Origin of the sequence: Pseudomonas sp. VA159-2 (assembly GCF_024126635.1) — a bacterium.
In the GTDB taxonomy this organism is placed as follows: Bacteria; Pseudomonadota; Gammaproteobacteria; order Pseudomonadales; family Pseudomonadaceae; genus Aquipseudomonas; species Aquipseudomonas muyukensis.
Genome location: NZ_JAMYBV010000004.1, coordinates 57,672 through 113,900 on the forward strand (window position 1 = coordinate 57,672; position 56,229 = coordinate 113,900).

Consider the following 56,229-nt stretch of genomic DNA (forward strand, 5'->3'; position numbering starts at 1 on the left):
CATTGCTGTTCGCTGGCATGCGAGGCCTTGGCCTCGGCGCTCAGGCTGTCGTCGCGGTCGATGTCGTAATAGCCCACACCTCGACAGGTCACGTGCTCGGCGCTCTTGGCGTGCGGATCGAACTTCCAGAGCGGTTTGCCGCTGTCGCCATCCAGCGCGGTGATCAGGTTTTCCGGAGTGCACGAGTAGAGCACGTTGCCAATCTGCAACGGCGTGTTCTCGTCGACGCCGGCACCTGGGCCGGTAGTTCTACGACCGGTCCGGTAGGTCCAGGCAACTTGCAGATCCTTAACGTTTTCCGGGGTAATTTGTGTGTAGGGGGCAAAGCGCGTTCCCGAAGCGTTGCGCCCGAAGAACTCCCAGTTGTCCGGGGCCTCAGCGGTTGCATCCGGGATTGCCGGGCTACCAGCTGCAATCGGGTTGGAGATCCCGCCGTGGGGGAAGAAGGCGGCGATGAACGTGGCGATCAAGGCCAGGAACACAGCAAACCCGGCGCGATTGGCGGCTCGACGTGTGCCCGACGCAGTATCGGGTAACGCAGCTCCGACCCACAGGCTCAGGGTCAGGATGATTGCTGGAACAACCAGGCGAGGCAGCAGTTGCCAGTAACTGAACTGACCAACTTCGTAAAAAGCCCATGCGCAAGTAGCAAGGAAAATCAGAATGGAAAGCACGATACTGAGCTTCTTACGCAAGAATGCAAGCACAGCCAGCACTACGTAAGCCAGCCCTGCCAGCAAGTAATAACTTGAACCGCCCAAGGCCAGAAGCTTGGCACCGCCATAAATCAATGCCAGCGCTACACACATTACAAGTAGCGAGAAAAGAATCCGCCCGGCACCGCTTAACGAGCGCCTCCCAGCGTTGCTGCAATTATCATCCGTCATAGTGTGTAAGCTCAATTGGTGAGTACATAGCTGCTCCCTCAGGGGTGCGAGCAAACAAGCCAAGGAAAGGGTGGCCGCTGGTTTTGGCAGGTGGTACGAACAGAAGCTTCGGGAAGGTTTTCGCCAACAATAGATTTCGTGTAAAGCGTCAGCGATACAGATTAAGCGCTACTAGCCGCAGAACAAATCAGGTAAGTCAGCTGACACGAAAAATCTATAAACTCGGTATAAGCCCTACATTAAAACCCATAACCCATGGCTTAACGCCATTAGAAGAATAATCCAAAACAGCCGCCCCAATAAATTCACACTATTGAAAAAGATTTTTTTCAAATCAGCAACAATCAGTCTTGCCCTATGAAACCGATGCCCGCAGCACGCCAACCTCTAGCTTTCCAATGAGCCACAGTTGTTACGCCATTTGCAAAAGACCTTCTCCAAAAACGATAAGGTTAGAAGAATGGTCTTCTTGTAATATAATTCTACCCTATCTATATGCATCCCAACTGATAGGGTGAGACGATGTCCCACTTTTCAAAAGGAGCCATGTTATGTGGACAAAACCTGCCTTCACTGACCTGCGCATTGGCTTTGAAGTCACCATGTACTTCGCTAATCGCTAAATTTTTATTCAAACTTCACGCCTCGGCCTGCCGGGGCTCTTCCTTTTCCGACAATATTTCTGAAATAGCAGACGGCCATTCAGGGCCTGAAGAAGAAACCTAAGTCAGTACTTAAGGTATGTCAAAAGCCCAGAGATGCCTTAGACGGATCTCACCAGGTGTTCCGCCAGCCTGGTAGGCCCACTGACGATCATGAGTGCTCTTACCGCAGACAGGTACGGGTAGACCCGACTGAACAAGATGTTTCGCATTCTCCTGCCTTACGAGCAAAGCTGAGTCGCTCTTCAGTGGCGCTTCCAGAGAATCAATCTTCCGGAGTGGCTGTTTCCGGTATACCGAGCATCCGCCAGAGACAGTACAGCCAAGGTACACTGCCCAGCTTGGGCAAGCTTCTCTAGATTACGCTCAAAACCACATATTACGTGGCCTCCAGCTGTGCTAACCTACGCTCAGCTTTGAGTGGTTTCGCTAGGCATGTCGGTTAGCCAAGCAACTCATAATCCTTTGGTCCACGGTTCGAGTCCGTGTGGGCCCACCAAATTTGAAGCCGCGTCTGACGCGGCTTTGTAGTTTCTACGCAGCCGTAACCCTGCCTGCGCCAACACCCCTTCCTTGCCCCCGCCTTGACGATGCATGACCACCCTCGCTAGCATACTGACCAACTAGTCGGTTTAGCGAACGTCCCAGTATGCGCCATTTCTCCGAACTCTCCCCTGCCGCCCTGCGCGTGGTCGATGCCGCCGAAGGCCTGCTCCAGCGCCAGGGCTACAACGGTTTCTCCTACGACGATGTGTCGGCGCTGATTGGTATCAAGAAGCCCAGCATCCACTACCACTTCCCGAAAAAAGAAGACCTGGTGGCCATGGTCGCGCAGCGCTACCGCCATCGTTTTCGCGAACAACTGCTGGGGATAGAGGGCACCTGCGCCGACCCGCTCGAGCGCTTGCAGGCCTATGCCGTGCTGTTCGAGCAGACTTTCTCGCAGCGCCGGTTGTGCCTGGGCGCGATGCTCGGCGCCGAGTACGAATCGCTGCCGCCGTCGGTGCTGGCGGAGCTCGACGCGTTCTTCGAGGTCAATGTCGAATGGCTCACGCTGATGGTCACGCAAGGGCAGCAAGCTGGCCGTATCCGTAACCTGGGTGCCCCCGCCAGCCTGGCCCAGACCCTGATCTGCACCCTGGAAGGCGCCATGATCGTCGGCCGCGCGATGAACAGCGCCGAAGGGCCCGCGCAAATCGGTGCCACGCTGCTTAACTTTCTACAGGCCTGAGTTTTGCCAGGCCTTGTTTTCAGCCAAGTACCGACCTACTAGTAGGGTGAACACAGGACAATCCGTAGATGCCTATCCGTGATGTCAGCGAAGCCGAGTTCAATCGCGCGATGCACCTGCTGGGCAGGCCTGCGCTGCTGTACGTCTGGGCCCCATGGTGTGCGCCGTGTCGCCTGTTCTCGCCGATTTACCAACAGACCGTCACGCCGTTGCCGGGCGTTGCAGCGTTCAGGATCAACGCGGCCAGCGCCCCCCAGATACAGACGGCCCTGAACCTGGCAACGGTGCCTGCTGTGCTTGCCTTCAACCGAGACGGCAAGGAAATGGGCCGGTTCATAGGGCTCAAGAACGGCCAGCAACTGCATGAATGGGTGCTGGCGCACCTGATTGCGCCAGCCCCGCCTTCGTCACGCTGACGACCACCCACCCTCGATGAGTACTGCCATGACAACCTGGATAACACCGCTACTGGGCGGCTTGATGATCGGCACCGCGGCTGCCGCCTACCTGATTCTGTTCGGCCGGATCGCCGGGGTCTCGGGCATGCTGGCCGACGCCTTCGGCTTGGCCGCCGGCAACGATCGGCTGGCCTCGCGCTTGTTCCTGCTCGGCATGCTCGGCGCCAGCCTGCTGGTGCTGACGCTGCATCCGGTGACCCTGCCTGCGGACCTCGGCGCGTTCTGGCCAGGCGTGCTGCTGGCGGGGTTGCTGGTAGGTTTCGGCACCCGCCTCGGCTCGGGTTGCACCAGCGGCCATGGCATCTGTGGCCTGGGCCGCCTGTCAGCGCGCTCGCTGGCGGCAACCGCCACCTTCATGGTCAGCGGTTTCATCACCGTCTACGTACTTCGCCACCTGCTCGGGGTATTGCCATGAAACGCCTGCTGCCACTGGCCCTGGGTGCGCTGTTCGGTACCGGCCTGGTCATCTGCGACCTGGTCAACCCAGCGCGGATTCTGGCCTTTTTGGATCTCACCGGGGCTTGGGACCCGACCTTGCTGATCGTCATGGTCGGGGCGCTGGTCCCTTCGCTGCTGGCCTACCGTTACATTCGCGGCCGTGCCAAGCCGGTGCTGGGCGCGGCCTACTGCGTGCCGACCTCGCGGGTGGTCGACCGCAAGCTGATCATCGGGGCCTTGCTGTTCGGCATCGGCTGGGGCATCGCTGGTGTCTGCCCTGGGCCTGCGGTGGTCCTGCTCGGCACGGCGCAGCCGTTTGCGCTGCTGTTCTTCGCCGCCATGCTCGCAGGGGCGTTGCTGCATTACCTGGTGCTGGGCCGAGCGGCGCCACGCTGAGTAGCCCCGCAGCGCCTGCCGCCCATCGAACTCAGCTATCACGAGGTTATCCATGAACAACGAAACGCCGAGCCATCGCCCTACATTCAGTTTCAGTGCAAACAGGACAACTGGCGCACATCGAGTACGCTACCGGGAAGGCACCCGCGTCGATCCGCAGGAATGCGTGTTGTGCGTTCCGGTCGACCAGGCGACGACACCCGCACAGGCCACCGAGGTGCCGTGCGAACCCCATTCATGAACGATGCCACTCAAGACCAAGGACGATCACCCCCAATGGACACCTTAAACATCATCGGCAAGTTCAGAACGGCCCACGACGCCTACTTCAAACTGTTGCTGGACACCTACCCGACCAAGGCACCGATCACCGACAGCTCCAAGCTCGGCGCCCCGCAATCCTGTACCTTGGCGACCGAGGTTCAGGCCTGTCTGGTCGCGCTGGGCCCAACGGCCCAGCAACGCATGCTGCGCCTGGGCTTCGACCTGCTGTATCCGTTCAACAACATTGTCGACCAGTACAACTGGCGCGCCAGCATCATCGCGCAGAACACCAACTTCACCACCTTCGCCTCCATCGCCATCCGCATCGATGCGGAACTTCAGCTCATCGAGAACGTCGTAAAACTCAGCCAGTTCAGTGACTACCAAGGCATACCAAGCGATCTTTTCGCCGAGTCCAAGGCGCGCTACACCTCGGCTGTCGATGGCCTTGAAGCCACAGCCCCAACGGCGGATGGCGACCCCAAACGTATCCGCAACGACGCCGACAGCGAGGCAGTGAGCGGCCTGCAAAAGATCGAACGGCAGACCAACATTTTCTCCAACATCGCCAACCTCGCCACCACGGTCAAAACCCTGCTGGGCATCTGAACACCTCGCGAATAGCGCCCTGGCAGGGCAAAGTGCCTTTAGGACACCCGTTCTATTTCGCCATCACCGACCCCTTTCTAGAATCCCTCCATCGCTTCGGCACCGGGTCGGAGCCCAGTGATCGAGGGAACGTCACATGAACATCCAAGGACGCCTTGGGGCCCTGCTCGTTGCACCCATGTTGCTGGCACTCGCTGGCTGCGCGGCACCCGGGAGCTACAACCAGGGCACGCAGAACATGGCCAGCGGCAACTCACCGTGCACGCCCAGTGCAACCGACAACCTGATCTCCACTGGCCGCAGCCTGCTCAGCATCGCCAACTCCGTGCTCGAGACCAAGCACAGCATGAACGGCACCTCCGCCACTTACGACCAGCGCATGCAACTGGCGGAGAACGCCCAGAAGGTCAACCAGGGCAACCAGATGCTCGACAACGTCGAGAGCATGACCGCCGGGCTGAAGTCGCCCTGCGCCACCGCGCAGACCAGCGCCGCGCGCTGATATCGCTGCCAACCCTTCTGATCGAACAGGCCGCGCTCATGCGCGGCCTTTTTCTTGGCGTTTTCCGCGAAAGCAGGCACATAGCCATATCCCTTGCTACGATACCCCCCACAGCTCTGCGCCCTTTTTCCAGACGAAGGAAGCGTCATGCTCAACGCCGTATTGGCCGGCAAGAAAAAAGGCACCGGCCTGCACCAGCAGACGCTCGACCTCGAGCGCAGCGAGGGTGCAGAGGACATATTGACCGCTACCTTGTTCGAACGCCTGGCTTACTTGCCCGATGAACAGTTCTGCGCGGTTTTCCAGGCGTTGCTGGGCGAGCCCTTTGGCCCGCTGCAAACCATCACGTTCTGGCCCTCCTGGCGCCTGCCCGAAGGCAGGCAGGTAGAACCCGACGTACTGCTCAGCGATGGCAATCGCACACTGCTGGTCGAGGCCAAGCGCCATGACCATTACGATCAACAGTCGCCCGCGCAGCTGGCTCGCGAACTCAAGGCCGGCTGGCATGGCGGGGCCCTGGAGGCCGACAGCATCCTGCTGACACTGGGAGGGCTCAAGGACAACTCGCAAGCTGGGCGGGCGCGGCTGCTCGAGCAGGTGCACGACGAGCTGGCCGGCCAGCCACAGCAACCCTTCCGGCTGGTTTGCCGTAGCTGGCAACAGATGTTCCAGGCACTCGAGCGCGCGCTCGACAGCTCGCTCAGCGGCAGCCAGCGCCTGTTGGAAGACCTTGCCAGGTGCTATGCCTGGCACAGCCTGAAAACCCACCCGGTGCAATGGCTCAATGCCCTGAAGCCGGTTCACATCGAAACGCCCACCGGCGCTTTCGCGGCATGGAGCCTGAAATGACCGAGTCCCTGGCAAACGCACTGATCGATGTACGCCGTGCCTACCGTCTGCTGGCTGATTACCAGCAGCGCATGTTCGAGTTGCTCGCGTACCTGCGCGACAGCCTGGGTGCACAAGACTATTACCAGACCTACGTCCACTCGCTGCCACAGCGGGTTGCCGGGCTGGAAAACCTCAAGACCAGCGGCCTGCGCTACCTGCCGTTCCATGACATGTCGGTGCTCTGGCTACGCACCCCGCAGAACCAGCCTGAGCCATGGCACAGCCACCGCAAGGGCGACCTGATGTTCGGGGTGTGGGTGCGCAGCGATACGGGGTATGACAAGCACACCGGCCAGTTCAGTGATCGTGCGGTCGAAGCCACCACGAGCGAATTGGTGTTGTCGGTGGTGGTCTGCGATACGCCCGCCGAAGGCAACTGGTACCGAGACGCCTGGCTGACCATCGACTACCCGGAGGATGGGCAAGTCAACGACCAGGACAAACCCGGCTATCGCTGTTTCGCCCAGGCCATTGGCCTGGAGCGCTTGGCCGACAAGGCCGCGATCGATGCGGCGCTCCAGGCCTGGTGCCTGGCCGCCAGCCACCAGCTGGATGTGCAGATCACCACGCATCCGCAGCCGGTGACCTGAAGCCCTGCCATGACCGGCGCAGGCAGGTGACTGCGCCGCCACACCGCGTCTTGCCCAGGACCGCAGGAGCTGGCTAGGCTAGCGACCCGACTGCCGAGACCCACCATGCCAGACTCCCGCGCCATCGCCCTCGACGAAATCGACCGCAAGCTGATCGCCCTGCTGCAGATCAACGCCCGCGAAAGCGTCGCCACCCTCGCCCGCCACCTGGGCATCGCCCGCACCACGGTCAACTCGCGCCTGGCGCGGCTGGAAAAGAGCAAGGTCATCACCGGCTACGGCGTTCGCCTGGGCCAGCGCCTGCTCGGCGGCGGCTTGCAGGCCTATGTGGGGATCAAGGCGCAACCGCGCTCGGGCAAGGACATCGTGCGCCGCCTGGGCGCGATGGGCCAGGTGCAGCAGTTGTGCGCGGTGAGCGGCGAATTCGACTACGTCGCCTGGCTGAGCAGCGACTCGCCGGAGCAACTGGACCAGTTGCTCGACCAGATCGGCAGCCTCGATGGCGTGGAGAAGACCACCACGTCGATCATCCTCAGCAGCAAGGTCGATCGCGGCCAGCCAGGCTGACCATCCCATGGCCCTGAACGACAGGGCCCGTAAGAAAAATCGCGATCAGCAGCGCCTACCGACGGCCATCACCCGGGTCCAGGGGCGCCAACCGGCGAACGCCCGGCAACTGCTGGTGATCCGCGACACATCCAGCAACCCTCCTCCCCGTCCCTGCCTTCCATCGACGTTTAGGCTCGGATCAGCCCGCGCCCTTGACGCGCGAGCAACCTCATCACAAACTCTACGCAGATGACGTATAAAGAATGGATGCGCTATTCGTAGAACTACCGGCTTTCGAGCGCTATCGCAGCGATTACCTCGACGACGCCGACTTTCGCTTGTTGCAGCAGTTGCTGCTCCTGCAGCCCCATATCGGCGATGTCATCAAGGGCACAGGTGGCCTCAGGAAGATGCGTTTCGCCAATGCACTACGCCAGAAGGGCAAGCGCGGCGGCATGCGCATCATCTACTACTGGTGGTCCGCCGGGCAGCAATTCTGGCTCTTCACGCTGTATGGCAAGGAGCTCCAGGACGACCTGACCACACAGCAGTGCCAAGCCCTGAAACAACTGCTCGAGCACGAGTACCTGATGAGGACGACCCATGCCACGCAATATCTTCACTGAACTGACCGAAGGCTTCGAGGCGCTGTCCGAAGCGCGCGCCGGCAAACTGACCCTGCGTTCGCACAAGGTCGCTTTCCAGGCCTTGGCCCCCTTGGCACCCGACGAGCTCATCGGGTTGCGCCAGCGCCTCAACATGTCGCGTGCGGTGTTTGCCAGCTACCTGCGCACCAATGCCCGTACCCTGGAGAACTGGGAGCAAGGCCGCTCCAAACCCAACGCCCAAGCTGTCGCCCTGATTCGCCTGGTACAGAAATTCCCGGAAACCGTCGAGCACCTCGCAGCCCTGGGCTGATTCGTCACTCTTCAACCAATAGCAGTCATTACGACGAAACAAACTTCATAACGACGCCACTCTGCCTCTTAATTACGAACTCCGCGCTTCATAAAATGGCCACCAGGCATTTTCTATACTCAGGCTCCGCCCCTGCGCAGCCTCCCTGGCAAGGTCATTACATGAACAAGAACAACCGCCACCCCGCCGACGGCAAGAAACCCATCACCATCTTCGGCCCGGACTTCCCCTTCGCCTTCGACGACTGGCTGGAGCACCCGGCCGGCCTGGGCAGCATCCCCAAGGAGCGCCATGGCGAAGAGGTGGCGATCGTCGGTGGCGGCATCGCCGGGTTGGTGGCGGCCTACGAACTGATGAAGCTGGGCCTCAAGCCGGTGGTATACGAGGCCTCCAAGCTCGGCGGCCGGCTGCGCTCGCAAGCCTTCAACGGCACCGACGGCATCGTCGCCGAACTGGGCGGCATGCGCTTTCCGGTGTCGTCCACGGCCTTCTACCACTACGTCGACAAACTGGGCCTGGAGACCAAACCTTTCCCCAACCCGCTGACCCCTGCCTCGGGCAGCACGGTGATCGACCTCGAAGGCCAGACCTACTACGCCGAAAAATCCGCCGACCTGCCGCCACTGTTCCACGAGGTGGCCGACGCCTGGGCCGACGCCCTGGAAAGCGGCGCGCAATTCGGCGATATCCAGCAGGCCATTCGCGACCGCGACGTGCCGCGCCTGAAAGACCTGTGGAACAAGCTGGTGCCGTTGTGGGACGACCGCACCTTCTACGACTTCGTCGCCACCTCGCGCTCGTTCGCTAAGCTCAGCTTCCAGCACCGCGAGGTGTTCGGCCAGGTGGGCTTCGGCACCGGTGGCTGGGACTCGGACTTCCCCAACTCGATGCTGGAAATCTTCCGTGTGGTGATGACCAACTGCGACGACCACCAGCACCTGGTGGTCGGCGGCGTCGAGCAGGTACCCCAGGGCATCTGGCGCCATGTGCCGGAGCGTTGCGCCCACTGGCCGGCCGGCACCAGCCTCAAGACCCTGCACGGCGGTGCGCCGCGCGCCGGGGTCAAGCGCATCGCCCGCGCCGCCGATGGTCGCCTGGCAGTCACCGACAACTACGGCGACGTGCGCCACTACGCGGCGGTGCTCACCACCTGCCAGAGCTGGCTGCTGACCACCCAGATCGACTGCGAGGAGTCGCTGTTCTCGCAGAAGATGTGGATGGCCCTGGACCGTACCCGCTACATGCAGTCGTCGAAGACCTTCGTCATGGTCGACCGGCCGTTCTGGAAGGACAAGGACCCGCAGACCGGCCGCGACCTGATGAGCATGACCCTCACCGACCGCCTGACCCGCGGCACCTACCTGTTCGACAACGGCGACGACAAGCCGGGGGTGATCTGCCTGTCCTACGCCTGGATGAGCGATGCCCTGAAGATGCTGCCGCACCCCACCGAAAAGCGCGTGCAACTGGCCCTCGACGCGTTGAAGAAGATCTACCCCAAGACCGATATCGCCGGGCATATCATCGGCGACCCGATCACCATCTCGTGGGAGGCCGACCCGCACTTCCTCGGCGCCTTCAAAGGCGCGCTGCCCGGCCACTATCGCTACAACCAACGGATGTACGCGCACTTCATGCAGGCCGACATGCCGGCCGAGCAGCGCGGCATCTTCATCGCCGGTGACGACGTGTCCTGGACCCCGGCCTGGGTGGAAGGCGCGGTGCAGACTTCGCTGAACGCGGTGTGGGGTATCATGAACCACTTCGGTGGCCAGACCCACCCGGACAACCCCGGCCCGGGCGACGTGTTCGACGAGATCGGGCCGATCGCCCTGGCCGACTGAGCGAAGGAGTAGCGCCATGCGCATCGCCCTGTTCCAGGGCACGCCCCAGCCCCTGGACGTGCCCGGCAATCTCGAGCGCCTGCAACGCCAGGCCCAGCTGGCCGCCGGGCGCGGTGCCCAGTTGCTGGTGTGCCCGGAGATGTTCCTCAGCGGCTACAACATCGGTCTCGACCAGGTCACCCGCCTGGCCGAGCCCGCCGACGGCCCGTCGGCGCTGCGGGTGGCGGAAATCGCCCAGGCGCAGCGCATCGCCATCGTCTACGGCTATCCGGAGCGCGGCGATGACGGCGCGATCTACAACAGCGTGCAGTTGATCGACGCCCATGGCCGCAGCCTGTGCAACTACCGCAAGACCCACCTGTTCGGCGAACTGGACCGCTCGATGTTCAGCCCCGGCGCCAACCACTTCCCGGTGGTCGAGCTGGAAGGCTGGCAGGTCGGCCTGCTGATTTGCTACGACATCGAATTCCCGGAGAACGCCCGGCGCCTGGCCCTGGCCGGCGCCGAGCTGATCCTGGTGCCGACGGCGAACATGACCCCCTACGACTTCGTTTGCCAGGTGACCGTGCGCTCGCGGGCACAGGAGAACCAGTGCTACCTGGTGTATGCCAACTACTGCGGCAGCGAAGGGCAGATCCAGTATTGCGGCCAGAGCAGCATCGTCGGCCCGGACGGCAGCCTGCTGGCGATGGCCGGGCGCGAGGAGTGCCAGTTGCTGGCGGATCTGGAGCACGAGCGGGTAGTCGAGGGGCGCCTGGCGTTTCCCTACCTGGCGGACCTGCGCCGGGATCTGCATTAACAGCCATCCCTTGCAAGGTGTTGATCATTGGCGCTGGGCTTGGCGTTGCCGCTGTTTCGCGACACAAGGCCGCGCCTACAGACGACCGCGCATCCCTGTAGGAGCGGCCTTGTGTCGCGAAAGGGTCGCAACGCGACCCCGGCAATCTTGAATTCCCCAAAGATCGCAAGACAGGGCCAGACCAGACAACCTCGGCATTGCGCGCTAGCATGGCATCATGTCCGACGCCATCCGCCACCTCACCCTCGCCAACGGCCTGCACCTGACCCTGCGCCACGCGCCACGCCTCAAACGCGCGGCGGCGGCGCTGCGAGTACATGCCGGCAGCCACGACGCACCGCCGCGCTGGCCGGGCCTGGCGCACTTTCTCGAACACCTGTTCTTCCTGGGTACCGAGCGTTTCCCGCTGGACGACGGCCTGATGCGCTACGTGCAGGGCCTGGGCGGCCAGGTCAATGCCAGCACCCGCGAACGCACCACCGATTTCTTCTTCGAAGTGCCCCCTGCAGCGCTGGCCGGTGGGCTGGAGCGCCTGTGCCAGATGCTCGTCGAGCCGGACTTCGCCATTGAGCGCCAGGGTCGCGAGCGCGAGGTGATCCACGCCGAGTTCATCGCCTGGTCGCGCAACCCCGAGGCCCAACAGCAGTTCGCCTTGCTCCAGTCGGTTGCCGCCAATCATCCGCTCAGGGCCTTCCACGCCGGCAACCGCTACAGCCTGCCGCTAAGGGATGCGGCCTTCCAACGCGCGCTGCAAGCGTTTCATCGATGCTTCTACCAGGGCAGCCAGATCACCCTGAGCCTGGCCGGCCCTCAACCGCTGGAAGCACTGGAAGCATTGGCCAGGCGCCTGGGCGCGCAGTTCGCCGCGGGCACCTCGGCAGGTAGGCCCGCACCGCCGCGGTTGCTCGACGGCCCACTCCGCTCGCCCAGCACCCAGGACCTGCTGTTTGCCCACGAACACCTCCCGGCACAAGCCGAGCAGGCCCTTGAGCTGCTGCTGGACCTGCTCAGCGATAGCCGCCCGGGTGGCTGGCTGGCCGAACTGCGCCAGCGCGGCTGGCTGCAGGACTGCAAGGCGCAACGCCTGTACAGCCATGCCGGCCAGCTGCTGTGGCACGTGCGCCTACAACTGACGGCCCAGGCCGATGCCGCGCAAGCCCAACAGCTGTTGTACAGCTGGCTCGGTTTCGTCCGCCAGCAGGCTGGGCCACAGCTGCACGTCACCTTCGCGCAGTTGCAGCAACGCCGTGAGCAAGCGGCCAGCGCGCTGGAACTGGCCCGCCGCGACAGTGCCGACCAGCCCTACCAAGGGCTCGCCCGACAAGGACTGGCCGCGCTGGATGCGCTACTGGCCGATCTACCGCAGGGCCCCGCCGGCCCCTGGCACCTGCCACCGGCCGAACCGCTGCTGACGACCACGCCAGCGGCGCGGCACGCCCCCTTGCCGCAAGGCCTGACGCTCAGCGATGCCCTGCCCGCTTCACGCCAGTTCGCCACGCTCTACCTGCGCTGGCAGCTGCCCTCGGCGGCGCGCGTGCTGCAGGTGCTCCAGCGCGCCCTGCAAGCGCTGCGCGAGCGTGCCGAACGCGCCGCAGTGCAACTGGACCTGGAGGCCAGTGGTGGCTACCTGCAGCTGCGCATCGGCGGCTATCCGTTGGCGGTGGTGAACGCGGCGGCAGAAGCGCTCGAGCTGATCGGCACGCCAGCCCGCGAGCACTGGCAGGCCCCGGCAGCCCGCGAACCGGCGCTGATCCCGATCCGCGCCCTGCTCAAGGCCCTGCCGAACGCCCTTGACCCGGCAGCAGCCCAAGGGCAGCCCGCCGGCGAGCTCGCCTCGCCCTGGCGGCACGCGCGCTGGCAAGGCCTGGCCATCGGCTTCGACCAGGCCAGCCGTGACGCCCTCGGCGCGGCCCTGCAGGCCATCCCTGGGCAGCCCGGCGAGCCGCCAGCCAGGCGCCACTTCGCAGGGCGCCACTGGCATCAGGTGCACACCCCGGGCGGCGAGCCGGCCCTGCTGCTGTTCTGCCCGCTGCCAGCGCCCCTGCAAGCGTGTGGCCGTCTGCTCGCCCACCTGCTGCAAGGGCCGGTGTACCAACGGTTGCGGGTCGAACTGCAACTGGGTTATGCGGTGTTCAGCGCCTTTCGCCAAATCGCCGGGCACGGCGGGCTGCTGTTCGGCGTGCAATCGCCGCAGGCCGGCCAGCGCGAGGTGCTTGGCCACCTGACCACGCTGCTGCAGGAGGGCGTGCAACTGGCCGCCGACAGCCGCCAACAACTGGCCGAGCAGTTCAGCGAAGCGGCCATGGCCAATGTCGAAGTCGCGCACTGGGCCTGGCAGGCACATATGGCGACACAAAATCCGCAGCTGGCTTGCATGAGCGAGGCTATTCTGACTGTCGAACAGCACGACTTGGACGCGCTACTGCAGCAATTACTGGCAGCCGAACACGGCTGGCTGTGCCTGGCCAACGCCCCCGCCCCAGATGCTCACTGGCATTGAGCGCGGCGCGGATTGTTACCAAGCCTGCAAGGGCGCATTTCGAATAATTAACCTTTCGGTACAAATTTTTCTTGTAAGATAGCGCAATCTCAGCCAATGGAACCTCTGCCCCCAGACGGTACCCAATGATGAGCTGACCCCCAAACCCATCCGGAAGGAGCAAGCCCATGTGGACCAAACCTGCATACACTGACCTGCGTATCGGCTTCGAAGTGACCATGTACTTCGCCAACCGCTAAGCGGCAGCGCGACCAGACGCCTCGGCCCGCCGGGGCGTCGTCGTTTTCGAATCACCGTTTCCTGCTTCAGAGGGCGCCCATGTACATCCAGATTCTCGGCTCGGCCGCCGGCGGCGGTTTCCCCCAGTGGAACTGCAACTGCGCCAACTGCAAGGGCTACCGCGACGGCACGCTGCGCGCCAGCGCGCGTACCCAGTCGTCCATCGCCCTGTCCGACGACGGCGAGCACTGGATCCTGTGCAACGCCTCGCCAGACATCCGCGCCCAGTTGCAGGCCTTCGCGCCGATGCAGCCGGCCCGCGCCCTGCGCGACAGCGGGATCGACGCCATCGTGCTGCTCGACAGCCAGATAGACCACACCACCGGCCTGCTCAGCCTGCGCGAGGGCTGCCCGCACAAGGTGTGGTGCACCGACATGGTCCACCAGGACCTGACCACGGGTTTTCCGTTGTTCAACATGCTCAGCCACTGGAACGGCGGCCTGCAGTGGCAGCGCATCGCACTCGAAGGCAGCTTCGTCATCGAGGCCTGCCCGCAGCTGCGCTTCACCCCCTTCCCGCTGCGCAGCGCCGCGCCGCCTTACTCGCCGCACCGTTTCGACCCGCACCCGGGCGACAACCTTGGCCTGCTGGTCGAGGATACCCGCACCGGCGGCACGCTGTTCTACGCCCCGGGCCTGGGCCAGGTCGACGCCAAGCTGCTGGACATGATGCATGGCGCCGACTGCCTGCTGGTCGACGGCACGTTGTGGGAGGATGATGAAATGCAGCGCCGCGGCGTCGGCACCCGTACCGGCCGCGAGATGGGCCACCTGGCGCAGAACGGCCCGGGCGGCATGCTCGAGGTGCTCGAGGCGTTCCCGCGCCAGCGCAAGGTGCTTATCCACATCAACAACACCAACCCGATCCTCGATGAAGACTCCCCAGAGCGCGCCGAAGTGCAGCGCCGCGGCGTGGAAGTCGCCTTCGACGGCATGAGCATCGAGCTGTAAGGAGGCCGTGTGAGCGACGCAACGCCGATGTCCCCTGCCGAGTTCGAGCAGGCCCTGCGCGCCAAGGGCGCCTATTACCACATCCACCACCCGTACCACGTGGCGATGTACCAAGGCCGTGCCACCCGCGAGCAGATCCAGGGCTGGGTGGCCAACCGCTTCTACTACCAGGTCAACATCCCCCTCAAGGACGCCGCGATCCTGGCCAACTGCCCGGACCGCGAGGTGCGCCGCGAGTGGATCCAGCGCCTGCTCGACCACGACGGCGCCCCCGGCGAGGACGGCGGTATCGAGGCCTGGCTGCGCCTGGGCCAGGCCGTGGGGCTGGACCCCGACCAGCTGCGTAGCCAGGAGCTGGTACTGCCGGGCGTGCGCTTCGCGGTCGACGCCTACGTCAACTTCGCCCGCCGCGCCAGCTGGCAGGAGGCGGCCAGCAGCTCGCTGACCGAGCTGTTCGCCCCACAGATCCACCAGTCGCGCCTGGACAGCTGGCCGCAGCACTACCCGTGGATCGACCCGGCCGGCTACCAATACTTCCGCACCCGCCTGGGCCAGGCCCGGCGCGATGTGGAACACGGCCTGGCGATCACCTTGCAGCACTACACCACCCGCGAAGGCCAGCAACGCATGCTGGAGATCCTGCAGTTCAAGCTGGATATCCTGTGGAGCATGCTCGATGCCATGAGCATGGCCTATGAACTGAACCGCCCGCCGTACCACAGCGTCACCACCGAGCGGGCCTGGCACAAGGGGATCGCCCTATGAGTTTCGACCGTCAACAGGTGCCCGCCTGGCGCCCCGGCTACCGTTTCCAGTACGAGCCGGCACAGAAGGGCCATGTGCTGCTGTACCCCGAGGGCATGATCAAGCTCAACGACAGCGCCGGGCTGATCGGCGGCCTGGTCGATGGCCAGCGCTCGGTGGCGGCGATCATTGCCGAACTTGAACAGCAATTCCCCGGTGTGCCCGAAGTCGCTGACGACATCGAGCAATTCATGGAGGTGGCCCGTGCCGAACACTGGATCACCCTCGCCTGAGGTGCCGGTCGGCCTGCCGCTGTGGCTGCTGGCCGAACTGACCTACCGCTGCCCGCTGCAGTGCCCGTACTGCTCCAACCCGCTGGACTTCGCCGAACAGGGCAAGGAGCTGAGCACCGCGCAGTGGTTCAAGGTCATGGCCCAAGCCCGCGAAATGGGCGCCGCGCAGATCGGCTTTTCCGGCGGCGAGCCGCTGGTGCGCCAGGACCTCGCCGAGCTGATCGGCGAGGCCCGCCGCCTGGGCTACTACACCAACCTGATCACCTCCGGCATCGGCCTGACCGAGCAGAAGATCGCCGCGTTCAAGCAGGCCGGGCTGGACCATATCCAGATCAGCTTCCAGGCCAGCGACGAGCAGGTGAACAACCTGCTGGCCGGCTCGAAAAAAGCCTTCGCGCAAAAGCTGGAGATGGCCCGGGCAGTGAAGGCCCATGGCTATCCGATGGTGCTCAACTTCGTCACCCACCGGCACAATATCGACAAGATCGACCGCATCATCGAGCTGTGCATTGCCCTGCAAGCCGACTTCGTCGAACTCGCCACCTGCCAGTTCTATGGCTGGGCACACCTCAATCGCCTGGGCCTGCTGCCGACCCGCACGCAGTTGCAGCGGGCCGAGCGCATTACCAACGAGTACCGGGAAAGACTCAAGGCCGAAGGCAGCCCGTGCAAGCTGATCTTCGTCACCCCGGACTACTACGAAGAGCGTCCCAAGGCCTGCATGAACGGCTGGGGCAGCCTGTTCCTGACCATCACCCCCGACGGCACCGCCCTGCCCTGCCACGGTGCGCGGCAGCTGCCGGTGCAGTTCCCCAATGTGCGCGACCACGACCTGCGGCACATCTGGTACGACTCGTTCGGCTTCAACCGCTTCCGCGGCTATGACTGGATGCCCGAACCCTGCCGCTCGTGCGACGAGAAGCAAAAGGACTTCGGCGGCTGCCGTTGCCAGGCCTTCATGCTCACCGGCGATGCCAGCAAGGCCGACCCGGTGTGCGCCAAGTCACCGGACCATGGCATCATCCTCAAGGCCCGCGAGGAAGCCGAACACGCAACGCTGGAGATCGAACAGATGACCTTGCGCAACGCACGCAATTCCCATGTCATCGCCCGTGGCTGAGCTCAGCGCCGCCCAGGCAGTGGCCGCCGGCACCGACTTCGCCGAACTCAAGGTCGGCGCGCTGGGGCTGTTCTGGAACGAGTTCCGCCCCGCCGATGGCGCCTGCCGGCTCTGGCATTGGCGCGACCATCAGGCCCGCTGCCTGACCCCCGACGGTTTCAGTGTGCGCAGCCGGGTCTATGAATATGGCGGCGGCAGTTTCTGCCTGGCCGACCACGGCCTGGTGTTCGTCAACGAGCACGACCAGCAGGTCTACAGCCAGGCGCTGGATGGTTCGGCGCCATGCGCCCTCACCGCTAACCCCGCCTGTCGCTATGGCGACGTGCAGTGGCACGCCGGGCAGGTGCTGGCGGTGGAGGAAAGCCATGGCGAGCAAGTGGTCCATCGGCTGGTCAGCCTGGCCGCGGGCGGCCGTGAAGTCCTCGCTGAAGGCGCCGACTTCTACGCCACGCCGACCCTGAGCGACAATGGCCGGCGCCTGGCCTGGGTCGAATGGGATCGCCCCGCGCAGCCATGGACCCGCACCCGTCTGATGTGCCGCGAGCGGGGCCCGGCTGGCGATTGGGGGCCGGCACGCTGTATCGCCGGGCAGGACGAGTCGCTGCAGCAACCGCGCTTCGATGCCGCAGGGCGGCTGTACTGCCTGTCGGACCGCGACGGTTTCTGGCAGCCCTGGGGCGAAGTGGACGGACGCTGGCAAGCCTTGCCCGCCGCCAATGCCGACCATGCCGCCGCCCCCTGGCAACTGGGGCCCTGCACCTGGCTGGCGCTGGGCCCTGCCAGCTACCTGGCCAGCTGGTTCGAAGAAGGCTTCGGGCAACTGGGGCTGCGCACCGACAGCGGTGAAGTGCAGCGCTACGCCAGCGCCTACAGCCGCTTTCGCAGCCTGGCCCTGGACGCCGACCACCTCTACGCCATCGCCGCCTCGCCCATCAGCCCGCCGGCGGTCATCGCCATCGACCGGCGCAGCCACGAGGTCCGGGTGCTGGCAGGCGGGGCCGAGGTGTTGCCCGCCGAGCACATCAGCCAGCCACGGCCGATTCGCTACGCCAGCGGCGATGGCGTGGCCCACGGCTTCTTCTACCCAGCGATGACTGGCCGCGGCCCCGCGCCGCTGGTGGTGTTCATCCATGGCGGGCCGACGTCGGCCTGCTACCCGGTGCTAGACCCGCGCATCCAGTACTGGGCCCAGCGCGGCTTCGCCGTCGCCGACCTCAACTACCGGGGCAGCAGCGGCTATGGCCGCGCCTATCGCCAGGCCCTGCACCTGCGCTGGGGCGAGAGCGACGTGCAGGATGCCTGCGCGGCGGTGGCATACCTGGCCGAACAGGGGCTGGTCGACCCTCGCCAGGCGTTCATTCGCGGTGGCAGCGCGGGTGGCTATACCACCCTCTGTGCGCTGGCCTTGCACAGGGTCTTCCGCGGCGGCGCCAGCCTGTATGGCGTCAGCGATCCGGTGGCCTTGGGGCAGGCTACCCACAAGTTCGAAGGGGATTATCTGGACTGGCTGATCGGCGACCCGCTGCAGGATGCCGAACGCTACCGCCAGCGCACACCGCTGCTGCATGCCGGGCAGATCGAGGTGCCGGTGATTTTCTTCCAGGGTGAACTGGACGCGGTGGTCGTGCCGGCGCAGACCCGCTCGATGCTCGAGGCCTTGCAGGCCAACGGCATTGCCGCCGAGGGGCATTTCTACCCAGGCGAGCGACATGGTTTTCGCCAGGCGGCAAACCTGGCCCATGCGCTCGAGCAGGAATGGAAGTTCTATTGCCGGGTATTGGCCACAGAGCCTCTGTAGGCGCGGCACCGGCTGCGCCGGTGTTCGCCGGCAAGGCCGGCTCCTACGAGGCTTGCGGCATGCCTCGCCGCTGTGGGTCTTCAGCGCTTGGCGATGATGTACACCGCATGCACGATCCCGGGAATGTAACCCAGCAACGTCAGCAGGATATTCAACCAGAATGCCCCGCCGAACCCCACCTGCAGGAATACGCCCAGCGGCGGCAGGATAATGGCGATGATGATACGAATGAAGTCCATGCGAAACGCTCCATGAGGGTGTTTCAACACAGACTCGCCTCGCTTGGCAGAGGTTCCCCATGCCGCCCTCCCCCTGCGCGACAGGCAAAAAAAACGCCCCGAGCCAAATATTTCAGGCCAGGGGCGATGCGCAGGAACGCGAGACGGTTCGTTGAAATTCTGTAGGCCGGTCAGGCCGGCATCACCCGGCGGCTGTGCTGCTGGGCATGCAGCCGGGCAAAGGCGCGGGCCAGGCGCAGGAGCATCTCGTCGATGTTGCCCTGGCTCACGGTCAGCGCCGGCGAGAAGCGCACCACGTCGGCCTGCGGGGCATTGAGCAGCAGCCCTTCGTGCAAGGCGGCCTCGACCAGCTCGGCGGCCATGCCTTCACGCATCTGCAAGGCCCAGAGCAGCCCTTGCCCGCGCACCTCGCCCTGGCCATAGCGCCCCGCCAGGCGGCTCAGGCCGTCGCGCAGGTGCCGGCCCCTGTCCAGTACCTGGTCGAAGAAGCCCGGCTCCAGCACCGTGTTGAGCACCGCCAGCCCGGCCGCGCTCATCAGCGCATTGCCATGGTGGCTGCCCGCCAGTTCGCCAGGCTCAGCGCAGCAGGCGCTCCCCCGCGCCAGCAGCGCTGCCAAGGGCACGCCGCCGCCCAGGCCCTTGCCCAGGGTGACGATGTCGGCGCGCACCCCGTAGGTCTGCTCGGCCAGCAAGGCGCCGCAACGCCCGATCCCGGTCTGCACCTCGTCGAGAATCAGCAGGATGCCCAGCTCCCGGCACAACCGCTCGACGCCCTTGAGGTAGTCGGCGCTGGCCGGGATCACCCCGGCTTCGCCCTGGATCGGTTCGAGCATGATCGCCACGGTGCGCGAGTCGACCGCGGCATGCAGCGCCGCCAGGTCGTTGAACGGCACCTTGCTGAAGCCTGGCAGGCCTGGCTCGCAGCGGTTGCACGGCAGCGGGTCGGAGGCCGACAACGCCCCCAGGCTACGGCCATGGCAGCCCTGGCTGGCGGTAATGATGTGGTAGGCGCCATTGCGGTGCAGTTGCCCCCATTTGCGCGCCAGCTTGATCGCCCCCTCGCAGGCCTCGGCACCGCTGTTGAGCAGGTAGGCCTGGTCGCTGCCGGTGCTCTGGCACAGTTGCTCGACCAAGCTCAGCAGCGCGCGGCTGTGATAGCCCGCGCCGGGGTTGATCAACGCCTGGGCCTGGTTGCCCAGGGCCTTGACCAGCACGCTCGGACTGTGCCCTAGGCTGTTGACCGCACAGCCCTGGGTAAAGTCCAGGTAGGCGTGCCCTTCGCTGTCCCACAACCACGAGCCCTGGCCACGCACGAACATCTGCGCCGCGCGCTCGGCGCTGGGCATCAGCCGCTCGCGGCTGGGCTGCGCGGTGGCCGGCGCCAGCGCCGGGGCACGCCTGGGCTCGGCCACGGCAGATGCCGAGCGGCGCAGCTTGAACAGGTTCATCGAGGCTCCAGCCAATCACGGTGTCAGGCGGCCAAGGCCCCGGTCGAACGCCGGAGGGTATATTTTGCCTTGCCTATCAAAAGTGTTTTTCATCCGGGGTAACAATCGCCTGGATAAGCGCTGTAACCCGTTGGAATACGGCGATAGACTAGGCCCCAAGCCGATCTGCGGCCATTTCGTTTTTCCAGCTTTTTCGATAAGTAATAGTCATGGATTTTCGCCAACTGCGTTACTTCGTCGCGGTCTACGAGGAAGGCCATGTCGGCCGCGCCGCCGAGCGCCTGTCGCTGTCCCAGCCGGCCCTGTCGCAACAGATCCGCCAGCTGGAGCACAGCCTCGACCTGAACCTGTTCGAGCGCAGCAACAAGCGCCTGCTGCCGACCCTTGCCGCCCACACCCTGTACAACCACGCCGGCCCCCTGCTGGAAGGCTTGCAGCGAGCCCACGAGGCCATGCGCAACTTCAAGGGGCAGTCGCTGCGCACCCTGGCCATCGGCGTGCTGCAAACCGTCCGGCCCAGCTTGGTGCCGCAGCTGCTGGAGCGGGTGCGCAAGGCCCAGCCGCACCTTGTGGTGCAGATCTACGAGCTGTCAGGTTCAGAGATCGAGCGACGCCTGCTCAACGGCAGCCTGGACATCGGCATCAGCTACCTGCCAGCGCGTCAACCAGGGCTGCATGGCCTGCTGCTGTACGAAGACGAACTGCAGTTGGTGATCCCCAAGACCCACCCGCTGAAGGACTTCAAGAAGGTCTCGATCCGCCAGGCGGCGGAGCTGCCGCTGCTGATGCTCGGCGAGGAATTCCAGATCCGCCAGATCTGGAAGGCGCAGTTGGCCAACCAAGGCCGTCGGCCACAGGTGCAGGCCGAGATGAACAACATGGCGGGGATCCTCGACAGCCTGGCGCATACCGCACTGGCCACCATCCTGCCGGGCCGCGCCAAGGATGCCGCCCAGGATGACCAGGAGCTGCTGTGGAAGCCGTTGAGCGAACCGCGGGTGCCCTTGAAGGTCGGCCTGGTGTTCCGCGACGCCCAGCGTCAGCAGGCCTCGGTGGAGCTACTGCGCACGTTGCTCGAGGAAGAGACCGACATCCGGCCCCTGGGTGTCTCGCCGCTGGATGTGCTCGCCTGACAAATCACGTGCACAAAGAAAACCCCGCCGAAGCGGGGTTTCCCAGACTGTTTCCCTTTGACATCCCTATCGCCCCGCCTCCCTGGCAGGAAATCCTTGCGTGTCCCTGTTCTGTCCATTGCGCGTCCTGCGCTACGTCCATGTGACAAAGAGTAACCGTGGATCCAATCTTAGGAAAGAGGCGAAAAGTCACCACGTCATGTAAGACAAAGCTTACAAAAGAGGTGTATTCACAAACAGGCTTGCCCTGACGAAAAAGGCCGCTCCCGCCGACGGACCGCAATCCTCGGCAAGAGCGGCCTGGGCCGCGCGGGGCTGTCAGCCAGCCCGCAAAGGGCTTAGAACTGCGCTGCGTCCAGCAGGTAGAGCGACTCGCTGCCGGCCTTTACCGCGGCGACCAGCGAATGCACCCGCGGCAACAGGCGGGCGAAGTAGAAGCGCGCCGTGCCCAGCTTGGCCCCGTAGAACTCGGCATCGCCCTCGCCGGCCTTGGCCGCGCGGGCCATCAGTGCCCACATGTAGCCGTAGGCGACATAGCCGAACGCCTGCAGGTACTCGACCGATGCCGCGCCAATCTCGTTAGGGTTGCCCTTGGCCTGGTCCAGCAGCCAGGCGGTCAGCTCGTCGAGCTGGTCGAGGGAGGCCGCCAGCGGTTTGCTGAACTCACCCAGCTCGCCGCCTGCGCTGGCGATGAACTGGCGGATCTCGTCGGCGAACAGCTGGTAGTAGGCGCCACCGCTGGCCACCACCTTGCGCCCGACCAGGTCCAGGGCCTGGATGCCATTGGTGCCTTCGTAGATCTGGGTGATGCGCACGTCACGCACCAGTTGCTCCTGGCCCCACTCGCGGATATAGCCATGGCCACCAAACACCTGCTGGCCGTGCACGGTGCACTCCAGGCCCAGGTCGGTGAGGAAGGCCTTGGCCACCGGGGTCAGCAGCGCCACCAGTTCTTCGCTGCGCTTGCGGGTGGCGGCATCCTCGCTGTACTTGGCACTGTCGAGCTGCATCGCCACGTAGGTGGAGAAGGCCCGGCCGCCTTCGATCAGCGCCTTCATGGTCAGCAACATGCGGCGCACGTCCGGGTGGACGATGATCGGGTCGGCCACCTTGTCCTTGGCTTGCGGGCCGGTCGGGGCCCGGCTCTGCAGGCGGTCACGGGCGTACTCCACGGCGTTCTGGTAGGAGCGCTCGGCCGAGGCCAGGCCCTGGATACCAACGCCCAGGCGCTCGTAGTTCATCATGGTGAACATCGCCGCCAGGCCTTTGTTCGGCTCGCCGACCAGGTAGCCGACCGCTTCGTCGAAGTTCATCACGCAGGTGGCCGAGGCCTGAATGCCCATCTTGTGCTCGATCGAGCCGCAGGTGGCAGTGTTGCGCGCGCCCAGGCTACCGTCCTGGTTGACCAGCACCTTGGGCACCAGGAACAGCGAGATACCCTTGGGACCTGCTGGGGCATCCGGCAGCTTGGCCAGTACCAGGTGGATGATGTTCTCGGTGAGGTCGTGTTCGCCACCGGTGATGAAGATCTTGGTGCCGCTGACCTTGTAGCTGCCATCGGCCTGGGGCTCGGCCTTGGTGCGGATGATGCCCAGGTCGGTGCCGGCGTGCGGCTCGGTCAGGCACATGGAACCGGCCCAGACGCCGGCGTACATGTTCGGCAGGTACTGCGCCTTCAGCGCCTCGCTGGCGTGGGCGTTGATCGACAGGCAAGCGCCGGCGGTGAGCATCGGGTACAGGCCGAACGACAGGCTCGAGGCGTTGACCATTTCCTCGACCTGGGCCGAGATCACCTTGGGCATGCCCATGCCGCCGAACTGCGGGTCGCCACCCACGCCGACCCAGCCGCCCTCGGCGTAGGTACGGTAGGCCTCGATGAAGCCGGCCGGGGTGCGCACCGCGCCGTTGTCCCAGTGGCAGCCTTCCTCGTCGGCGGCGCGGCTCAGCGGGGCGATGGACTTGCCGGTGACCTTGCCGGCCTCTTCCAGTACCGCCATGGCCGTCTCGGCATCGACCACCTCGGCCAACCCCGGCAGTTGCGACCAGCGTGTGGCCACGTCGAAGACTTCATTGAGGACGAAGCGCATATCGCGCAGGGGCGCTTTATATTCAGCCATGACAACCTCTCGCTATCGGGGTCGGGGCGGCCCATCGAGGGCCGCGGCACTGGGATGACCCGCAGTGTAACCGAACAACTTTTACGAGACATAGGGTCATCATGCGACTGAATAGTCAGGAATGGTCACACCCCAATTCACGCCATGCGCACGGCCCCACGCCGCGATTGCTGGCCGAAGGTCATCACGCAGTTACGCCCGGCGCCCTTGGCGCTGTACAGCGCCTGGTCGGCGGACTTGAGCACTTCGTCGGGGTTGCGGTGCTCGACCTGGCGCTCGGCGACGCCAATGCTGATGGTCACCGACACCGTGGTATTGGCGCCGCCCCCGCGGCGCTGCCGACCGGTGGAGTCGTCCTGGGGCCGGCTGTTCTGGTCGCGCAGCTGGATCGCGTAGTTGGCGATCATCTCCCGTATCGACTCCAGGTGCGGCAGGCATTCCTCGGCGGTCTTGCCGGCGAACACCAGGGCGAATTCCTCGCCGCCGTAACGGTAGGCGCGCCCCCCGCCGGTGACCTTGGACAGGCGGCTGGCGACCAGGCGCAGCACCTGGTCGCCGACATCGTGACCATGGGTGTCGTTGAATTTCTTGAAATGGTCGACGTCGGTCATGGCGATCACGTAGTTGCGCCCCAGGCGCTGCATGCGCTCGTTCAGCGCCCGGCGCCCCGGCAACCCGGTCAGTTCGTCGCGGAACGCCATCTGGTAGGCCTCGTGGGACACCGCCGCGGCGATCATCAGCATCACCTGGCTGCACATGATGTTCAGGGTGAACGGCAGGATGAAGGTCTTGGGCAGCATCCAGAAGATGCCGACCAAACCGATGATCTGCGCCGCATGCAGGGGCCGCGGCTCACGCAGGTATTGCACCACCAGCAGGACGAACACCGCCAGGAACAGCGGGTAAGCCAGCTGGATCAGGCTCATCCACTGGCCATGCAGCGCCGGCCAGCGGATCTCGGCCAGCCAGGTCAGCAGCGCCTCGGGAAAACTCTGCTCCAGCGCCACCGCGACACTGCCCACGGCGAACAGCACGGCAAAGCGCGCCAGCAGGTCCTGGGCCAGGTGGGTGCGCTCCTGCCAGGCGCCATACAGCCCGAACAGCGCCGGCAGCAGCAGGCAGACCAGGTGAAAGATCACCGCGGCATCCTCGCGAACCCGACCATTGTCACGGTAGAAGTCGGTCTGGGTGTCGAGCAGGAAATAGGCAATGTACACCGTGACCATCAGGAACAGTTCGCGCTGGCGGCGATATACGGCGCAGTAGGCACCCCCGAGCAACAGCACCAAGGTGGGCAGAACGTTGAACAGCGATGTGAAGAAGACGCTGAGGTCCCTCACATAGGCTGCCGCAAGCCCTGCCAGCAACAGAATCAGCGAAGGCAGGAAGTGGCTTGCGCGTACAGCGGATAAACGAAACAAGGGTAATCTCCGACCCGGCAGATCAATAATGGCATTGTGCCCCTACTTCATCGGCAGTGCACATGAATAGATGAATACAGATGCCCGTTTTAACGGCAGATCAGGGCTGAAGCTTGAGACTTTCTCGTTACTGGATGCGACGCCCAGTAGGATTCTTCCTGTTTACGCGATGCCTGTAGCAGCGGCCTCGTGTCGCGAAAGGGTTGCAAAGCAGCCCCGGCGATCTTTGCAGCAACGCTGAAACCCTCGGGCTGCCGCGCGGCCCTTGCGCGACGCAAGGCCGCGCCTACAGGGCAGGCGTGAAAGTCCGGGCAAAAAAAAACCGCCTGCCGGTGAGGGCAGGCGGTTTTTTGTACAACCGCTACGGCTTAGCAGGACAGACCGAAGTCTTCTTCCTTCATCGCCATCAGGTTGTTGGCGCCCGACAGGATCGCCGCCACATGGCTGCGGGTACGCGGCAGGATGCGCTGGAAGTAGAAGCGCGCGGTCTGCAGCTTGGCGGTGTAGAAGGCCTCTTCGCTGGTGCCGGCAGCCAGTTTCTCGGCGGCCAGGCGGGCGATGTCGGCCCAGAAGTAGGCCAGGCAGGCGTAGCCGGAGTACATCAGGTAGTCCACCGAGGCGGCACCGACTTCCTCGCGATCCTTCATCGCCGCCATGCCGATCTTCATGGTCAGCTCGCCCCACTCCTTGTTGATCGCGGCCAGCGGCTCGACGAACTCCTTGGTGGCCTCGTTGCCTTCCTGCCCCTGGCAGAACTTGTGGACGATCTTGGTGAAGCCCTTGAGCGCCTCGCCCTGGGTCATCAGCACCTTGCGCCCGAGCAGGTCGAGAGCCTGGATGCCGGTGGTGCCTTCGTACAGCATGGAGATACGGCTGTCGCGCACGTTCTGTTCCATGCCCCATTCGGCGATGAAGCCGTGGCCGCCGTAGATCTGCACGCCATGGTTGGCAGACTCGAAACCAACTTCGGTCATGAACGCCTTGGCGATCGGGGTGAGGAAGGCCAGCAGGGCATCGGCCTTCTTGCGCTCTTCTTCATCCTGGCTGTATTTGACGATGTCCACCTGCTTGGCGGTGAAGTACACCATCGCGCGGTTGCCTTCGGCGAAGGCCTTCATGGTCAGCAGCATGCGCCGCACGTCTGGGTGGACGATGATCGGGTCGGCCGCCTTGTCCGGTGCTTTCGGGCCGGTCAGCGAGCGCATCTGCAGGCGGTCGCGGGCGTACTTCAGGCCGCCCTGGAACGCCACTTCGGCGTGGGCCAGGCCTTGCAGCGCGGTGCCCAGGCGAGCGGTGTTCATGAAGGTGAACATGCAGTTCAGGCCCTTGTTGGCTGGGCCGATCAGGTAGCCGGTGGCGCTGTCGAAGTTCATCACGCAGGTGGCGTTGCCGTGGATGCCCATCTTGTGCTCGAGCGAGCCGCAGCTCACGCCGTTGCGCTCACCCACGCCGCCTTCGGCGTTTGGCAGGAACTTCGGCACGATGAACAGCGAAATGCCTTTGGTGCCGGCCGGTGCATCGGGCAGGCGGGCCAGGACGATATGGACGATGTTATCGGCCATGTCGTGCTCACCGGCCGAGATGAAGATCTTGGTACCGGACACCTTGTAGCTGCCGTCAGCCTGGGGTTCGGCCTTGGTGCGCAGCATGCCAAGGTCGGTGCCGCAGTGCGGCTCGGTCAGGCACATGGTGCCGGTCCATTCGCCGGACACCAGCTTGGTCAGGTAGGTCTGCTGCTGCTCGGGGGTGCCGTGCTCGGAGATGGTGTTCATCGCGCCATGGGACAGGCCTGGGTACATGCCCCACGACCAGTTCGACTCGCCAACCATTTCGCTCAGGGCCAGGCCCAGCGACTCCGGCAGGCCCTGGCCACCATGCTCGACGTCATGGGCCAGGCTCGGCCAGCCGCCTTCGACGAACTGCTCGTAAGCTTCCTTGAAGCCGGTCGGGGTCTTCACCCCCGACTCGCTCCAGGTGCAGCCTTCGAGGTCGCCGACGCGGTTCAGCGGGGCCAGCACCTGCTCACAGAATTTCGCGCCTTCTTCCAGGATCGCGTCGACCATGTCCGGCGTGGCGTCCTGGCAGCCCGGCAGGCTCTGATAGTGCGCCTCATAGCCGAGCAGCTCGTCGCGGACGAAGCGGATATCACGCAAGGGGGCTTTGTAATCAGGCATTGCGATGAACCTCTGTGATGAGTTCGGTGGGGAGACCGCGGATACCGACCAGCTCTTGGCGGCTTTCGGTCAAACAGTTGTTTGAAACTTACGTTTAGGTGGCCTCGCTGTCAAGGAGGGCTAGCGGTGGCATTTATGCCGCCGAACATGACATTTACGCCAAGCACCCACAAACGCATCGCGGGGCAGGCCCGCTCCCACGAATGGAAGCGGGCTTGCCCCGCGATGTGTAGCGTAAAGGTCGGTGGATCAGGCGTAGGTATCGATGAAACGACCGAGCATTTCGTCCGAGGCCTTGGCGACTTTGGCGCCCAGTTCGACTTCGTGCTTGCCCAGGGCCAGTTGCACGGTACTGGTAGCCAGGTCCATCTGCTGGCTGCGGTCGACGCCACGCAGGCGTTCGGCCTGGAACTCGGTGGATTGTCCGCTGGTGCCACGCTCGACGGCGTTGCTGGCGATCTGCTGGGCCGCCTGGTCGACGCGGTTCTGGCCGTTCTGGATGGCGCCAAGGCCCGCGTAGAAGGCGGAGCCTGCATTGATTTCCATGTCGTTACTCCGTGACGCTGGAGGGTGAACAGGGCTTATTAAAGCAGTAGATCGGCAAAAAGGCCCGTTTAAATCGCTAATAGCCTAGTGCCAGCCAATAGACGGCGCCGATTTGCTCCACGCCATCACCGCGGCGCCTACAGGCAGTAGCAGGCAACCGCATCAATCCAGCAGGTCCAGTTGCAGGTGCTCGGCCACCGCATCCGCGCCCGCCTTCTTCAGCCAGGGCACCCGCCCCAGGCACGGCGCCGGCAGACGCTCGGCCAGGCTGGACAGGTTCTCCTCCAGGCGCGCTGTCCGTGGGTCGACGATGTTCGCCACCCAGCCCGCCAGCTGCAGGCCGTCGCGGGCGATGGCCTCGGCACTGAGCAAGGCATGGTTGATACACCCCAGGCGTACTCCAACCACCAGGATTACCGGCAGTTTCAGGGCAATCGCCAGGTCCGACAGGTTGGCATGGGCCGAAAGCGGCACACGCCAGCCGCCCGCGCCTTCCACCAGGGTGAAGTCGGCCTGTTGGTCGAGCACATGACGCATGGCCTTGAGCAACACCGGGACCTCCAGCACCACCCCCGCCTCGCGGGCAGCCACATGTGGCGCGATCGCCGGCTCGAAGGCAAACGGGTTGACCTCTTCATAGGGCAGCTTGAGCGAACTCTCGTCGATCAGTGCCAGGGCATCGCTGTTACGCAACCCTTTAGGCGTCACCACGCAGCCGGACGCCACCGGCTTGGCCGCCAGGGTGCTCAGGTTCTGCAGGCGCGCCGCATGCAGCAGGCCGGCGGCAACGGTGGTCTTGCCGACGTCGGTGTCGGTACCGGCGATAAAATACGCCTGATTCATCTCACAGCCCCTGCGCCATGGGTTTGCGCAACACACCATAGACCACCTGGTAGGTGGCCGGCAGCCCCTGGGGCTGGCGGAACTGCTCGTAGGCTTGCAACAGACCCTGCATGCGCGCCCGCCCGGTCAGCCCCGTCGGACGCCCGGGGTTGAGGTTGTGCGCGCCGAGCGCTTTGAGCTCGTGGGTCAGGCTGCGCACGTCCGGGTAGTGCAGCACATGGGCGCGACGCTCCAGCTCGAGCAACGCCAGGCCGCTGTCGCCGCACAGGCGCTGGTAATCCTCGAAACGGCGGAAGCGGTTGACATGGATCCGGCCATCGACCGCCTGCCAGCTGGCCCGCAATTCGTCGAGGGTGCCCACGCACAGGCTGCTGAAGGCCAGCACGCCACCCGGGCGCAGCACCCGCCGCGCCTCGCCCAGCACGCTGGCGAACTGGTCGCACCACTGCACCGCCAGGCTGCTGAACAGCAAGTCGACACTGCCATCGCGCAGCGGCAGGCGCTCGGCGTCGCCAGCCACGTGATGCTGCGCGCCACCCTGTTCACGGGCATGGCGCAGCATGCCCTCGGCGATGTCCACCGCCACCCCGTGCGCGCCGGCGAAACGCTCGGCCAACACCCGGCTGAAATGGCCGGTGCCGCTGCCCAGGTCGAGCCAGCGCGCCGGCGCCAACTGGGCGGGCAGTTGCTCCAGCAGTGCCACGCCCACCGCGCGCTGCAACGCCGCGACACTGTCGTAGCTGGCTGCCGCGCGGGAAAACGAAGCCGCCACCTGGCGCTTGTCCGGCAGGGCGCCGGGCAGGGTTGGCTGGGAAAGGTCAGTCATCGCCACTCTCATGCAGGAAACTCTTGATGCCCGCCGCCAGTTCCTGGGGATATTCCAGCAGGAAGGCGTGGGAACTGTCTTCGACCAGGCCGACTTCCACGTCGGGCAACAGGTCGCTGAGGGCCTTGGCCGCTTCCACCGGCACCAGCGCGTCACTGCCGGCGAACAGGTGCAGCTGCGGGCCGCCGTATTGCTCCAGGGCGGTACGGGTGTCCAGCTTGGCCAGCACTTCAAGCCCGCTGGCCAGGTACAACGGATCGGTGTCCGGCACGCCGACGCCGAGTTGGCGCAGCAAGGTACGCGGCTGCAACGCACCGTCGCTGCACAAAGTACGGAAGCGCTTGAGCGTCACCTGGGTATGGCTGCGGCAGCCGTCGAGGAAGGTGCCGAAGGTGTCCGGCGCCATGCCGTGCGGCCAATCTGGCCGTGCGACAAAACTGGGGTTGCTCGCCAGCGTGAGCAAGCCGCAGCAATGATCGCCGCGCTTGTGCGCCAGGGCGCTGGCGAGCATGCCGCCCAGTGACCAGCCACCCAGCCAGACATCGTTGGGCAGTTTGCGGTCGAGGTGCTCGACCCAGGCCTGCGGATCACGGTCGGCCAGCTCCGGTAGCGGCATCAGCTCGACCTGCAGGCGCGGGTCCTGGGCCCGCAGGCTGGCGGCCAACGGTTCGAGGGAGGCGCAGCCCAGCCCCCAGCCGGGCAAGAGGATCAGTCGGTTACGCATCGGCGGACTCCAGCTGTGGATAACACTCGGCCAATGCATTCAACAATAGCTGGACCTGAGCCTCGCTGTGGGCGGCGCTCAGGGTTACCCGCAGCCGCGCGCTGCCAGCGGGCACGGTCGGCGGGCGGATCGCGGTGACCAGCAACCCGCGCTCGCGCAACATGCGCGACAACGCCATGGCCCGGCCGGCATCGCCGACCAGGATTGGCTGGATTGCCGTGTGGCTGTCCATCAGGGTCAGGCCGATCTGCTCGGCGCCCTCGCGGAACTGGCCAATCAACGCAGCCAGGTGCTCACGCCGCCAGCTTTCGCGGCGCAGCAAGGCCAGGGCCTTGAGCGTGGCACAGGCCAGGGCCGGGGGTTGGCTGGTGGTGTAGATGTAAGGCCGGGCGAACTGCACCAGCGCCTCGATCAGCGCTTCGCTACCGGCGACGAAGGCGCCTGAAGTGCCACAGGCCTTGCCGAGCGTGCCGATCAGCACCGGCACATCCTCAAGGCCCAGGCCGTGGTGCTCGACCAGGCCACCGCCGTTGGCGCCAAGCGTGCCCAGGCCATGGGCGTCGTCGACCATCAGCCAGGCGCCGCGCGCGCGCGCCACCTCGGCCAGGGCCGGCAGGTCGGCGCAATCGCCATCCATGCTGAACACGCCATCGGTGACGACCAGGGTGTTGCCGCTGGCCTTGTCCAGGCGGCTGGCCAGGCTGGCCGGGTCGTTGTGCAGGTAGCGGCTGAAACGCGCGCCGCTGAGCAGCCCGCCATCGAGCAAGGAGGCATGGTTGAGGCGGTCTTGCAGCACCGTGTCGCCCTGCCCGACCAGCGCGGTGATGGCGCCGAGGTTGGCCATGTAGCCGGTGGAGAACAATAGCGCCCGCGGCCGCCCGGTCAGTTCGGCCAGCGCCTCTTCCACCTGGTGGTGCGGCGTGCTGTGGCCGATCACCAGGTGCGAAGCGCCACCGCCGACACCCCAGCGCTCGGCACCGTCGCGCCAGGCCTTGATCACCTCGGGGTGATTGGCCAGGCCCAGGTAGTCGTTGCTGCAGAAGGCCAGCAGCGGCTGGCCGTCGACCACCACCTCGGGCCCCTGCGGGCTTTCCAGCAGCGGTCGCTGGCGATACAGGTCGGCGGCGCGCCGTTCGGCCAGCCGCGCGGCGAGGTCGAAGGCCATGCTCAGGCCGAGGCTGCGTCGTAGAACAGCTCGCTGCTGCGCTGCTCGACCAGGGCCTGCTCGATGGCCGCCTGGTGCACTTCGTCGGCGTGCTCCTCACGGGCTTCGGGCAGGATGCCAAGGCGGGCGAACAGCTGCATGTCCTTGTCGGCCTGCGGGTTGGCGGTGGTCAGCAGTTTCTCGCCATAGAAGATCGAGTTGGCCCCGGCCATGAACGCCAGTGCCTGCATCTGCTCGTTCATCTGCTCACGGCCGGCCGACAGCCGCACATGGGACTTGGGCATGAGGATACGGGCCACGGCCAGCATGCGGATGAAGTCGAACGGGTCGACATCTTGTTCCTCGGCCAGCGGCGTGCCGGCAACCTTCACCAGCATGTTGATCGGCACCGACTCCGGGTGCTCGGGCAGGTTGGCCAGCTGGATCAACAGGCCGGCGCGGTCGTCCAGCGACTCGCCCATGCCGAGGATGCCGCCGGAGCAGATCTTCATCCCGGCATCGCGCACATAGGCCAGGGTCTGCAGGCGCTCGCCGTAGGTGCGGGTGGTGATGATGCTGGTGTAGAACTCCGGCGAGGTGTCGAGGTTGTGGTTGTAGTAGTCCAGGCCGGCCTGGGCCAGGGCCAGGGTCTGCTCCTGGTCGAGCTTGCCGAGGGTCATGCAGGTTTCCAGGCCCATGGCCTTGACCCCTTTGACCATCTCCAGCACGTAGGGCATGTCCTTGGCCGAGGGGTGCTTCCACGCCGCGCCCATGCAGAAGCGCGTGGAACCGATGGCCTTGGCCCGGGCGGCCTCCTCCAGCACCTTTTGCACTTCCATCAGCTTCTGTTTTTCCAGCCCGGTGTTGTAGTGGCCGGACTGCGGACAATATTTGCAATCTTCCGGGCAGGCGCCGGTCTTGATCGACAACAGGGTCGACACCTGTACGCGGTTGGGGTCGAAGTGCGCGCGGTGCACGGTCTGGGCCTGGAACAGCAGGTCGTTGAACGGCTGCTGGAACAGCGCCTTGACCTCGGCCAGGGACCAGTCGTGACGTGTGGTTGCAATTGTACTGGCGCTCATCGGCGTTTCCTTAGCTAGGGTCTGACTGACGCCGGGAGAAGAAAACCCGCCAGCGCATCACGGATAGCTCGCATAGTCACGGAAGGCCCATGCACTGTCAACCAAACATAAATACCCTGGTTTACAATTGTATAAATATCGATCAATCGTGTTTGCTGTGCGACGCGCCTGCCCAGCAGCCCTACCCGCTGTGCATGGACTGCGAACAGGAACTGCCCTGGCTGGGTGAGCACTGCCCCCGCTGCGCCCTGCCGCTGGCGCTCGGCGACCGCCCGTGCAACGGCTGTCGGCGCCGTCCACCGGGGTTTGGCCGGGTAGTCGCGCCGTGGCAATACGCCTTTCCGATCGACACCCTGATCAGCCGTTTCAAGCACAACAGCCAATGGCCGTTGGGGCGGTTGATGGCGCAGCTGCTCGGCCATGCCCTGGAACATCGCTACAGCGAAGGCCTGCCACGCCCCGACGGGCTGTTGCCGGTGCCCCTGGCCCGGCGTCGACTGCGCCAACGTGGCTTCAACCAGGCGGCGATGCTGGCGCGCTGGCTGGCCCGGCAACTGAACCTGCCCTGCACCGAACACCTGCTCGAACGCTCGCGCGACACTCCAGCCCAGCAGGCCTTGGGGGCCAGGGCCCGGCGGCGCAACCTGCGCCAGGCCTTCAGCCTGTTGCCCGGCGCGGAAGTCGAGAGCTTGCACCTGGCCGTGGTCGACGATGTGCTGACCACCGGCGCCACCGCGCAGGCCATCGCCCACTTGCTGCGCAAGGCTGGCGCCCGGCGCGTGGACATCTACTGCCTGGCCCGCACGCCCAGGCCGGGCCAGGCTTGACTTGGGCGCAGCCGGGCGGCAACGTCGCAGGACCCGAAGCAACCCCCGAAACCTGACCATGTCCCTGCCCGCCCTGCTCACCCAGCACATCGCCCGCCGTCCACAGCGCATCGCCCTGTTGCAGCATGTCGCCGAACAAGGCTCGATCACCCGCGCCGCCAAGGCAGCCGGCATCAGCTACAAGGCCGCCTGGGACGCCATCGACGAGCTCAACAACCTGGCCGCCCAGCCGCTGGTCGAGCGCAGCACCGGCGGGCGCGGCGGCGGTGGCGCGCGGCTATCCGCCGAGGGCGAGCGGGTGCTGCGCCTGTATCAGCGCCTGCAGGCGTTGCAGGCGCAGGTGCTCGAGTCGGCCGAGGACAGCAACGACTTCGACCTGCTGGGCCGCCTGATGCTGCGCACCAGTGCGCGCAATCAATTGCAAGGGCGCATCAGCGGCCTGCGTCGCGAAGGGCGGCATGACCGCATCAGCCTGGCGCTGGGCGGCGGGCTGGAGATCGAGGCGCTGATCACCCGCGGCAGCACCGAGCGCCTGGAGCTGACCCTGGGCGGCACGGTGGTGGCATTGCTCAAGGCCGGGTGGGTGCAGGTGCTGGGGGACCACGAGCCACCCGAAGCGGGCAGCAATTGCCTGCAGGCCGAGGTCGAAGAAGTGCTCGGTGGCGAGGACGCGTCCTGCGAGGTACGCCTGGCGCTGGGCAACGGCCAGACCTTGTGCGCGCTCGCCGAGCAAGCGTGGCTGGCCGAGCATCGCATCGCCGCCGGCAGCGCGGTGCGCGCGCAGTTCCATCCATCGTTCGTGTTGTTGGGGGTGCCGGTTTAACCTGGGCGCTGGCTTGCCGGCGAAAGGGCTGCAACGCGGCCCCAGATCGGCGCCCTCGCCATCGGCCGGCATGGGTTACCATGCACCCACGCTGTCCCGTGCCCGGAGCTTCCATGTCCCACCCCTTCGACACCCTCACCCCCGACCTGGTCCTCGACGCCGTGGAAAGCCTCGGTTTTCTCAGCGATGCCCGGGTGCTGGCCCTCAACAGCTACGAGAACCGCGTCTACCAGGTAGGCATCGAGGGCGAACAACCGTTGATCGCCAAGTTCTACCGCCCCGGGCGCTGGAGCGATGCGGCCATTGTCGAAGAGCACGCCTTCAGCGCCGAACTCACCGAGCACGAAGTGCCGGTGGTGGCGCCGATGCAACATGATGGCCGCTCGCTGTTCGAACACGCGGGCTTTCGCTTCGCCCTGTTTCCACGCCGCGGCGGCCATGCGCCGGAACCTGGCAACCTCGACCAGTTGTACCGCCTCGGCCAGCTGCTGGGCCGCCTGCATGCCATAGGCGCCACCCGGCCCTTCGTGCACCGTGAGCAGCTGACGGTGGACAACTTTGGCCACGCCTCGCTGAGCACCCTGCTGGACGGCAACTTCGTCCCCAGGGAACTGTTGCCCGCCTTCGAATCGGTAGCCCGCGACCTGCTCAAGCGCGTCGAGGACCTCTACGCGCGCACGCCGCACCAGGTGATCCGCCTGCACGGCGACCTGCACCCGGGCAACCTGATGCACCGCGACGACATCTACCACATGGTCGACCTCGACGACTGCCGCATGGGCCCGGCGGTGCAGGACCTGTGGATGATGCTGGCCGGCAGCCGCGAGGAGCGCCTGGGGCAACTGGCCGAACTGGTCGACGGCTACAACGAGTTCCACGATTTCGACCCGCGCGAGCTGGCCCTGATCGAGCCGCTGCGGGCCCTGCGCCAGCTGCACTACAGCGCCTGGCTGGCACGCCGCTGGGACGACCCGGCGTTCCCGCCGAGCTTCCCCTGGTTCGGCCAGCCACGCTACTGGGGCGACCAGATCCTCGCCCTGCGTGAGCAGCTCGCCGCCCTGGATGAAGAGCCGCTGAAATTGTTCTAGATCTGCGGCACGCGCTGTCTACAATAGGCGTCGCTTTATTTAGCTACCTAAGCAAGGATTCTGCATGCACGCCGCCAACCCGCGTCGCGGGTACATTCTGGGCCTCGGCGCCTACATCATCTGGGGCCTGTTCCCCTTGTACTTCAAAGCCATCCAGAGCATCCCGGCGGTGGAGATCATCGTCCACCGGGTGCTCTGGTCGGCGTTGTTCGGCTCGCTGCTGCTACTGGTGTGGAAACACCCCGGCTGGTGGCGCGAGCTGCGCGAGAACCCGCGACGCCTGGCGATCCTGGCGCTCAGCGGCGCGTTGATCGCCGGCAACTGGCTGACCTACGTGTGGGCGGTGAACAACGGCCGCATGCTCGAGGCCAGCCTGGGGTACTACATCAACCCGCTGATCAACGTGCTGCTGGGCATGCTGCTGCTCGGCGAACGCCTGCGTCGCCTGCAATGGCTGGCGGTGGGGCTGGCGGCACTGGGGGTGGCGCAACAGGTGTGGCAGGTGGGTAGCCTGCCGTGGGTGTCACTGGCCCTGGCGCTGTCGTTCGGCTTCTATGGCCTGATCCGCAAGCAGGCGCCGGTGCAAGCATTGCCCGGGCTGGTGGTGGAGACCTGGATGCTGGTGCCGCTGGCCATCGGCTGGCTGTTGCTGCATCCGAGCGCCAACAGCGCCAATGCCGAGTTCTTCAGCAGCAGCGAAGCGTTGTGGTTGATCGCCGCCGGCCCGGTCACCCTGGTACCGCTGGTGTGCTTCAACGCTGCCGCTCGCCACTTGCCCTACACCACCCTGGGCTTCCTGCAGTACCTGGCGCCGACCCTGGTACTGTTGCAGGCGGTACTGCTGTTCGACGAACACCTGACCTCCAGCAACCTGCTGGCCTTCGCCTGCATCTGGGCGGGGCTGGCGGTGTATAGCGTGGATGCCTGGTTGTCGCTGCGCAAGCGTGCCTGATCAGTTTTTGAGCAAACCCATGCAGGCCACGTAGTACGTGGCCTGTAGCAAGGTCTCCAGAGGTTATCCACATCCTCGTCCCCGTGCTTTGTGCACAAGCTGCTGATTTTTGGGTGTTTTTTGAGCGAATCTGGGTAGCAGGCGGATCGTCTGGGCTGGAGCGGTGAACCCCCAGGTTATCCACAGGGCCTTCCCCGTGATATCGGGATAACCGCAGGGGGCCGCTTCGCGCCCCATCGCGACACAAGGCCGCTCCTACAAAGGAACGCGTAGTCTTTGTAGGAGCGGCCTTGTGTCGCGAAAGGGCCGCAAAGCGGCCCCGGCAATCTTTGATCAATCCTCTGCCCGCAACTGCAACTCCACCATCAAGTCATCGGCAAGGTTTTCCAATCGCTGCTGCAAATCGTCCAGCGGCAAGGTCAACGGCAACGCCAACAGCGCATCAGCATGGAACAACGGCTCGCTGCTCATCGGCGCCGGGCGCACCTCTGTGGAAAACCGCTCGACGTTCACCCCGAGCTCGGCCAGCAGCCGGGTGATATCACGGACGATGCCTGGCCGGTCGTTGCCCACCAGTTCCATGGCAATCGGCTTCCAGGTGCAGGATGGCTCGATACCGCTTTCGGCGATGAGTACCCGAATGTCGTGCTCACCCAGCTTGTGCAGCGACTCGACCAGCTCGGCGTAGTTCTCCGCCGGTACCGCCACCCGCAGGATCCCGGCAAACTGCCCGGCCATGCGCGACATGCGGCTTTCCAGCCAGTTGCCATTGTGATCGGCGATGCACTGGGCGATACGTTCGACCTGCCCGGCCTTGTCGGGGGCGATCACGGTGAGTACGAGATGATCCACGGGCCACTCCTTCTACTCTGCTCGGGGCCGTGGCGAACGGCCATGAATCGGGGATCGCATCAGTATAGGCAAGGCGCGGCAACCTGCCGCAGGACAGTTCGTTGAAGTAATCGTGTACTGTTTCAAGATTTATCTGGAACAATCCACCTGTTTTTTGCGAACATACGATCTCCCAGCGTGACCCTATGCGACTCATCGGTCGCGAAACGGCGCTTTGAGTCTGAGGTTTACCTGCCTGCTGCTTCATGTAGTATGCATCGACGCGGACTACAAAACGCCGTTTGGATGTCTGCCAAGGCGCCTGTGAAAATACGCCAACTGCCCGCCGGCCCGTCTGGCGAGCCGCACCCAGCCGCGCTCATCACGAGGGCATGCACTGGTGCCGTGTTTAAAGAAGCGCTACAGGCTTAATACAGAAGAGCGAAAGCGAAATAGCTGAGCAGAGGTGAGGCAAGCAATGACTGGATACGTTCAAGTCGGTGGCCTTCAGGTCGCCAAGGCCCTGTACGACTTCGTCAACCACGAAGCGATCCCTGGAACCGGCATCGACGCCGATAAGTTCTGGGCCGGGGCGGCAGAGATCATTAACGACCTCGCTCCAAAGAACAAAGCCCTGCTCGCCAAGCGCGACGAGCTGCAAGCCAAGATCGACGCCTGGCACCAGGCACGCAAGGGCCAGGCCCACGACGCCGTAGCCTACAAGCGCTTCCTCCAGAAAATCGGCTACCTGCTGCCACAAGCCGACGATTTCCAGGCCAGCACACAGAACGTCGATGAAGAAATCGCCGTGATGGCCGGCCCGCAGCTGGTGGTGCCGGTGATGAACGCCCGCTTCGCCCTGAACGCCGCCAACGCCCGCTGGGGCTCGCTGTACGACGCCCTCTACGGCACCGACGCCATCAGCGACGAAGGTGGCGCCGAAAAAGGCCAGGGCTACAACAAGGTGCGTGGCGACAAGGTCATTGCCTTCGCCCGCGCCTTCCTCGACGAAGCCGCGCCCCTGGCTGCCGGCTCCCACGTCGACTCCACCGGCTACCGCATCGAAGCCGGCAAGTTGGTGGTTGCCCTCAAAGGCGGCAGCAACAGCGGCCTGCGCGACGACGCCCAGCTGATCGGCTTCCATGGCGACGCCAAAGCGCCGACCGCAGTGCTGCTCAAGCACAACGGCCTGCACTTCGAGATCCAGGTCGATGCCAGCACCCCGGTCGGCAGCACCGACGCCGCCGGCGTGAAGGACATCCTCATGGAGTCGGCATTGACCACCATCATGGACTGCGAAGACTCGGTCGCCGCGGTCGATGCCGACGACAAGGTCATCGTCTACCGCAATTGGCTGGGCCTGATGAAGGGCGACCTGGCCGAAAGCGTGAGCAAGGGCGGCAAGACCTTCACTCGCACCATGAACCCGGACCGTGAATACGCCGCGCCCAACGGCGGCAGCGTGACCCTGCACGGTCGCTCGTTGCTGTTCGTACGCAACGTGGGCCACCTGATGACCAACCCGGCGATCCTCGACGCCCAGGGCAACGAGATCCCCGAGGGCATCCAGGACGGCCTGTTCACCAACCTGATCGCCCTGCACAACCTCAACGGCAACACCAGCCGCAAGAACACCCGCACCGGCAGCGTGTACATCGTCAAGCCGAAGATGCACGGGCCCGAGGAAGTGGCGTTCGCCGCCGAGATCTTCAGCCGCGTCGAAGACCTGCTGGGCATGCCGCGCAACACCGTCAAGGTCGGCATCATGGACGAGGAGCGCCGCACCACGGTCAACCTCAAGGCCTGCATCAAGGCCGCCGCCGAGCGTGTGGCGTTCATCAACACCGGTTTCCTCGACCGCACCGGCGACGAGATCCACACCTCGATGGAAGCCGGCGCCGTGGTGCGCAAGGGCGCCATGAAGAACGAGAAGTGGATCGGCGCCTACGAGAACAACAACGTCGACGTCGGCCTTGCCACCGGCCTGCAGGGCCGCGCGCAGATCGGCAAAGGCATGTGGGCCATGCCGGACCTGATGGCCGCCATGCTCGAGCAGAAGATCGCCCACCCGCTGGCCGGCGCCAATACCGCCTGGGTACCGTCGCCGACCGCCGCCACCCTGCACGCCCTGCACTACCACAAGGTCGACGTGCAGGCCCGTCAGCGCGAGCTGGCCAGCCGCACCCCGGCTTCGGTCGACGACATCCTGAGCATTCCGCTGGCGGCCAACACCAATTGGTCGGCCGACGAGATCCGCAACGAACTGGACAACAACGCCCAGGGCATCCTCGGCTATGTGGTGCGCTGGATCGACCAGGGCGTGGGATGCTCGAAAGTACCGGACATCAACGATGTCGGCCTGATGGAAGACCGCGCCACCCTGCGCATCTCGGCGCAGTTGCTGGCCAACTGGCTGCGCCACGGCGTGGTCACCCAGGACCAGGTGCTGGAAAGCCTCAAGCGCATGGCCGCGGTGGTCGACAAGCAGAACGCCGGCGATGCCCTGTACCGGCCAATGGCGCCGAACTTCGATGACAACATCGCGTTCCAGGCGGCCATCGAGCTGGTGATCGAAGGCGCCAAACAGCCGAACGGCTACACCGAGCCCGTGCTGCACCGCCGTCGTCGCGAGTTCAAGGCGCGCAACGGGCTGTAAACAACCAGCAACGCATCGCGGGGCAAGGCCGCTCCCACGCTTGTGCAGCGTGGGAGCGGGCTTGCCCCGCGATCGTTTTCAGCCCTGATCCATTCTCAACTCACGTCGCACCAGCTCCAGGAGCCTCCCCAGGTCCACCGGTTTTAGCAAAAAATCCACCACCCCCAGGTGCATCACATCCACCGCCTCCTTCACATCGGTGTCGCCCGACACCACGATGATCGACAGCGCCGCCCGCTCCGACTCACGCACCTGACGGATCAGCTCCAGGCCATCGGCCGGTTCCATGCGCAGGTCGGTGATCATCAGCGCGATACGCGGCTCGTAATGCAGCTTGAGCATGGCCTCCTGCGCCCCATCGGCTGTCATGCAGGCAATGCCCCGGCTCTTCAGGTACAGGCTCAACGCCTCGCTGCTCACCGGGTTGTCGTCGACCACCAGCACCACCGGCCTTGGCCCGGCAGGCGCAGTCACCCCGGCCAGCGCCTCGCGCTCGGCGTCGCTCAGGATGTCGTCATGCTCAGCCATGGCCACTCTCGTCAAAAAAATCTCGTTCGCAGCTTATGACCGCAAAAGTTGCGTCACCCGGTTAGCCTTTCGTCGGGTCTTTGACAGCGCCCGCTCTAGACTTACGTCCAATGGGCACCACAAGTCGGCCAGCCGACCATGGAGGCCGAGAACAACAAAGCCGACCCCTATATATAGGTATATATAGTTCGGCGTAGCGATACGGTCAGCTTCATGAGCAAAAAGGACGCCTACACCCAGGCAGGCAGGACCGCAGTACTGCAGAACATCCAGGGCACCCTGCAATTTCTGCAACGGTTCCCGCCGTTCAACCAGATGGAACACAGCCACCTGGCCTACCTGGTGGAACAGTGCCAGCTGCGCTTCTACGCGGGCGGCGAAAGCATCATCAAGCCCGCCGATGGGCCGGTGGAGCACTTCTACATCGTCAAGCAGGGCCGGGTGGTCGGCGAACGCCACCACGTGACCAAGCCGGGTACCGAGACCACCTTCGAGATCACCAGCGGCGAATGCTTCCCCCTGGCCGCGCTGCTGGGCGAACGGGCGACCCGCACCGAGCACCTGGCCGGTGAGGACACCTTCTGCCTGCAACTGAACAAGGCGGCGTTCATCCGGCTGTTCTCGATGTCCGACGTGTTCCGCGACTTTGCCTTGCGCGGCGTCAGCAGCCTGCTCGACCAAGTCAACCAGCAGGTGCGCCAGCGCGCGGTGGAAACCCTCGGCACCCAGTACTCGCTGAACACCCCGCTGGGCGAACTGGCCCTGCGCCATCCCGTGGTCTGCGCCGCCGACACCCCGCTGCGCGAAGCCGTGCACCTGATGCACGAGCAGCAGGTCGGCAGCATCGTCATCGTCGACGCGCAGCGCTACCCCACCGGCATCTTCACCCTGCGCGACCTGCGCCAGGTGGTGGCGGACCCAGGCGCCGAGCTGACCGCGCCGATCGAACGCTACATGACACCCCGGCCGTTCCACCTCAGCCCCCAGGCCAGCGCCTTCGACGCCGCCATGGCGATGACCGAGCGGCACATCGCCCACGTCTGCCTGGTGGAAAACCAGCGCCTGTGCGGGGTGATCTCCGAGCGCGACCTGTTTTCCCTGCAGCGGGTCGACCTGGTGCACCTGGCGCGCACCATCCGCCATGCCCCCCGCCTGGACAGCCTGGTGGCGCTGCGCGGCGAGATCGGCCAGCTGGTCGAGCGCATGCTCGCCCACGGCGCCTCCTCCACGCAGATCACCCAGATCATCACCCTGCTCAACGACCACACCGTGTGCCGGGTGATCGAGTTGGCCATCGCCGAGCGCGGCGACCCGGGCGTGCCGTTCAGCTGGCTGTGCTTCGGCAGCGAAGGCCGCCGCGAGCAGACCCTGCACACCGACCAGGACAACGGCATTCTGTTCGAGGCCCGCGACCCCGCCGAGGCCGAGGCGATCCGCGCCAGGCTGCTGCCGCTGGCCCAATACATCAACCACAACCTGGCGCAGTGTGGCTTCACCCTGTGCAAGGGCAACGTGATGGCCGGCAATCCCGAACTGTGCCTGTCGCGTACTGAATGGGCGCGACGCTTCGCCGGCTTCGTGCGCGAGGCCAGCCCGGAAAACCTGCTGGGCTCGAGCATCTATTTCGACCTGCGCGTGGTCTGGGGTGACGAACAAGGCTGCGAGCAACTGCGCCAGGCCTTGCTCGAGCAGGTTGCCGACAATCGCCTGTTCCAGCGCATGATGGCCGACAACGCCCTGCGCCAGCGCCCGCCGGTGGGGCGCCTGCGCGAGTTCGTGCTGACCCGCCAGGGCGACGACAAGGCCGCCACCCTCGACCTTAAGGTCCAGGGCCTGACACCCTTCGTCGACGGCGCCCGGCTGCTGGCCCTGGCCAACGGCATTGGCGCCTGCAACACCCTAGAACGCCTGCGCCAGCTGGTCGCCAAGGGCGTCATCGAGGCGCTGGATGGCGCCGCCTATGAAGAGGCCTACCACTTCATCCAGCAGACCCGCATGCAACAGCACCAGCGCCAGACCCGCGATAACCTGGCGTACTCCAACCGGCTCGACCCTGACAGCCTCAACCACCTGGACCGGCGCATCCTGCGCGAGTCCCTGCGCCAGGCCCAACGCCTGCAAAGCAGCCTGGCCCTGCGGTACCAGCTGTGAAGCTGTTTACCTGGCTGCGCCCGCCCATGCCCGAGCTGGCCGAACCGCTGCGCCAGCGCCTGGCCCGCTTGCCGCGCCCGGCACCGGCGGCGGTGTGCTCGTTGCGCGAACAGCGCTGGGTGGTGCTCGACCTGGAGACCAGCGGCCTGAACCCCAACCGCGACCAGGTCCTGTCGATTGGCGCGGTAGCCATCGAGGACGGTGCCATCGACCTGGGCCGCCCGTTCGAACGTACCCTGCGCCGCCCTGAACAGAAGACCAACGCCAGCGTGCTGATCCACGGCCTGGGCCCTAGCGCCCTGGCCGCCGGCTGCGACCCGGCCGAGGCACTGCTGGAGTTGCTGGAGTTCATCGGCGACAGCCCGGTGCTGGCGTTCCATGCGCCGTTCGACCAGCGCATGCTCGAACGCGCCGTGAAAAGCAGCCTGGGCCTGCGCCTGCAGCACCCGTTTCTGGATGTTGCCGAACTGGCGCCGATGCTCAACCCCGACACCGTGCTGCGCGAAGCCGGGCTGGACGACTGGATCGCCCGTTTCGGCCTTGAAGTGCAGGCCCGCCACCATGCCAGCGCCGACGCCCAGGTAACTGCCGAGCTGGCGTTGATCCTGTTCAGCCAGGCCCGCCGCCAGCAGTTGGACAGCCCGTTGCAATTGCGCCAGCGGCTCGGCCAGTGGCAGCGACGCAAGGTGCAGCACCATGGTCTGTGAACCATGCATCGCCCAGCAGGGACTGCACCTGGCCTGAAGAGCAGGGCAGAACGTTTGCGCGTGCAGCCCCTGCCATGCTGGCAATCCGATAAGCGTCAATTGCGCCGCCACCCCCGCCTCTGCCACAATCGCGAATAATTATCGTTAGTTAACGTATATTTTTCCGGGGGGCGTTCCTTGACGTCTGCGCACAGCCCACATGCCGAGCTGGTCGGGTCGCTGTATCGCGACCATCGCGCCTGGCTGCTCGCCTGGCTGCAGCGCAGCACCGCCTGTCGCCAGCGCGCCGAGGACCTGAGCCAGGACACTTTTGTGCGCCTGCTGGGCCGCGACCAGCTGGAGACGCCCCGTGAACCCCGGGCATTCCTGGCCGCCGTGGCCAAGGGTCTGTTATTCGACCACTTTCGCCGCGCCGCCCTCGAGCAAGCCTACCTGGCGGAACTGGCGCGGATAGCCGAAGCCGAACAGCCCTCCCCGGAACTCCAGCACCTGATCCTCGAGGACCTCAAGGCCATCGACCGCTTGCTCGGCAAGCTGTCGAGCAAGGCCCGCGCGGCCTTCCTGTACAACCGCCTGGACGGCCTCGGCCACGCCGAGATCGCCGAGCGCCTGGGGGTGTCGGTGTCCCGCGTGCGCCAGTACCTCGCCCAGGGCCTGCGCCAGTGCTACATCGCCCTGTACGGGGAGCCGACATGAGCCATGCCCCGGTGTCCAGCGAGGTGCTGGAAGCGGCCATCGCCTGGAAGCTTTGCCTGGATGAAGGTAGCGGTACCCCGGATGAGCGCAACGACTTCATGCGCTGGCATGCCGCCCATGAAGAACACGCCCGTGCCTGGCGCCAGCTGGGCGCCCTCGATCAACGCGTGCAGGCCGCCGCCGGCCCGGTGCGGCATACCCTCTTGCAGTCGCGCGCGGGCCTGCGCCAGCGCCTGGGTGGGCTCGGCGGTGGCCTGGCCGGCCTGTTGCTGCTGGGTGGCTTGCTGCTCGGTGCCGGAGTCCCGACCTTGGCACCGACCTACTGGTTGGCCGACCAGCGCACCGGCACCGGCGAAATGCGCACCCTGCGCCTGGAAGACGGCACCTTGCTGAGCCTGAACACCCAGACGGCGGTGGACATCGACTTCCAGGGCGAGCAGCGGCTGATCGTGCTGCATCAGGGCGAAATCTCGGTCGAGACCGGCCATGAGGACACCCGGCCGTTGCTGGTACGCACCGACGAAGGCCGCCTGAGACCGTTGGGCACGCGCTTTTTGGTCAAGCGCGAAGACCAGGGCACCCGCCTGGAGGTGCTGCAGGCCTCGGTCGCGGCCAAACCGCAGAACAGCGGCGATGAACAAGTGCTGCGCGAGGGCCAGCAAGTGTTGATGAGCGCCGACGGCCTGGGCCGGGTGGCCCCGGTGGCGCCGGGCAGCGATGCCTGGACCCGCGGCATGCTGGTTGTGGACAACGTGCGCCTGGCCGAGCTGCTGGCCACCCTTGGCCAGTACCGCAGCGGCCACCTGGGCGTGGCCGACGAGGTGGCCGACCTGCGCGTGAGCGGCAGCTTCCCGCTGACCGACACCGAACTGGCCCTGGCCTCGCTGCTGCCGGCGCTGCCAGTGAAGATCGAACGGCATACGCCGTGGTGGGTGACCGTCACCGCCAAATAGGCCCACGCCCAACCGTGGGAGCTGGCTTGCCGGCTCGCAAAGGCTTGTGCAAATCAGTCGCATTTTTTTCACATCCCCCTGTCACTTTCCCACTCTCGCTCGGCAAGGAAGCAGTCAGCACTATTTCGTCGAGGAGCCGCTGCATGTCCCGTGCCGTTGATGCTTTGCTTCGCCCCAGCCTGATGGCCCTGGCCATCGGCCTGGCCGCCCCGTTGGCCAGCCCTGCCCTGTTCGCCGCCGAGCGGGCTGCGCCGCAGGCCTACAACCTGCCCAGCGGCCCGCTGGCCAGCACCCTCAACCAGATCGCCAGCCAGGCCGGCATTGCCCTGGCCATCGACCCGAACCTGGTCCAGGGCCGCGCCTCGGCCCCCGTCAACGGCCAGTACGATGCCCTGGGCGCCATGCAGGCGGCCCTGCGCGGTACCGGGCTGCAGTTGCAGCAGGGCAGCGCCGGCAGCTACAGCCTGGTGGCCGTCTCTGGGGGCACCCTGGCGCTGCCGGAAACCAATATCGACGCCGACAGCCGCTATGAAAGCGCCTGGGGACCGGTCGAGGGCTATACCGCCAAACGCACAGCCGCCGGTACCAAGACCGACACCGCACTGGTCGAAGTCCCACGCTCCATTTCCGTCGCCACCCGCCAGCAGATGAGCGACCGCGGCGTGCAAAGCCTGGATGACGCGGTGAAGTACATGCCGGGCATCGTCTCGGCCAGTTTCGGCAGCGACACCCGCTATGACTGGATGCGTGTGCGCGGCTTCGAGCCGACCCAGTTCCTCGACGGCCTGCCCCTGCCCCGCGGCGTGTATGCCACCCCGAAACCTGAAACCTGGAACCTCGACCGCCTTGCGCTGCTGCGTGGCCCGGCCTCGTCGGTGTATGGCCAGACCCCGCCCGGAGGCCTGCTGGACATGGTCAGCCGCCGCCCCCAGGCTGAGAGCAGCCACGAGATCCAACTGCAGTACGGCAGCGACAACCACCGCCAGATCAACTTCGCCAGCACCGGCAAGATCGATGAGCAAGGTCAGTTTCTCTATGGCATCAGCGGTGTCGTACGCGACAGCGGTACGCAGATCGACCATATCGAGAACAAGCGCTACAACATCGCCCCAAGCCTGAGCTGGAACATCGACGAAGACACTTCGCTGACATTCCTCAGCCAGTTCACCCGTGACGACACCGGCGCCACCAGCCAGTTCTACCCCATACAAGGCACCAAGATCGACATGCCATTCGGCAAGATCTCCCGCCACAAGAACCTTGGCGATCCGGACTACGAGTTCTACGACCGCACTTACTACGCCCTGGGTTATGCCTTCGAGCATCGTTTCAACGATGTCTGGCAATTCCGCCAGAACCTGCGCTACACCAAGACAGAGTTGTCATTCCAAACGATCACCGTCGGCAGCTACTACCAGCCAAACGGCCCCGTGGACAACGAGGGCAATGCCAGCCGCATGTCGACCAATGTCGACGAGGACATCAGCCAGTTCGCCCTCGACAACAACTTCCAGGCCGACTTCACTACCGGTGACATCAGCCACACCGTGCTGATCGGCCTGGATCACCAGCGCACCGACTCCGACTTCCTCTCCATCTATGGCTTCGGCCTGCCGACAACGAACGTCAATAATCCGGTTTACGGTTTGCCGATCACCCGACCGCCCCGTTCCTCGGCTTACCTGGACTACAACCAGAAAACCGTCCAGACCGGGCTCTACATCCAAGACCAGATGGCACTCGACAAATGGCGCCTAACCCTGGGCGGGCGCGAGGACTGGGTACACACTGGCACCACCTTCCACAAACTGGGTGATGCCACCAGCACCCAACGCGACAAGCAGTTCAGCGGCAACGCGGCACTCAGCTACGTGTTCGACTCAGGCTTCGTCCCCTACCTGTCCTACGCCGAGTCATTCCAGCCAAGCAGCGGCTCTGACGCCAGCCCTGAAAAGTCGTTCAAGCCCACCGAAGGCAAGCAGTGGGAACTGGGTATCAAGTACCAACCCCCTGGTTCCAACACGTTGTTGTCCGCCGCTGTGTATGACCTCACCCAGAAAAACGTGACCGTCACCAACAACGTGGGTGGAAAGCCCGTCTCCAGCCAGACGGGTGAAGTGAAAGTCCATGGCCTGGAGCTTGAGGCGGTCTCGGACGTCACCGACAACCTCAAGGTGATCGCCGCCTATACCCTGGCCAAGTCCGAAGTCCAGAAAGGGCAGTACAAAGGCAACCGCCTGCAACAGATGCCCAACCAGCAGGCCTCCTTGTGGGCCGACTACACCTGGCACACCGGTGTGCTTGACGGCTTCGGCATTGGCTTGGGCGCACGTTACACCGGCAATCGCTACGGTGACGAAGCCAATACCTGGCTCGGCAAGAGCAAGGCCTACACGGTGTTCGACGCCGCCGTGCACTACGACCTGGGGCGCCTGGACAACAGCCTCAAGGGCGCCTCGGTGGCGATCAACGCCAGCAACCTGCTGAACAAGGACTATTTGTCCACCTGCGACGGCTACTACTGCTACTACGGCGACCAGCGCAGTGTCGTCGCCAGCGCCACCTACAAGTTCTGAGTGACCTAAGCCCTCAGGTGCCCCAGCCGCTCCCCTCATGGACACGGGCAGGGCACCCGATGGCGCAAGGAGCCGTGATGAAAAGCCAAACCATCCGCCGCTGGTCGACGATCCACACCTGGAGCAGCCTGGTGTGCACGCTGTTCCTGCTGCTGCTGGCCCTCACCGGCCTGCCGCTGATCTTCCACCACGAACTGGAACACCTGCTGGGCGACGCCCCCGAACTGCGCGAGATGCCCGCTGGCACCCCGCACCTGGACCTGCAGCAACTGGTGCTCAAGGCCGAGCAACACCGCCCCGGCGAGGTGATGCAGTACTTCGGCTACGAAGAGGACGAACCCAACGGCGTGGTGGCGATCATGGCCGCCACCGCCGGCACCCACCCCGACCAGTCGCACACCTTCATGCTCGACGCCCGCACCGGCGAGGCCGTGGCCATGCCGGCGGCCAACGGCGGCTTGATGATGACCTTCCTGCGCCTGCACGTGGACATGTTCGTCGGCCTGCCCGGCAAGTTGCTGCTGGCGTTCATGGGCGTGCTGTTCGTCGTCGCGATCGTCTCCGGCACCGTGCTTTACGCCCCCTTCATGCGCCGCTTGAAGTTCGCCACGGTGCGCCACGACAAGTCCACGCGCCTGCGCTGGCTCGACCTGCACAACCTGATCGGCGTGGTCACCCTGACCTGGGCCCTGGTGGTTGGTATCACCGGGGTGATCAGCGCCCTGTCGGACCTGGTGATCGCCGCCTGGCGCAACGACAGCCTGGCGGCCATGGTCGCCCCCTACCGCGATGCCCCGCCGCTCACCGAGCGCGCGCCGGCCACCAGGCTGCTGACGATTGCCGAACAGGCGGCGCCCGGCATGCGCCCGGACTTCATCGCCTTCCCTGGCACGCGCTTCTCCAGCGAACACCATTACGCGGTGTTCATGAATGGGGCCACGCACCTGAGCGCGCACCTGTTCACGCCCGTGCTGATCGACGCCCGCACCCTCGAGGTGACCGCCGTCGGCGATCGCCCCTGGTACATGGATGCCATGGGCCTGTCGCAGCCCTTGCACTTCGGCGACTACGGCGGCCGGCCGATGCAGATCCTCTGGGCGCTGCTCGATGTACTGACCATCGTCGTGCTGTGCAGCGGGCTGTACCTGTGGTGGGGCAAGCAGCGCAAGCCCCGGGAGACGCAGGCATGAGCCACAGATCGCAATCGACCCGCAGGATCTTCGCCTGGCCGCTGGCGGTCGCCCTGCTCAGCGCTGTCGGGCTGTTCGCCGCGCTGCTCGGCGATGGGCTCTGGGACAGCCTGTCCTGGCTGGGCCTGGGCGCGTCCGCGCTGCTGGGGCTGAGCGGCTTCTGGCCACGCCGCCAGCGATAACCGATTACCGCAGCGGCCCTTGCCAGAGCGGGCATGGTGGGCAACTGATTGCCACGGAGCCCCACCATGACCCCGCTCGAACGCCTCGAAGCCCTGGACGCGCGCATCGCCACACTGCAACAAGGGCAGCCCGTCCCGGCCCGCCACCTTCCACCGCCACAGCAACGCCAGCAGTTTTTCAGCGAACTGGCTGGTTTCTGGCACACCAAAACGCGCGATGGCACGAGCCGAAAACAGCAGTTGGCCCAGCTTCGCCAGGCACAACTGCAAGCCGAGCTGGAACTGCGCCTGGCCGATGGCACCCTCGACGACACCGACGAGTTCCTGCTGCGTACCTGCCTGGCGTACCCGCTGCCATGGCAACGGCAACCCTCGGGCCAGGCACGCGCCGAGGTCTTTCGCCCGTGGTTCTCCACGCAAACCCCGAATCGCCGTTGTCGCCTGCCCGGCACGCTGGTCATCGTCGCGGCTGCGCCTGGGCACGAGGTGGTCCCAGGCCAGACCACGGGCAAGGCCCTGCTCCTTAGCCTGCCGCACGGCATTGAAGCGTTCGCCAGCCTCGCTGACCTGCATGTCGAGCTGTGCGAGCGACTGGACGACCCGCTGCAGTCCCAGGCCCTGCTCGGGCTGCTGAACCGCGCGCAAGATCTGACCACCCTTCGCCAAGCCGACCGCTTGCGCTACCAGTGGTATGCCGACGATCCCTTCGAGTACCAGGCGCTGGCCCTGATCGACCAGCAACAGGCAACGCTCAATCGCCTCTGGGACACACCTGGCCCGCCCTCCGCCAGCCGCCTCGAAACGGCCATGGACCTGAAACCCTGCATCGGTAGTACGCAGCCACTGGCCACCCGCTACGCGCTACTGCTGGAAAAGCACCTGCCCGAGTGGCTGCGCCAGGCCTCCCCACAAGCACTAGCCCATGTCATGCAAACGCTGCAGGAGCTGGCCGGAGCAATCGCCCAAGCCAGCGCGCCAGGCATCCTGACGCTGGAGCAGTTCCAGCAACGCGAGAGCCTGTTGCCGTGGGTCAGGGCGCGTCTGGGCGAAGGCCTGCGCTGGAACCCCGGCATAGATATCCCCCCAGAAAAGATCAGGATCAGCGTCACCCTGGCCCGACGTGTCGGGCCACTGGTCAATCCACTGACCCCGTCGGCCTACATCGCCGTCACCAGCCGGCCCCAGGCGGGCGAAACCATCGAGATGGTCCCGGTGACCTACACCCTCGAAGACCTTGCCCTGCTCAATATCGCCTGGTTCGACAGCGACTACTGGATCACCGCCCGGGTTCACAGGGATGACGGCGAGGCCATCGAGGCATTGACACCGGCCAGGGTCAAGCAGCTCGTGCGCAACCTCGACGCCGGCACCCGCTACAACCGCTTCCTGCGCCAGCACCTGCTGGACTCGGAACAGGCGCAATGGCGCCGGAAGGCGCATGCCCGAATCAACCGCGCCCGCATGCATGCCGAGGCCGCCAAGGCGCGCTATGCCGGGCACTTCCTTGCCGATACGCAAGGACAAGGCTATGCATGGGCACGCGCGCTGATCGAACATCCCGAGCACCATGACCGCTTGACCGATGACGGACAGCGGATCAGCGTGCGGCAGCTGCTCATTCAAAGCCAGACTGTGCAGGGCCTGCTGTTGCTCAACGCCGAAACAGCCACCAACAAGCGCGTGGTGATCTACGCCCCCGATGCACCGGATCGCCGCCCCTGGCGCGAATACCGCACCACCCGAGAACTGCTCAGGGAACTACGCGGTAATGCCGAGTTGCGTGACTATGTGGTTCAGCGCCTGCCGCTGGCCAATCCGAGCAAGATCGACAAACTGTTGCGCAAGGGCCGCCTGGCTCCCCATGTGCAACGCCCCGTCATCACGGGCAACCTGTTCGACCAAGTGTACCGCGCGGAAGTACGCAGCCTGATGGCGCAGGCCGATGCCAGCACCCGCAGCAACCGCGAGCTGCTGGGGCGTTTTGGGCTGGATACCTTGCGCATTCTGCTCGACCTGCTCAGCCTGGTGCTGCCTTACCCTGGCATGGCCGCCCTGGCGCTCGGGCGCCTGAGCATTTCCGTGATCGACGGCGTACAGGCCCTGGGGCAAGACAACCATGATGAGGCTTTGCACCATGCCTTCGCGGCACTCAGCCACTCACTGGATGCCATCAACAATGTCGTCGGTGGTCTGAGCCCTTCTCCCGGCGGACTCAAGGGATTTTCCGGATCGACCCTGATGCGCCGCGTGTTCAGAGGCCTGCCTCCCCCTCGGCCGCTGACGCTGCCATCTTCCTATTCGGTGCCCGTGGAAGTCAGCAAGTTGCGCTATCGGATAGACGGTGTTCACGGCGAAGGCGTGTTCGAGAGAATCGGCGCTAACGCCGGCCTGACCCAGTACTACATCCGTGACGCCCAAGGCCGCTACTACCATGTCAGTTTCGATGGTCAGCGCTGGCGCGCCACCGATCCCAGACAACCCGACGCCTACATAAAGCAACCGCTCAAGCGCTTGCAGGACGGGACCTGGGTGATCGATTCGCCGGTACTTTGGCATGACGGGCTACCCGATGTGCAGCAACTGCTGGATGACAGCCAATTGGTGACACCGCTCGCGGGGATGCCGGTGGACGGGGAGCCTGCGCTGTTCGATGCCAAGGGCGTGCTGTACCTGCAAATCAATGGCAGGCAATTACCCGTTCGCAGGCATCTGCTGGCCGGGCACTTCCACTTGCAGATCCCCGAGGGCGTGCCAGGTGCCGTGCAGGCCTGGGCGGTGCTGCGCAAGGTGGAGGACGCGTGGCGAATCCGTATCCGCCAGGCTGGGCGCAGCAGTGACTGGCTGGCGTTGGCCTAAGCCCGCCGACGTGAGAGATGGCACCGGCTTCGCCGGTGTTCGCCGGCTCCTACACGGCTGCAACCTGCCTCAGCCGCGTAGAGCCAGCCTTGCTGGCGAACCAGGCGACGCGGTAGATGCCACGGTCCCGGCTCCCGCGCTGATCACTCGGCCAAGCGCGGCAACACCTCATCCAGCCGTCGATGCAGGGCGCTGCCACTGGGCCAGTTGCGCAGCAAACGTGCACGGTCACGGGCAAACGCAGGGGCAAAGCTCAATTGCGTGGCGTGCTGGCACATGGCATCGAGGTCGATCAGCGACCACTGGCCGTCCTGCCAGAACAGGTTGTGGCCCTTGAAATCACCGTGGCTGATACGCTCACGGATCAGCTGCCGCATCAGCCGCACCAGGGCATCGACCTGCTCGTCAGGTGCCTCGCCACTGTCGATGAAGGGCGCAAAGCAAGCGATCAGGTCCGGGCCGTCGGCATGCTCGGTCAGCAGGTAGGCACGGCTGCGCAGGCCCAGGGTGCGCTGCTCCAGCACCGCCAACGGCTTGGGCGTGGCGATGTCGAGAAATGCCAGGCGATGGCCTTCGATCCACGAATGCCAGGCCCGGCTGGGGCGCCAGAAGCGCTTGAACCAGTGGGCGGTATTCTTGATGTTGTAGCGCTTGAGCACCAAGGCGCGCCCGCCGACCTCGATGCGCGCCACGCTGGCCGCCCCGCCGGTCTTGTACAGGTGGCCCTGGTCGATCAACGCATCGGCCTGTTCCAGCACCGGCAACAGCGCCTGCGCTTCATCGCGACGCACGGCACGCAGGCCAGACAGGCTGCGTTCGACGCTGAACAGGGTGCATTCGCGACCCGCCTTGTCCAGGTAATCCTTCAAGCGCCAGGCGCGCACCTTGTCCACCTGCTTCTGCAAGGCTTCCAGCGGCAGCGCGTGCTCGGCGTTGGCCAGGATGTAATGCACCAGCGCCTCTTCCATGAACGGCTCCAGGCGCTTGGGCAACTGGGCGAAAAACACGCCGAGGTTTTCCAGCACCCGCTGGCGCGACAACTGCTGGCCGGGGGTCTCGGCCTTGATGCCGGCACCATCGATCAGGTACAGCTGGCCGTCCTGGCGCAGCAGGTTGTCCAGGTGCAGATCGTCCTGCCACAAGCCCTTGGCATGCATCCGGGCCACGGCGCTCAGCGCCTCGCCAAGCACCCCATGCTGCTCGTCGGCAAGCATTGGCAGGTGTTCGACAGCGGCCCAGGCATCGCCCAGGCTTTCGGCATGGTCGAGGTACTCGAACAACAACCAGCCACCTTCGCCTTCCTTGAGGCCATCTGCCAGCAGGCGTGGGGTAGTCAGGCCCTGCTCGGCGAGCAAGCGAGCGCCGTCTAGCTCACGCTGGAAGTGCCGGGCGGCGTTGCCACCGACCAGCAGCTTGGCCAGCACCTTGGTGCCCCGCCAGATCCCGGCGCCGACATAGCGCTGGCCCGGCAGCACCCGCAGCAGGCTGAGCAGTTGCAGGTCGGCCGTGCCCGCGGCGTCGGCGAGGGTGACAGTCAGCGGCAGTGCCGGGCTGCGCCCGGCGTGCTTGAGTTCGGACAAACGCATCAGCGGGCCTCTTTATGGCGACGGCGTTGCAGCAAGCGTTGCAACCAGGTACCGACTGGCGCGCTGTCCACCGGCTGCGCCAGGTAAGCGCCCAGCAGTACCCGCACATCCGCCTCGCCCCAGGCATCGGCCCGACGCAGCAGTGGCTCCAGGTCCTTGAGACGATCACGCCTGCCGAATAGCAGGGGGCGGGTCTTTTCCAGGTCGATCAGCTGGGCCTGCCAGCCTTCGCGGCGCTCGCGCAGGAAAATGTGCTTGGGGTAGAAGCAGCCGTGCACCTGGCCGGCCGCGTGCAGGGTGCGGGCCAATTGGCCGCAGGCCTGGAGAATACCAGTGCGTTGGGCCTCGGGCAGCTGTGGCCACTGCCCCAGCAGTCGGTCCAGGTCGGTCCACTCGTCCAGCGCGCGGGTCATGAGAATCGCGCGGTGCTCGCCGGCCTGCTTGCGCTCGCCATAGAACACCGCCTGCAAGGCCGGGATGTCGAGCTTTTGGTAGCGGCTGATATTGCGAAACTCACGGGCGAAGGTCGGCTCGCCGAAGGGCCGGTGCAGGGTGCGGGTCAGGTAGTCGCTCTGGCGCTTGAGGTAATAGCCCTTGCCCTCGAGCTCCAGGCGGAACACGCGGCTCCAGCCGCCACGGCCGGTGTTGGGTTCGTCCACGGCGTCCAGTTGCAGTGCCCACAGCGCGTCGAAGTCGCCCAGGCCATGGCGTTGCAGCAGCGCCTGGTCGGCGCTGGCCAGGTAGTCGGTCATTCCCTTCCCTCGAAAAAGCCCAGTACCTGGCGAATCCGCTTCTTGTCGCGGCCATTGAGGCGCTCGCGACCACGGTATTGCAGGTAGAAACGCAGGCGCTGGGTCGATGACAGGTGATACTTGGCAACCTTGTCCAGGCAGGCCAGGTCCTTGATCATCCGGTGCCGCCACATGAAACCACGCCAGAAGTCGCCCGTCGGGCAGTCGATGAAGAATAGCGTGCCGTGGTCATCGACCAACAGGTTGCGCCATTTCAGGTCGTTATGGGCGAAACGGTGCTCGTGCATGACTCGCGTATGCCGGGCTAACTGCCGGCTGATATGGTCGACCCAGGCGCGATCGGCCAGGCGTGGATCATTACGCTCGGCCAAGGCCGACAGGTCTTCGGTGCGCGGCAGTTCACGGGTGATCATCGCTCCGCGGCCAAACGCCAGGCCGTTGCGCTCAAGACCCCAGGCCACGACTTCGGCCGTGGGGATGTCCCACTTGGCGAACTGCTTGAGGTTCTGCCACTCGGCCTTGATTCGCGGGCGCCCCAGGTAGCGGCGCATGTGCTTGCCGGCGCCGGTGTAGCGCTTGACGTAGTAATACACGCCGTCGCGCTGGACGCGAATCACCTCGCTGAGCGGATCCCGGGTGAGGTGCTCGCCCTCGAGCGCGAACACCGCCTCCAGGCTACCAAAGTCCGCCGCCAGCTGTTCGTAGCCCGGCGCCAGTGTCCAACCCGCCATCAGAGTGCATCCCCATAGCGTTGCTTGCGGTCGTAGAGTTTCTGCGCCTTGCGCTCGAGCCAGGCGAGCAGCGCCGCCTCCTCCTTGAGCACCTGGCGCAGTGGGCGCTGGAAGTAGCCGCGCAAGAAACGCAGCTTGTCGCGGCGCGTAAGGCCGATGTCCAGGGCCGAGAAATATAGGGCGGCCAGGTCCTTGTCGCGCCAGCGCCGGGTGATGGTCGCCCGGGTCTGGGCGCGGTGCAGGTCGATCACCGAGAGCTTGAAGTCGTCCGCGCTCACCGGGCGGTCGGTGTGCAGCAGGAAGTGGCAGATATAGCAGTCGCGGTGGTTGACCCCGGCGCGGTGCATGCCGCCGGTCATCTTCGCCACCTCGGCGATCAAGGCACGCTTGAGGCGCGGCTCGGGTGGCTGCTTGACCCAGTCGAGGCTGAAGTCTTCCAGGCTGACGGTCGGTGCCAGTTCTTCGGTAACGATGAACGAATGCTGGGTCGCCGGATTGCTGCCACGCTCGCCATAGGCCACCGCGGTCATGGTCGGCACGCCCACTTCGTGCAGGCGTTGGATGGCCCGCCACTCCTGGCCGGCACCCAATACCGGCAGCTTGGCGCTGAACAGGTTCTTGAAGATCTCGCCCCAGCCGATGCCGCGGTGGATCTTGACGAAGAAGCCTTCGCCGGCGACCTCGGTGCGCAGGGTTCGGCGACCTTCCAGCTCGCGGTATACCTCGCCTTGCAGCTGCTCGACGGCTTCAAATGGGTCGCGTTCGGCCCATAGGCGCTTGAACGGCTCGGCCAGCATCAGTTTCATGGGCGCTCCTGGGCCAGGATCACGTCGGCGGCATGCTGCGGCATGCTGTACAGGTCGGCACTGTCGGCGAAAGCCACGCCATTGCGCGACCAGGCCGCGCGGGCCTCGCTGTCTTCGAGCATGCGTTGCAGGTAGCGGTTGAGCTGCTCCTGCTCGAACGGCTCGTCCAGCACCAGGCCGCTGTCGGCCTCGGCGATGTAGTGGGCATAGCCACAGACCTTGGACACCAGCACCGGCAGCCCGGCGACCAGCGCCTCGAGCAGCACGGTGCCGGTGTTTTCGTTGTAGGCCGGGTGAATCAGCAGGTCGGCACCGAGCAGGAAACGCGGGATGTCGCTGCGGCCCTTGAGGAACTGCACCTGGTCACCCAGGCCGAGCGCCGTGCTCTGCACCTGGAACAGCTTGGGATCGTCCTGGCCGATGACCATCAGCCGGGTGCGCTTGCGCAGCGCCGACGGCAGCGCGGCCAGGGCCTTGAGGCTGCGGTCCACGCCCTTGGTCTTGAAGCCCGAGCCGATCTGCACCAGCAGCCGCTCGTCGTCGGCCAGGCCGAACTCGCGGCGGAACTCGGCGCGGATCGCCTCGGCATCGACCGGGCGCCGGCGGTCCTGGGAAATCCCCGGTGGCAGCAGGTGGAACCGCGCTTCGGGGGTGCCGTAGTGCTTGATGAACAGCGGCTGCTGCACCTCGGAAATCATCAGGATCTCGGTGCGGGCGTCCTTGGCGAACACCGCTCGCTCATAGTCGGCGAAATGGCGATAACGGCCCCAGCGACGGTACAGGCCACCGCGCAGGGTCTGGGCCTTGTCCTCGAAGCAACCGTCGGCGGCGTAATACACATCCAGCCCCGGCATCTTGTTGAAGCCGATCAGGCGGTCGACCGGGCGCTTGGCCAGGTCGGCTTCCATCCAGGCGCTG

At 65.2% G+C, this 56,229-nt stretch carries 55 protein-coding genes (2 of these 55 running past the window's edge); 36 read left to right on the forward strand and 19 right to left on the reverse strand.

Annotated features, from left to right (window positions below; translation table 11 throughout):
- Positions 1–887, reverse strand: partial view of a membrane-bound PQQ-dependent dehydrogenase, glucose/quinate/shikimate family gene (locus NJG22_RS05405; RefSeq protein ID WP_041925559.1) — the start only. 1,549 nt of this gene lie to the left of the window's left edge; the window shows 887 of its 2,436 coding nt (coding positions 1–887); its start codon is at positions 885–887; the stop codon falls past the left edge of the window.
- A 551-nt stretch (positions 888–1,438) separates the two neighbouring features.
- On the opposite strand from NJG22_RS05405, the gene pqqA (NJG22_RS05410) reads away from it, so the two are divergent.
- The 22 genes from pqqA (NJG22_RS05410) (at position 1,439) to NJG22_RS05515 (ending at position 18,723) form a co-directional block, all read left to right on the forward strand.
- Positions 1,439–1,510, forward strand: coding sequence for a pyrroloquinoline quinone precursor peptide PqqA (gene pqqA / locus NJG22_RS05410; protein ID WP_003253598.1), 72 nt, complete (start codon positions 1,439–1,441; stop codon positions 1,508–1,510).
- Between the two features lie 688 nt (positions 1,511–2,198).
- Positions 2,199–2,780, forward strand: a complete 582-nt coding sequence (locus NJG22_RS05415; RefSeq protein WP_253093123.1) for a TetR/AcrR family transcriptional regulator — start codon at positions 2,199–2,201, stop codon at positions 2,778–2,780.
- A 68-nt stretch (positions 2,781–2,848) separates the two neighbouring features.
- Entirely contained in the window at positions 2,849–3,196 is a 348-nt protein-coding gene (locus tag NJG22_RS05420) for a thioredoxin family protein (protein ID WP_253093124.1), read from the forward strand.
- A 28-nt stretch (positions 3,197–3,224) separates the two neighbouring features.
- Positions 3,225–3,653 (forward strand): YeeE/YedE family protein, encoded by a 429-nt coding sequence (locus tag NJG22_RS05425; RefSeq protein WP_253093125.1) that lies wholly within the window; start codon positions 3,225–3,227, stop codon positions 3,651–3,653.
- On the forward strand, positions 3,650–4,072 hold the full coding sequence (locus NJG22_RS05430) for a DUF6691 family protein (RefSeq protein ID WP_253093126.1): 423 nt from the start codon (positions 3,650–3,652) through the stop codon (positions 4,070–4,072). Before NJG22_RS05425 ends, NJG22_RS05430 begins: the two co-directional genes overlap by 4 nt.
- A gap of 52 nt (positions 4,073–4,124) precedes the next feature.
- A complete protein-coding gene (locus tag NJG22_RS05435; RefSeq protein WP_253093127.1) occupies positions 4,125–4,313 on the forward strand; it encodes a hypothetical protein in 189 nt (62 codons plus the stop codon).
- A 35-nt stretch (positions 4,314–4,348) separates the two neighbouring features.
- Positions 4,349–4,945 (forward strand): hypothetical protein, encoded by a 597-nt coding sequence (locus NJG22_RS05440; RefSeq protein ID WP_253093128.1) that lies wholly within the window; start codon positions 4,349–4,351, stop codon positions 4,943–4,945.
- Positions 4,946–5,081: 136 nt separating this feature from the next.
- Positions 5,082–5,447, forward strand: a complete 366-nt coding sequence (locus NJG22_RS05445) for a hypothetical protein (RefSeq protein ID WP_253093129.1) — start codon at positions 5,082–5,084, stop codon at positions 5,445–5,447.
- Positions 5,448–5,594: 147 nt separating this feature from the next.
- Positions 5,595–6,296 carry an F-box domain-containing protein gene (locus NJG22_RS05450; protein WP_253093130.1) on the forward strand — a complete coding sequence of 234 codons (702 nt, stop codon included), beginning with the start codon at positions 5,595–5,597 and terminating at the stop codon, positions 6,294–6,296.
- Positions 6,293–6,928 (forward strand): hypothetical protein, encoded by a 636-nt coding sequence (locus tag NJG22_RS05455; RefSeq protein WP_253093131.1) that lies wholly within the window; start codon positions 6,293–6,295, stop codon positions 6,926–6,928. Before NJG22_RS05450 ends, NJG22_RS05455 begins: the two co-directional genes overlap by 4 nt.
- A gap of 105 nt (positions 6,929–7,033) precedes the next feature.
- The gene (locus NJG22_RS05460; protein WP_217850805.1) at positions 7,034–7,495 is read left to right on the forward strand and encodes an Lrp/AsnC family transcriptional regulator; all 462 of its coding nucleotides are present in this window, start codon (positions 7,034–7,036) and stop codon (positions 7,493–7,495) included.
- Between the two features lie 245 nt (positions 7,496–7,740).
- The gene (locus tag NJG22_RS05465) at positions 7,741–8,103 is read left to right on the forward strand and encodes a toxin (RefSeq protein WP_253093132.1); all 363 of its coding nucleotides are present in this window, start codon (positions 7,741–7,743) and stop codon (positions 8,101–8,103) included.
- Positions 8,081–8,395, forward strand: a complete 315-nt coding sequence (locus tag NJG22_RS05470) for a transcriptional regulator (protein ID WP_217850809.1) — start codon at positions 8,081–8,083, stop codon at positions 8,393–8,395. The genes NJG22_RS05465 and NJG22_RS05470 overlap by 23 nt, the downstream gene beginning before the upstream one ends.
- A gap of 161 nt (positions 8,396–8,556) precedes the next feature.
- Positions 8,557–10,239: an NAD(P)/FAD-dependent oxidoreductase gene (locus NJG22_RS05475; protein ID WP_253093133.1), complete on the forward strand. Its 1,683-nt coding sequence runs from the start codon at positions 8,557–8,559 to the stop codon at positions 10,237–10,239.
- A 16-nt stretch (positions 10,240–10,255) separates the two neighbouring features.
- Positions 10,256–11,038 (forward strand): carbon-nitrogen hydrolase family protein, encoded by a 783-nt coding sequence (locus NJG22_RS05480; RefSeq protein WP_253093134.1) that lies wholly within the window; start codon positions 10,256–10,258, stop codon positions 11,036–11,038.
- Positions 11,039–11,255: 217 nt separating this feature from the next.
- Positions 11,256–13,538, forward strand: coding sequence for a pyrroloquinoline quinone biosynthesis protein PqqF (pqqF, locus tag NJG22_RS05485; RefSeq protein ID WP_253093135.1), 2,283 nt, complete (start codon positions 11,256–11,258; stop codon positions 13,536–13,538).
- A 167-nt stretch (positions 13,539–13,705) separates the two neighbouring features.
- Positions 13,706–13,777 (forward strand): pyrroloquinoline quinone precursor peptide PqqA, encoded by a 72-nt coding sequence (gene pqqA / locus NJG22_RS05490; protein WP_003243383.1) that lies wholly within the window; start codon positions 13,706–13,708, stop codon positions 13,775–13,777.
- Between the two features lie 79 nt (positions 13,778–13,856).
- Complete coding sequence (gene pqqB, locus NJG22_RS05495) at positions 13,857–14,768, forward strand: pyrroloquinoline quinone biosynthesis protein PqqB (RefSeq protein WP_253093136.1); 912 nt, start codon at positions 13,857–13,859, stop codon at positions 14,766–14,768.
- Positions 14,769–14,795: 27 nt separating this feature from the next.
- The gene (gene pqqC / locus NJG22_RS05500) at positions 14,796–15,533 is read left to right on the forward strand and encodes a pyrroloquinoline-quinone synthase PqqC (RefSeq protein WP_217853912.1); all 738 of its coding nucleotides are present in this window, start codon (positions 14,796–14,798) and stop codon (positions 15,531–15,533) included.
- On the forward strand, positions 15,530–15,805 hold the full coding sequence (gene pqqD, locus NJG22_RS05505) for a pyrroloquinoline quinone biosynthesis peptide chaperone PqqD (protein ID WP_134689829.1): 276 nt from the start codon (positions 15,530–15,532) through the stop codon (positions 15,803–15,805). The genes pqqC and pqqD overlap by 4 nt, the downstream gene beginning before the upstream one ends.
- Positions 15,777–16,925 carry a pyrroloquinoline quinone biosynthesis protein PqqE gene (gene pqqE, locus NJG22_RS05510; protein WP_253093137.1) on the forward strand — a complete coding sequence of 383 codons (1,149 nt, stop codon included), beginning with the start codon at positions 15,777–15,779 and terminating at the stop codon, positions 16,923–16,925. Before pqqD ends, pqqE begins: the two co-directional genes overlap by 29 nt.
- Positions 16,906–18,723 carry a S9 family peptidase gene (locus NJG22_RS05515; protein ID WP_253093138.1) on the forward strand — a complete coding sequence of 606 codons (1,818 nt, stop codon included), beginning with the start codon at positions 16,906–16,908 and terminating at the stop codon, positions 18,721–18,723. Before pqqE ends, NJG22_RS05515 begins: the two co-directional genes overlap by 20 nt.
- 80 nt (positions 18,724–18,803) lie before the next feature.
- Here NJG22_RS05515 and NJG22_RS05520 read toward each other — a convergent pair whose 3' ends face one another.
- Entirely contained in the window at positions 18,804–18,962 is a 159-nt protein-coding gene (locus NJG22_RS05520; RefSeq protein WP_009681539.1) for a YqaE/Pmp3 family membrane protein, read from the reverse strand.
- A gap of 170 nt (positions 18,963–19,132) precedes the next feature.
- Complete coding sequence (locus NJG22_RS05525) at positions 19,133–20,410, reverse strand: aminotransferase class III-fold pyridoxal phosphate-dependent enzyme (protein WP_253093139.1); 1,278 nt, start codon at positions 20,408–20,410, stop codon at positions 19,133–19,135.
- 209 nt (positions 20,411–20,619) lie between these two features.
- Between NJG22_RS05525 and NJG22_RS05530 the strand changes: the two genes are divergently transcribed.
- Positions 20,620–21,543 (forward strand): LysR family transcriptional regulator, encoded by a 924-nt coding sequence (locus tag NJG22_RS05530; protein ID WP_253093140.1) that lies wholly within the window; start codon positions 20,620–20,622, stop codon positions 21,541–21,543.
- Between the two features lie 338 nt (positions 21,544–21,881).
- Here NJG22_RS05530 and NJG22_RS05535 read toward each other — a convergent pair whose 3' ends face one another.
- The 9 genes from NJG22_RS05535 to bioB form a co-directional block, all read right to left on the reverse strand.
- Positions 21,882–23,660, reverse strand: coding sequence for an acyl-CoA dehydrogenase C-terminal domain-containing protein (locus NJG22_RS05535; RefSeq protein WP_253093141.1), 1,779 nt, complete (start codon positions 23,658–23,660; stop codon positions 21,882–21,884).
- Between the two features lie 137 nt (positions 23,661–23,797).
- The gene (locus NJG22_RS05540; protein ID WP_253093142.1) at positions 23,798–25,081 is read right to left on the reverse strand and encodes a GGDEF domain-containing protein; all 1,284 of its coding nucleotides are present in this window, start codon (positions 25,079–25,081) and stop codon (positions 23,798–23,800) included.
- Between the two features lie 368 nt (positions 25,082–25,449).
- Positions 25,450–27,255: a phenylacyl-CoA dehydrogenase gene (locus NJG22_RS05545; RefSeq protein ID WP_253093143.1), complete on the reverse strand. Its 1,806-nt coding sequence runs from the start codon at positions 27,253–27,255 to the stop codon at positions 25,450–25,452.
- A gap of 249 nt (positions 27,256–27,504) precedes the next feature.
- Positions 27,505–27,801, reverse strand: a complete 297-nt coding sequence (locus NJG22_RS05550) for a pyrroloquinoline quinone biosynthesis protein PqqE (protein WP_253093144.1) — start codon at positions 27,799–27,801, stop codon at positions 27,505–27,507.
- A gap of 162 nt (positions 27,802–27,963) precedes the next feature.
- The gene (gene bioD / locus NJG22_RS05555; protein WP_253093145.1) at positions 27,964–28,644 is read right to left on the reverse strand and encodes a dethiobiotin synthase; all 681 of its coding nucleotides are present in this window, start codon (positions 28,642–28,644) and stop codon (positions 27,964–27,966) included.
- A 1-nt stretch (position 28,645) separates the two neighbouring features.
- Positions 28,646–29,470, reverse strand: coding sequence for a malonyl-ACP O-methyltransferase BioC (bioC, locus tag NJG22_RS05560; RefSeq protein ID WP_253093146.1), 825 nt, complete (start codon positions 29,468–29,470; stop codon positions 28,646–28,648).
- Complete coding sequence (locus tag NJG22_RS05565) at positions 29,463–30,194, reverse strand: alpha/beta fold hydrolase (RefSeq protein WP_253093147.1); 732 nt, start codon at positions 30,192–30,194, stop codon at positions 29,463–29,465. Before NJG22_RS05565 ends, bioC begins: the two co-directional genes overlap by 8 nt.
- A complete protein-coding gene (gene bioF / locus NJG22_RS05570; protein WP_253093148.1) occupies positions 30,187–31,359 on the reverse strand; it encodes an 8-amino-7-oxononanoate synthase in 1,173 nt (390 codons plus the stop codon). The genes NJG22_RS05565 and bioF overlap by 8 nt, the downstream gene beginning before the upstream one ends.
- A gap of 2 nt (positions 31,360–31,361) precedes the next feature.
- Positions 31,362–32,420: a biotin synthase BioB gene (gene bioB / locus NJG22_RS05575; protein WP_253093149.1), complete on the reverse strand. Its 1,059-nt coding sequence runs from the start codon at positions 32,418–32,420 to the stop codon at positions 31,362–31,364.
- Positions 32,421–32,509: 89 nt separating this feature from the next.
- Here bioB and NJG22_RS05580 point away from each other — a divergent pair, with 89 nt between their 5' ends.
- From NJG22_RS05580 to rarD, 4 genes are all read left to right on the forward strand, one after another.
- Positions 32,510–33,247, forward strand: coding sequence for a ComF family protein (locus NJG22_RS05580; RefSeq protein ID WP_253093150.1), 738 nt, complete (start codon positions 32,510–32,512; stop codon positions 33,245–33,247).
- A gap of 58 nt (positions 33,248–33,305) precedes the next feature.
- On the forward strand, positions 33,306–34,070 hold the full coding sequence (locus tag NJG22_RS05585) for a TOBE domain-containing protein (RefSeq protein ID WP_253093151.1): 765 nt from the start codon (positions 33,306–33,308) through the stop codon (positions 34,068–34,070).
- Between the two features lie 113 nt (positions 34,071–34,183).
- Positions 34,184–35,158, forward strand: a complete 975-nt coding sequence (locus tag NJG22_RS05590; protein ID WP_253093152.1) for a serine/threonine protein kinase — start codon at positions 34,184–34,186, stop codon at positions 35,156–35,158.
- Between the two features lie 64 nt (positions 35,159–35,222).
- Positions 35,223–36,110: an EamA family transporter RarD gene (gene rarD / locus NJG22_RS05595; protein WP_253093153.1), complete on the forward strand. Its 888-nt coding sequence runs from the start codon at positions 35,223–35,225 to the stop codon at positions 36,108–36,110.
- Between the two features lie 333 nt (positions 36,111–36,443).
- Here rarD and NJG22_RS05600 read toward each other — a convergent pair whose 3' ends face one another.
- On the reverse strand, positions 36,444–36,962 hold the full coding sequence (locus NJG22_RS05600) for an ACT domain-containing protein (protein ID WP_253093154.1): 519 nt from the start codon (positions 36,960–36,962) through the stop codon (positions 36,444–36,446).
- Positions 36,963–37,419: 457 nt separating this feature from the next.
- Here NJG22_RS05600 and NJG22_RS05605 point away from each other — a divergent pair, with 457 nt between their 5' ends.
- A complete protein-coding gene (locus NJG22_RS05605) occupies positions 37,420–39,597 on the forward strand; it encodes a malate synthase G (protein ID WP_253093155.1) in 2,178 nt (725 codons plus the stop codon).
- A 78-nt stretch (positions 39,598–39,675) separates the two neighbouring features.
- Here the strand turns inward: NJG22_RS05605 and NJG22_RS05610 are convergent, their stop codons facing one another.
- Positions 39,676–40,125, reverse strand: a complete 450-nt coding sequence (locus tag NJG22_RS05610) for a response regulator (RefSeq protein WP_253093156.1) — start codon at positions 40,123–40,125, stop codon at positions 39,676–39,678.
- A gap of 213 nt (positions 40,126–40,338) precedes the next feature.
- Between NJG22_RS05610 and NJG22_RS05615 the strand changes: the two genes are divergently transcribed.
- From NJG22_RS05615 to NJG22_RS05650, 8 genes are all read left to right on the forward strand, one after another.
- Positions 40,339–42,276, forward strand: coding sequence for a DUF294 nucleotidyltransferase-like domain-containing protein (locus NJG22_RS05615; protein ID WP_253093157.1), 1,938 nt, complete (start codon positions 40,339–40,341; stop codon positions 42,274–42,276).
- A complete protein-coding gene (locus NJG22_RS05620; RefSeq protein WP_253093158.1) occupies positions 42,273–42,983 on the forward strand; it encodes a 3'-5' exonuclease in 711 nt (236 codons plus the stop codon). The genes NJG22_RS05615 and NJG22_RS05620 overlap by 4 nt, the downstream gene beginning before the upstream one ends.
- Positions 42,984–43,160: 177 nt before the next feature.
- Positions 43,161–43,679, forward strand: a complete 519-nt coding sequence (locus NJG22_RS05625) for an RNA polymerase sigma factor (protein ID WP_253093159.1) — start codon at positions 43,161–43,163, stop codon at positions 43,677–43,679.
- The gene (locus tag NJG22_RS05630) at positions 43,676–44,632 is read left to right on the forward strand and encodes a FecR family protein (RefSeq protein WP_253093160.1); all 957 of its coding nucleotides are present in this window, start codon (positions 43,676–43,678) and stop codon (positions 44,630–44,632) included. Before NJG22_RS05625 ends, NJG22_RS05630 begins: the two co-directional genes overlap by 4 nt.
- 143 nt (positions 44,633–44,775) lie before the next feature.
- Entirely contained in the window at positions 44,776–47,208 is a 2,433-nt protein-coding gene (locus NJG22_RS05635; RefSeq protein ID WP_253093161.1) for a TonB-dependent siderophore receptor, read from the forward strand.
- A gap of 77 nt (positions 47,209–47,285) precedes the next feature.
- Positions 47,286–48,398 (forward strand): PepSY domain-containing protein, encoded by a 1,113-nt coding sequence (locus NJG22_RS05640; RefSeq protein WP_253093162.1) that lies wholly within the window; start codon positions 47,286–47,288, stop codon positions 48,396–48,398.
- Positions 48,395–48,580, forward strand: a complete 186-nt coding sequence (locus NJG22_RS05645) for a hypothetical protein (RefSeq protein ID WP_217850877.1) — start codon at positions 48,395–48,397, stop codon at positions 48,578–48,580. Before NJG22_RS05640 ends, NJG22_RS05645 begins: the two co-directional genes overlap by 4 nt.
- Before the next feature lie 66 nt (positions 48,581–48,646).
- Positions 48,647–51,436 (forward strand): DUF6543 domain-containing protein, encoded by a 2,790-nt coding sequence (locus tag NJG22_RS05650; RefSeq protein WP_253093163.1) that lies wholly within the window; start codon positions 48,647–48,649, stop codon positions 51,434–51,436.
- 143 nt (positions 51,437–51,579) lie between these two features.
- On the opposite strand, the gene NJG22_RS05655 is transcribed toward NJG22_RS05650, so the two are convergent.
- The 5 genes in view from NJG22_RS05655 to NJG22_RS05675 are tightly spaced (each overlapping or abutting the next) and all read right to left on the reverse strand, a layout consistent with a single transcriptional unit that may run on beyond the window.
- Positions 51,580–53,022 (reverse strand): lipopolysaccharide kinase InaA family protein, encoded by a 1,443-nt coding sequence (locus NJG22_RS05655; RefSeq protein ID WP_253093164.1) that lies wholly within the window; start codon positions 53,020–53,022, stop codon positions 51,580–51,582.
- Positions 53,022–53,774: a lipopolysaccharide kinase InaA family protein gene (locus tag NJG22_RS05660; protein ID WP_253093165.1), complete on the reverse strand. Its 753-nt coding sequence runs from the start codon at positions 53,772–53,774 to the stop codon at positions 53,022–53,024. The genes NJG22_RS05655 and NJG22_RS05660 overlap by 1 nt, the downstream gene beginning before the upstream one ends.
- Entirely contained in the window at positions 53,771–54,505 is a 735-nt protein-coding gene (locus NJG22_RS05665; RefSeq protein ID WP_253093166.1) for a lipopolysaccharide kinase InaA family protein, read from the reverse strand. Before NJG22_RS05665 ends, NJG22_RS05660 begins: the two co-directional genes overlap by 4 nt.
- Positions 54,505–55,311: a lipopolysaccharide core heptose(I) kinase RfaP gene (rfaP, locus tag NJG22_RS05670; protein WP_253093167.1), complete on the reverse strand. Its 807-nt coding sequence runs from the start codon at positions 55,309–55,311 to the stop codon at positions 54,505–54,507. Before rfaP ends, NJG22_RS05665 begins: the two co-directional genes overlap by 1 nt.
- A protein-coding gene (locus tag NJG22_RS05675) for a glycosyltransferase family 4 protein (RefSeq protein WP_253093168.1) crosses the window boundary here: on the reverse strand, positions 55,308–56,229 show its 3' portion. It continues 203 nt past the right edge of the window; 922 of the gene's 1,125 nt are visible here — the last part of the coding sequence; its start codon lies off the right edge, out of view — the gene reads right to left on this strand; the stop codon is at positions 55,308–55,310. The genes rfaP and NJG22_RS05675 overlap by 4 nt, the downstream gene beginning before the upstream one ends.

Excerpts from the sequence above, each read along its gene's own strand:
- NJG22_RS05415 (WP_253093123.1), top strand. The coding sequence starts at position 2,199 with ATGCGCCATTTCTCCGAACTCTCCCCTGCCGCCCTGCGCGTGGTCGAT.
- NJG22_RS05420 (WP_253093124.1), top strand. The coding sequence starts at position 2,849 with ATGCCTATCCGTGATGTCAGCGAAGCCGAGTTCAATCGCGCGATGCAC.
- NJG22_RS05425 (WP_253093125.1), top strand. The coding sequence starts at position 3,225 with ATGACAACCTGGATAACACCGCTACTGGGCGGCTTGATGATCGGCACC.
- NJG22_RS05430 (WP_253093126.1), top strand. The coding sequence starts at position 3,650 with ATGAAACGCCTGCTGCCACTGGCCCTGGGTGCGCTGTTCGGTACCGGC.
- NJG22_RS05435 (WP_253093127.1), top strand. The coding sequence starts at position 4,125 with ATGAACAACGAAACGCCGAGCCATCGCCCTACATTCAGTTTCAGTGCA.
- NJG22_RS05440 (WP_253093128.1), top strand. The coding sequence starts at position 4,349 with ATGGACACCTTAAACATCATCGGCAAGTTCAGAACGGCCCACGACGCC.
- NJG22_RS05445 (WP_253093129.1), top strand. The coding sequence starts at position 5,082 with ATGAACATCCAAGGACGCCTTGGGGCCCTGCTCGTTGCACCCATGTTG.
- NJG22_RS05450 (WP_253093130.1), top strand. The coding sequence starts at position 5,595 with ATGCTCAACGCCGTATTGGCCGGCAAGAAAAAAGGCACCGGCCTGCAC.
- NJG22_RS05455 (WP_253093131.1), top strand. The coding sequence starts at position 6,293 with ATGACCGAGTCCCTGGCAAACGCACTGATCGATGTACGCCGTGCCTAC.
- NJG22_RS05460 (WP_217850805.1), top strand. The coding sequence starts at position 7,034 with ATGCCAGACTCCCGCGCCATCGCCCTCGACGAAATCGACCGCAAGCTG.
- NJG22_RS05465 (WP_253093132.1), top strand. The coding sequence starts at position 7,741 with ATGGATGCGCTATTCGTAGAACTACCGGCTTTCGAGCGCTATCGCAGC.
- NJG22_RS05470 (WP_217850809.1), top strand. The coding sequence starts at position 8,081 with ATGCCACGCAATATCTTCACTGAACTGACCGAAGGCTTCGAGGCGCTG.
- NJG22_RS05475 (WP_253093133.1), top strand. The coding sequence starts at position 8,557 with ATGAACAAGAACAACCGCCACCCCGCCGACGGCAAGAAACCCATCACC.
- NJG22_RS05480 (WP_253093134.1), top strand. The coding sequence starts at position 10,256 with ATGCGCATCGCCCTGTTCCAGGGCACGCCCCAGCCCCTGGACGTGCCC.
- pqqF (WP_253093135.1), top strand. The coding sequence starts at position 11,256 with ATGTCCGACGCCATCCGCCACCTCACCCTCGCCAACGGCCTGCACCTG.
- pqqB (WP_253093136.1), top strand. The coding sequence starts at position 13,857 with ATGTACATCCAGATTCTCGGCTCGGCCGCCGGCGGCGGTTTCCCCCAG.
- pqqC (WP_217853912.1), top strand. The coding sequence starts at position 14,796 with ATGTCCCCTGCCGAGTTCGAGCAGGCCCTGCGCGCCAAGGGCGCCTAT.
- pqqD (WP_134689829.1), top strand. The coding sequence starts at position 15,530 with ATGAGTTTCGACCGTCAACAGGTGCCCGCCTGGCGCCCCGGCTACCGT.
- NJG22_RS05515 (WP_253093138.1), top strand. The coding sequence starts at position 16,906 with ATGTCATCGCCCGTGGCTGAGCTCAGCGCCGCCCAGGCAGTGGCCGCC.
- NJG22_RS05520 (WP_009681539.1), bottom strand. The coding sequence starts at position 18,962 with ATGGACTTCATTCGTATCATCATCGCCATTATCCTGCCGCCGCTGGGC.
- NJG22_RS05525 (WP_253093139.1), bottom strand. The coding sequence starts at position 20,410 with ATGAACCTGTTCAAGCTGCGCCGCTCGGCATCTGCCGTGGCCGAGCCC.
- NJG22_RS05530 (WP_253093140.1), top strand. The coding sequence starts at position 20,620 with ATGGATTTTCGCCAACTGCGTTACTTCGTCGCGGTCTACGAGGAAGGC.
- NJG22_RS05535 (WP_253093141.1), bottom strand. The coding sequence starts at position 23,660 with ATGGCTGAATATAAAGCGCCCCTGCGCGATATGCGCTTCGTCCTCAAT.
- NJG22_RS05545 (WP_253093143.1), bottom strand. The coding sequence starts at position 27,255 with ATGCCTGATTACAAAGCCCCCTTGCGTGATATCCGCTTCGTCCGCGAC.
- NJG22_RS05550 (WP_253093144.1), bottom strand. The coding sequence starts at position 27,801 with ATGGAAATCAATGCAGGCTCCGCCTTCTACGCGGGCCTTGGCGCCATC.
- bioD (WP_253093145.1), bottom strand. The coding sequence starts at position 28,644 with ATGAATCAGGCGTATTTTATCGCCGGTACCGACACCGACGTCGGCAAG.
- bioC (WP_253093146.1), bottom strand. The coding sequence starts at position 29,470 with ATGACTGACCTTTCCCAGCCAACCCTGCCCGGCGCCCTGCCGGACAAG.
- NJG22_RS05565 (WP_253093147.1), bottom strand. The coding sequence starts at position 30,194 with ATGCGTAACCGACTGATCCTCTTGCCCGGCTGGGGGCTGGGCTGCGCC.
- bioF (WP_253093148.1), bottom strand. The coding sequence starts at position 31,359 with ATGGCCTTCGACCTCGCCGCGCGGCTGGCCGAACGGCGCGCCGCCGAC.
- bioB (WP_253093149.1), bottom strand. The coding sequence starts at position 32,420 with ATGAGCGCCAGTACAATTGCAACCACACGTCACGACTGGTCCCTGGCC.
- NJG22_RS05580 (WP_253093150.1), top strand. The coding sequence starts at position 32,510 with ATGCACTGTCAACCAAACATAAATACCCTGGTTTACAATTGTATAAAT.
- NJG22_RS05585 (WP_253093151.1), top strand. The coding sequence starts at position 33,306 with ATGTCCCTGCCCGCCCTGCTCACCCAGCACATCGCCCGCCGTCCACAG.
- NJG22_RS05590 (WP_253093152.1), top strand. The coding sequence starts at position 34,184 with ATGTCCCACCCCTTCGACACCCTCACCCCCGACCTGGTCCTCGACGCC.
- rarD (WP_253093153.1), top strand. The coding sequence starts at position 35,223 with ATGCACGCCGCCAACCCGCGTCGCGGGTACATTCTGGGCCTCGGCGCC.
- NJG22_RS05605 (WP_253093155.1), top strand. The coding sequence starts at position 37,420 with ATGACTGGATACGTTCAAGTCGGTGGCCTTCAGGTCGCCAAGGCCCTG.
- NJG22_RS05610 (WP_253093156.1), bottom strand. The coding sequence starts at position 40,125 with ATGGCTGAGCATGACGACATCCTGAGCGACGCCGAGCGCGAGGCGCTG.
- NJG22_RS05615 (WP_253093157.1), top strand. The coding sequence starts at position 40,339 with ATGAGCAAAAAGGACGCCTACACCCAGGCAGGCAGGACCGCAGTACTG.
- NJG22_RS05630 (WP_253093160.1), top strand. The coding sequence starts at position 43,676 with ATGAGCCATGCCCCGGTGTCCAGCGAGGTGCTGGAAGCGGCCATCGCC.
- NJG22_RS05635 (WP_253093161.1), top strand. The coding sequence starts at position 44,776 with ATGTCCCGTGCCGTTGATGCTTTGCTTCGCCCCAGCCTGATGGCCCTG.
- NJG22_RS05640 (WP_253093162.1), top strand. The coding sequence starts at position 47,286 with ATGAAAAGCCAAACCATCCGCCGCTGGTCGACGATCCACACCTGGAGC.
- NJG22_RS05645 (WP_217850877.1), top strand. The coding sequence starts at position 48,395 with ATGAGCCACAGATCGCAATCGACCCGCAGGATCTTCGCCTGGCCGCTG.
- NJG22_RS05650 (WP_253093163.1), top strand. The coding sequence starts at position 48,647 with ATGACCCCGCTCGAACGCCTCGAAGCCCTGGACGCGCGCATCGCCACA.
- NJG22_RS05655 (WP_253093164.1), bottom strand. The coding sequence starts at position 53,022 with ATGCGTTTGTCCGAACTCAAGCACGCCGGGCGCAGCCCGGCACTGCCG.
- NJG22_RS05660 (WP_253093165.1), bottom strand. The coding sequence starts at position 53,774 with ATGACCGACTACCTGGCCAGCGCCGACCAGGCGCTGCTGCAACGCCAT.
- NJG22_RS05665 (WP_253093166.1), bottom strand. The coding sequence starts at position 54,505 with ATGGCGGGTTGGACACTGGCGCCGGGCTACGAACAGCTGGCGGCGGAC.
- rfaP (WP_253093167.1), bottom strand. The coding sequence starts at position 55,311 with ATGAAACTGATGCTGGCCGAGCCGTTCAAGCGCCTATGGGCCGAACGC.